The organism is Gordonia sp. DT219, assembly GCF_049847065.1.
GTDB lineage: Bacteria > Actinomycetota > Actinomycetes > Mycobacteriales > Mycobacteriaceae > Gordonia.
Genome location: NZ_JBNCNR010000004.1, coordinates 57,672 through 114,769, shown reverse-complemented (window position 1 = coordinate 114,769; position 57,098 = coordinate 57,672). Strand labels below are relative to the sequence as shown.

58 protein-coding genes (2 of these 58 cut by a window edge) are annotated in these 57,098 nt (G+C 67.6%); 42 read left to right on the top strand and 16 right to left on the bottom strand.

Annotation, left to right across the window (positions count from 1 at the left end; translation table 11 throughout):
• Together ACPXB3_RS08050 and cofC are read right to left on the bottom strand one after the other, a co-directional pair.
• Positions 1-535 carry the 5' end (the start) of an RNA degradosome polyphosphate kinase gene (locus ACPXB3_RS08050; protein ID WP_425703728.1) on the bottom strand. The gene continues 1,649 nt to the left of window position 1, outside the view, so the window shows 535 of its 2,184 coding nt (coding positions 1-535); it begins with the start codon at positions 533-535; the stop codon falls past the left edge of the window.
• 59 nt (positions 536-594) lie between these two features.
• A complete protein-coding gene (cofC, locus tag ACPXB3_RS08045) occupies positions 595-1,308 on the bottom strand; it encodes a 2-phospho-L-lactate guanylyltransferase (RefSeq protein WP_425727307.1) in 714 nt (237 codons plus the stop codon).
• A gap of 293 nt (positions 1,309-1,601) precedes the next feature.
• On the opposite strand from cofC, the gene ACPXB3_RS08040 reads away from it, so the two are divergent.
• Positions 1,602-2,609 carry an NAD(P)H-dependent glycerol-3-phosphate dehydrogenase gene (locus tag ACPXB3_RS08040; RefSeq protein ID WP_425727306.1) on the top strand — a complete coding sequence of 336 codons (1,008 nt, stop codon included), beginning with the start codon at positions 1,602-1,604 and terminating at the stop codon, positions 2,607-2,609.
• A 55-nt stretch (positions 2,610-2,664) separates the two neighbouring features.
• Here ACPXB3_RS08040 and ACPXB3_RS08035 read toward each other — a convergent pair whose 3' ends face one another.
• Positions 2,665-3,294, bottom strand: a complete 630-nt coding sequence (locus ACPXB3_RS08035; protein ID WP_425703722.1) for a DUF3515 domain-containing protein — start codon at positions 3,292-3,294, stop codon at positions 2,665-2,667.
• 20 nt (positions 3,295-3,314) lie between these two features.
• Positions 3,315-3,560 carry an Lrp/AsnC ligand binding domain-containing protein gene (locus ACPXB3_RS08030; RefSeq protein ID WP_425703720.1) on the bottom strand — a complete coding sequence of 82 codons (246 nt, stop codon included), beginning with the start codon at positions 3,558-3,560 and terminating at the stop codon, positions 3,315-3,317.
• Positions 3,561-3,719: 159 nt separating this feature from the next.
• Between ACPXB3_RS08030 and ACPXB3_RS08025 the strand changes: the two genes are divergently transcribed.
• The 3 genes from ACPXB3_RS08025 to ACPXB3_RS08015 all read left to right on the top strand — a co-directional run bounded on the left by ACPXB3_RS08025 (position 3,720) and on the right by ACPXB3_RS08015 (position 6,043).
• Positions 3,720-4,757 (top strand): thiamine-phosphate kinase, encoded by a 1,038-nt coding sequence (locus ACPXB3_RS08025; RefSeq protein ID WP_425727305.1) that lies wholly within the window; start codon positions 3,720-3,722, stop codon positions 4,755-4,757.
• An 81-nt stretch (positions 4,758-4,838) separates the two neighbouring features.
• On the top strand, positions 4,839-5,360 hold the full coding sequence (locus tag ACPXB3_RS08020; protein ID WP_425727304.1) for a gamma carbonic anhydrase family protein: 522 nt from the start codon (positions 4,839-4,841) through the stop codon (positions 5,358-5,360).
• Positions 5,361-5,362: 2 nt separating this feature from the next.
• Positions 5,363-6,043 carry a uracil-DNA glycosylase gene (locus tag ACPXB3_RS08015; RefSeq protein WP_425727303.1) on the top strand — a complete coding sequence of 227 codons (681 nt, stop codon included), beginning with the start codon at positions 5,363-5,365 and terminating at the stop codon, positions 6,041-6,043.
• Positions 6,044-6,068: 25 nt separating this feature from the next.
• Here the strand turns inward: ACPXB3_RS08015 and ACPXB3_RS08010 are convergent, their stop codons facing one another.
• Both ACPXB3_RS08010 and rpmB read right to left on the bottom strand, forming a co-directional pair.
• Positions 6,069-6,884: an enoyl-CoA hydratase/isomerase family protein gene (locus tag ACPXB3_RS08010; RefSeq protein ID WP_425703713.1), complete on the bottom strand. Its 816-nt coding sequence runs from the start codon at positions 6,882-6,884 to the stop codon at positions 6,069-6,071.
• Between the two features lie 108 nt (positions 6,885-6,992).
• The gene (rpmB, locus tag ACPXB3_RS08005) at positions 6,993-7,184 is read right to left on the bottom strand and encodes a 50S ribosomal protein L28 (protein WP_005180428.1); all 192 of its coding nucleotides are present in this window, start codon (positions 7,182-7,184) and stop codon (positions 6,993-6,995) included.
• A 517-nt stretch (positions 7,185-7,701) separates the two neighbouring features.
• Between rpmB and ACPXB3_RS08000 the strand changes: the two genes are divergently transcribed.
• The 14 genes from ACPXB3_RS08000 (at position 7,702) to holA (ending at position 23,705) form a co-directional block, all read left to right on the top strand.
• On the top strand, positions 7,702-9,333 hold the full coding sequence (locus tag ACPXB3_RS08000; RefSeq protein ID WP_425703978.1) for a DAK2 domain-containing protein: 1,632 nt from the start codon (positions 7,702-7,704) through the stop codon (positions 9,331-9,333).
• Between the two features lie 116 nt (positions 9,334-9,449).
• Complete coding sequence (locus ACPXB3_RS07995; RefSeq protein ID WP_425727396.1) at positions 9,450-11,687, top strand: ATP-dependent DNA helicase RecG; 2,238 nt, start codon at positions 9,450-9,452, stop codon at positions 11,685-11,687.
• Positions 11,688-11,769: 82 nt separating this feature from the next.
• A complete protein-coding gene (locus tag ACPXB3_RS07990) occupies positions 11,770-12,417 on the top strand; it encodes an HNH endonuclease family protein (RefSeq protein WP_425727302.1) in 648 nt (215 codons plus the stop codon).
• Positions 12,418-12,554: 137 nt separating this feature from the next.
• Complete coding sequence (locus ACPXB3_RS07985) at positions 12,555-13,826, top strand: glutamate-5-semialdehyde dehydrogenase (protein WP_425703709.1); 1,272 nt, start codon at positions 12,555-12,557, stop codon at positions 13,824-13,826.
• Between the two features lie 29 nt (positions 13,827-13,855).
• Positions 13,856-14,809: an AAA family ATPase gene (locus ACPXB3_RS07980; RefSeq protein WP_425727301.1), complete on the top strand. Its 954-nt coding sequence runs from the start codon at positions 13,856-13,858 to the stop codon at positions 14,807-14,809.
• Positions 14,809-16,236 (top strand): vWA domain-containing protein, encoded by a 1,428-nt coding sequence (locus ACPXB3_RS07975; RefSeq protein ID WP_425727300.1) that lies wholly within the window; start codon positions 14,809-14,811, stop codon positions 16,234-16,236. The genes ACPXB3_RS07980 and ACPXB3_RS07975 overlap by 1 nt, the downstream gene beginning before the upstream one ends.
• Positions 16,237-16,310: 74 nt before the next feature.
• On the top strand, positions 16,311-17,057 hold the full coding sequence (gene nadD / locus ACPXB3_RS07970; RefSeq protein ID WP_425703703.1) for a nicotinate-nucleotide adenylyltransferase: 747 nt from the start codon (positions 16,311-16,313) through the stop codon (positions 17,055-17,057).
• An 85-nt stretch (positions 17,058-17,142) separates the two neighbouring features.
• Entirely contained in the window at positions 17,143-17,550 is a 408-nt protein-coding gene (gene rsfS / locus ACPXB3_RS07965) for a ribosome silencing factor (RefSeq protein WP_425703702.1), read from the top strand.
• Positions 17,547-18,251, top strand: a complete 705-nt coding sequence (locus tag ACPXB3_RS07960) for a histidine phosphatase family protein (protein ID WP_425727299.1) — start codon at positions 17,547-17,549, stop codon at positions 18,249-18,251. Before rsfS ends, ACPXB3_RS07960 begins: the two co-directional genes overlap by 4 nt.
• Entirely contained in the window at positions 18,248-18,994 is a 747-nt protein-coding gene (octT, locus tag ACPXB3_RS07955) for a diglucosylglycerate octanoyltransferase (RefSeq protein WP_425727298.1), read from the top strand. The genes ACPXB3_RS07960 and octT overlap by 4 nt, the downstream gene beginning before the upstream one ends.
• 109 nt (positions 18,995-19,103) lie before the next feature.
• Positions 19,104-19,967 (top strand): DegV family protein, encoded by an 864-nt coding sequence (locus ACPXB3_RS07950; RefSeq protein WP_425703697.1) that lies wholly within the window; start codon positions 19,104-19,106, stop codon positions 19,965-19,967.
• Between the two features lie 112 nt (positions 19,968-20,079).
• Complete coding sequence (locus ACPXB3_RS07945) at positions 20,080-21,201, top strand: helix-hairpin-helix domain-containing protein (RefSeq protein ID WP_425703695.1); 1,122 nt, start codon at positions 20,080-20,082, stop codon at positions 21,199-21,201.
• A complete protein-coding gene (locus ACPXB3_RS07940; RefSeq protein WP_425727297.1) occupies positions 21,202-22,740 on the top strand; it encodes a ComEC/Rec2 family competence protein in 1,539 nt (512 codons plus the stop codon).
• A complete protein-coding gene (gene holA / locus ACPXB3_RS07935) occupies positions 22,728-23,705 on the top strand; it encodes a DNA polymerase III subunit delta (RefSeq protein WP_425703693.1) in 978 nt (325 codons plus the stop codon). The genes ACPXB3_RS07940 and holA overlap by 13 nt, the downstream gene beginning before the upstream one ends.
• A gap of 128 nt (positions 23,706-23,833) precedes the next feature.
• Here the strand turns inward: holA and rpsT are convergent, their stop codons facing one another.
• Positions 23,834-24,094: a 30S ribosomal protein S20 gene (gene rpsT, locus ACPXB3_RS07930; protein ID WP_425703692.1), complete on the bottom strand. Its 261-nt coding sequence runs from the start codon at positions 24,092-24,094 to the stop codon at positions 23,834-23,836.
• 210 nt (positions 24,095-24,304) lie between these two features.
• Between rpsT and ACPXB3_RS07925 the strand changes: the two genes are divergently transcribed.
• The 4 genes from ACPXB3_RS07925 (at position 24,305) to ACPXB3_RS07910 (ending at position 29,252) form a co-directional block, all read left to right on the top strand.
• Positions 24,305-25,456 carry a sulfotransferase family protein gene (locus ACPXB3_RS07925; RefSeq protein WP_425703690.1) on the top strand — a complete coding sequence of 384 codons (1,152 nt, stop codon included), beginning with the start codon at positions 24,305-24,307 and terminating at the stop codon, positions 25,454-25,456.
• Positions 25,457-25,771: 315 nt separating this feature from the next.
• Positions 25,772-27,427, top strand: coding sequence for a circularly permuted type 2 ATP-grasp protein (locus ACPXB3_RS07920; RefSeq protein ID WP_425703976.1), 1,656 nt, complete (start codon positions 25,772-25,774; stop codon positions 27,425-27,427).
• On the top strand, positions 27,424-28,407 hold the full coding sequence (locus tag ACPXB3_RS07915) for an alpha-E domain-containing protein (RefSeq protein ID WP_425703688.1): 984 nt from the start codon (positions 27,424-27,426) through the stop codon (positions 28,405-28,407). The genes ACPXB3_RS07920 and ACPXB3_RS07915 overlap by 4 nt, the downstream gene beginning before the upstream one ends.
• Entirely contained in the window at positions 28,404-29,252 is an 849-nt protein-coding gene (locus ACPXB3_RS07910; RefSeq protein ID WP_425703686.1) for a transglutaminase family protein, read from the top strand. The genes ACPXB3_RS07915 and ACPXB3_RS07910 overlap by 4 nt, the downstream gene beginning before the upstream one ends.
• Here the strand turns inward: ACPXB3_RS07910 and ACPXB3_RS07905 are convergent, their stop codons facing one another.
• From ACPXB3_RS07905 to ACPXB3_RS07895, 3 genes are read right to left on the bottom strand one after another with little or no spacing between them, the layout of a single operon-like run.
• Positions 29,253-29,669 carry a type II toxin-antitoxin system PemK/MazF family toxin gene (locus ACPXB3_RS07905; protein WP_425703684.1) on the bottom strand — a complete coding sequence of 139 codons (417 nt, stop codon included), beginning with the start codon at positions 29,667-29,669 and terminating at the stop codon, positions 29,253-29,255.
• Positions 29,666-30,337 (bottom strand): alpha/beta fold hydrolase, encoded by a 672-nt coding sequence (locus ACPXB3_RS07900; protein ID WP_425703682.1) that lies wholly within the window; start codon positions 30,335-30,337, stop codon positions 29,666-29,668. Before ACPXB3_RS07900 ends, ACPXB3_RS07905 begins: the two co-directional genes overlap by 4 nt.
• Position 30,338: 1 nt before the next feature.
• The gene (locus tag ACPXB3_RS07895; protein WP_425727296.1) at positions 30,339-30,497 is read right to left on the bottom strand and encodes a hypothetical protein; all 159 of its coding nucleotides are present in this window, start codon (positions 30,495-30,497) and stop codon (positions 30,339-30,341) included.
• Here ACPXB3_RS07895 and lepA point away from each other — a divergent pair.
• From lepA to ACPXB3_RS07855, 8 genes are all read left to right on the top strand, one after another.
• The gene (gene lepA, locus ACPXB3_RS07890) at positions 30,436-32,295 is read left to right on the top strand and encodes a translation elongation factor 4 (protein ID WP_425703975.1); all 1,860 of its coding nucleotides are present in this window, start codon (positions 30,436-30,438) and stop codon (positions 32,293-32,295) included. The genes ACPXB3_RS07895 and lepA overlap by 62 nt on opposite strands.
• Complete coding sequence (locus tag ACPXB3_RS07885; protein ID WP_425727295.1) at positions 32,292-34,358, top strand: M3 family metallopeptidase; 2,067 nt, start codon at positions 32,292-32,294, stop codon at positions 34,356-34,358. Before lepA ends, ACPXB3_RS07885 begins: the two co-directional genes overlap by 4 nt.
• Before the next feature lie 128 nt (positions 34,359-34,486).
• Positions 34,487-35,410, top strand: a complete 924-nt coding sequence (locus tag ACPXB3_RS07880; protein WP_425703678.1) for a cation diffusion facilitator family transporter — start codon at positions 34,487-34,489, stop codon at positions 35,408-35,410.
• Between the two features lie 229 nt (positions 35,411-35,639).
• On the top strand, positions 35,640-35,840 hold the full coding sequence (locus ACPXB3_RS07875) for a hypothetical protein (protein WP_425703676.1): 201 nt from the start codon (positions 35,640-35,642) through the stop codon (positions 35,838-35,840).
• Positions 35,841-36,159: 319 nt separating this feature from the next.
• The gene (locus ACPXB3_RS07870; RefSeq protein ID WP_425703974.1) at positions 36,160-37,212 is read left to right on the top strand and encodes a sulfate ABC transporter substrate-binding protein; all 1,053 of its coding nucleotides are present in this window, start codon (positions 36,160-36,162) and stop codon (positions 37,210-37,212) included.
• Complete coding sequence (cysT, locus tag ACPXB3_RS07865; protein WP_425727294.1) at positions 37,209-38,090, top strand: sulfate ABC transporter permease subunit CysT; 882 nt, start codon at positions 37,209-37,211, stop codon at positions 38,088-38,090. The genes ACPXB3_RS07870 and cysT overlap by 4 nt, the downstream gene beginning before the upstream one ends.
• Positions 38,087-39,037, top strand: coding sequence for a sulfate ABC transporter permease subunit CysW (gene cysW / locus ACPXB3_RS07860; protein ID WP_425703672.1), 951 nt, complete (start codon positions 38,087-38,089; stop codon positions 39,035-39,037). Before cysT ends, cysW begins: the two co-directional genes overlap by 4 nt.
• A gap of 1 nt (position 39,038) precedes the next feature.
• A complete protein-coding gene (locus tag ACPXB3_RS07855) occupies positions 39,039-40,034 on the top strand; it encodes a sulfate/molybdate ABC transporter ATP-binding protein (RefSeq protein WP_425703670.1) in 996 nt (331 codons plus the stop codon).
• A 40-nt stretch (positions 40,035-40,074) separates the two neighbouring features.
• On the opposite strand, the gene ACPXB3_RS07850 is transcribed toward ACPXB3_RS07855, so the two are convergent.
• Genes ACPXB3_RS07850 through ACPXB3_RS07830 form a run of 5 tightly spaced genes read right to left on the bottom strand, consistent with a single transcriptional unit; the run spans position 40,075 to position 45,674 of the window.
• Positions 40,075-40,815, bottom strand: a complete 741-nt coding sequence (locus ACPXB3_RS07850) for a sirohydrochlorin chelatase (protein ID WP_425703668.1) — start codon at positions 40,813-40,815, stop codon at positions 40,075-40,077.
• Positions 40,812-42,140 carry a sulfate adenylyltransferase subunit 1 gene (locus ACPXB3_RS07845; RefSeq protein ID WP_425703666.1) on the bottom strand — a complete coding sequence of 443 codons (1,329 nt, stop codon included), beginning with the start codon at positions 42,138-42,140 and terminating at the stop codon, positions 40,812-40,814. Before ACPXB3_RS07845 ends, ACPXB3_RS07850 begins: the two co-directional genes overlap by 4 nt.
• Positions 42,140-43,111 (bottom strand): sulfate adenylyltransferase subunit CysD, encoded by a 972-nt coding sequence (gene cysD, locus ACPXB3_RS07840; protein WP_425703664.1) that lies wholly within the window; start codon positions 43,109-43,111, stop codon positions 42,140-42,142. The genes ACPXB3_RS07845 and cysD overlap by 1 nt, the downstream gene beginning before the upstream one ends.
• Complete coding sequence (locus ACPXB3_RS07835; protein WP_425703662.1) at positions 43,093-43,860, bottom strand: phosphoadenylyl-sulfate reductase; 768 nt, start codon at positions 43,858-43,860, stop codon at positions 43,093-43,095. The genes cysD and ACPXB3_RS07835 overlap by 19 nt, the downstream gene beginning before the upstream one ends.
• A complete protein-coding gene (locus ACPXB3_RS07830) occupies positions 43,857-45,674 on the bottom strand; it encodes a nitrite/sulfite reductase (protein ID WP_425727293.1) in 1,818 nt (605 codons plus the stop codon). The genes ACPXB3_RS07835 and ACPXB3_RS07830 overlap by 4 nt, the downstream gene beginning before the upstream one ends.
• A gap of 310 nt (positions 45,675-45,984) precedes the next feature.
• Between ACPXB3_RS07830 and ACPXB3_RS07825 the strand changes: the two genes are divergently transcribed.
• Positions 45,985-46,116, top strand: a complete 132-nt coding sequence (locus ACPXB3_RS07825; protein ID WP_425727292.1) for a hypothetical protein — start codon at positions 45,985-45,987, stop codon at positions 46,114-46,116.
• Positions 46,092-47,324 carry a radical SAM family heme chaperone HemW gene (gene hemW / locus ACPXB3_RS07820; RefSeq protein ID WP_425727291.1) on the top strand — a complete coding sequence of 411 codons (1,233 nt, stop codon included), beginning with the start codon at positions 46,092-46,094 and terminating at the stop codon, positions 47,322-47,324. Before ACPXB3_RS07825 ends, hemW begins: the two co-directional genes overlap by 25 nt.
• Positions 47,325-47,331: 7 nt before the next feature.
• Here hemW and ACPXB3_RS07815 read toward each other — a convergent pair whose 3' ends face one another.
• Positions 47,332-47,787, bottom strand: a complete 456-nt coding sequence (locus ACPXB3_RS07815) for a type II toxin-antitoxin system VapB family antitoxin (RefSeq protein WP_425703656.1) — start codon at positions 47,785-47,787, stop codon at positions 47,332-47,334.
• Between the two features lie 171 nt (positions 47,788-47,958).
• On the opposite strand from ACPXB3_RS07815, the gene hrcA reads away from it, so the two are divergent.
• The 10 genes from hrcA to ACPXB3_RS07765 all read left to right on the top strand — a co-directional run.
• Positions 47,959-48,993 carry a heat-inducible transcriptional repressor HrcA gene (gene hrcA / locus ACPXB3_RS07810; protein WP_425703654.1) on the top strand — a complete coding sequence of 345 codons (1,035 nt, stop codon included), beginning with the start codon at positions 47,959-47,961 and terminating at the stop codon, positions 48,991-48,993.
• A 133-nt stretch (positions 48,994-49,126) separates the two neighbouring features.
• Entirely contained in the window at positions 49,127-50,284 is a 1,158-nt protein-coding gene (dnaJ, locus tag ACPXB3_RS07805) for a molecular chaperone DnaJ (protein WP_425727290.1), read from the top strand.
• A gap of 13 nt (positions 50,285-50,297) precedes the next feature.
• Positions 50,298-51,047: a 16S rRNA (uracil(1498)-N(3))-methyltransferase gene (locus ACPXB3_RS07800; RefSeq protein ID WP_425703650.1), complete on the top strand. Its 750-nt coding sequence runs from the start codon at positions 50,298-50,300 to the stop codon at positions 51,045-51,047.
• Between the two features lie 11 nt (positions 51,048-51,058).
• Positions 51,059-51,829 (top strand): alpha/beta hydrolase family protein, encoded by a 771-nt coding sequence (locus ACPXB3_RS07795; RefSeq protein WP_425703648.1) that lies wholly within the window; start codon positions 51,059-51,061, stop codon positions 51,827-51,829.
• A gap of 112 nt (positions 51,830-51,941) precedes the next feature.
• Positions 51,942-53,036, top strand: a complete 1,095-nt coding sequence (locus ACPXB3_RS07790) for a PhoH family protein (RefSeq protein WP_425703646.1) — start codon at positions 51,942-51,944, stop codon at positions 53,034-53,036.
• Positions 53,033-53,635, top strand: coding sequence for an rRNA maturation RNase YbeY (gene ybeY, locus ACPXB3_RS07785; protein ID WP_425703644.1), 603 nt, complete (start codon positions 53,033-53,035; stop codon positions 53,633-53,635). Before ACPXB3_RS07790 ends, ybeY begins: the two co-directional genes overlap by 4 nt.
• Positions 53,632-55,050: a hemolysin family protein gene (locus ACPXB3_RS07780; RefSeq protein WP_425727289.1), complete on the top strand. Its 1,419-nt coding sequence runs from the start codon at positions 53,632-53,634 to the stop codon at positions 55,048-55,050. Before ybeY ends, ACPXB3_RS07780 begins: the two co-directional genes overlap by 4 nt.
• On the top strand, positions 55,047-55,403 hold the full coding sequence (locus ACPXB3_RS07775; protein WP_425703640.1) for a cytidine deaminase: 357 nt from the start codon (positions 55,047-55,049) through the stop codon (positions 55,401-55,403). The genes ACPXB3_RS07780 and ACPXB3_RS07775 overlap by 4 nt, the downstream gene beginning before the upstream one ends.
• On the top strand, positions 55,400-56,311 hold the full coding sequence (gene era / locus ACPXB3_RS07770; RefSeq protein ID WP_425703639.1) for a GTPase Era: 912 nt from the start codon (positions 55,400-55,402) through the stop codon (positions 56,309-56,311). Before ACPXB3_RS07775 ends, era begins: the two co-directional genes overlap by 4 nt.
• A gap of 20 nt (positions 56,312-56,331) precedes the next feature.
• Positions 56,332-57,098, top strand: the 5' portion of a protein-coding gene (locus ACPXB3_RS07765) for a YhgE/Pip domain-containing protein (RefSeq protein WP_425727288.1). The gene runs 733 nt beyond the window's last position; only the first 767 of its 1,500 coding nucleotides appear in the window; its start codon is at positions 56,332-56,334; the stop codon falls past the right edge of the window.

Below are 57,098 nucleotides of genomic sequence, written 5' to 3'. Positions count from 1 at the left end.
ACGGGTGCGCCGGGTCGACGGCGAGTGGGGTGAGTACCGGGAACACCTGCTCATGGAAATACTGCACCATCCGCTTCTGCTGGTCGGCATCGAGCGCCCGCCACGTCACCACATGAATCCCGTTGTCCGCCAGGTCCGGGCGCACCGAATCGAGAAACACCCGGGCATGCCGGTCGGCAAGGGTCTGGGTGCGGCCGGCAATGCGCAGCAACTGTTCTCGCGGTGACAGGCCGTCGGCCGAGCGCACCGAGAGTCCGGTCTCGTCGCGACGTTTGAGTCCGGCGACGCGCACCATGAAGAACTCGTCGAGATTGGATGCGAAGATCGCCAGGAACTTGGCGCGTTCCAGCAGGGGCAGGGAGGTGTCCTCGGCCAGCGCGAGCACGCGCGAATTGAAGTCGAGCCAGCTGAGTTCACGGTTCAGGTACCGGTCTTCGGGTAGATCCGCGGACTCGTCGGGTGCCAGCGTGGCCGCCGGCGGTGCGCCGGGAATCGCGGTCAGTGGCTGGGTGGAGGTGTCATCGGCTGGGCTCACCGTTCAATCATGACCTATCGGTCCGGTGGGTTGCAGCCTTCACCGGTGGAGGCGACAGATCATGGGTGCTCCGCAGGGGAGTCGGGCACGCCACCCAATCCCAGCGCGCGCCGGGTGTGCGGCCCGGCGCCCAGCGCGATGGCGGCATCGAGGTCTGCGGCGGTGTCGACATCGGTACGCAGATCCGGCCAGCGCGCGTGCCCCGGATCGAGTTCGACGGCCCCACCATCGCGGTGCGCGGCGGCCGACCCGATACCGAAGCGCGGCGGCCGGTCGACGTGTGCGTGTCGCAGCAGCAGCGCCGTCCCATCACCACCGGCATCGCTGACCAACGCCTCGGCGAGATCGTTCGCCGCGTCGAGCACCTCACGAATGCTGGCTGCACGGGCGGCGGGCAGATCGGCCTGCACCATCAGCACCTGCCGCACGCCTGGCCGTTGCGCGTGAACCCACGCGGTGCCCTGCGCATACGCGTGATTGAGCGACGGATCGCTACGGGGACGTTCCCGGAGCGGTTGTGCCCCGGCCGCGGTGATCGCCGCGAGCACCTCGTCGTCGGGACTCACCACGACGATCGGCGCCAGACCTGCCGCGCGCACCGCGGCGGCGGTGTCGAGCAACATCGCAAGAACCAGTTCGCGATGCTCCGCGATCGGCATCACCGGACCGCGCGCACCGGCACCGGCGACACTTGCGCCGGGTATGGTTCCCAGCGAGGCGGCCAGCCGCGTCTTCGCGGCTGCGAGATGTTTGACCACCAGCACCGCAGCCACGCCGGAGGCCGATCCGGGTGTGTCCGAACATGTATCGTCGCGCGTTGTGTCCGGGCGTGGGCTGTCGGGGCGCCCGGTGTCCGGGCTCGCCTGTCGGTGACCGTGTCCACCTTTCACCTGTCCATGATGGACGACGTCGGTTTCCGGCGGCGCGTCGGCTGCGTCTCGGTCCGGCTTGCCCCGACGACCAGATGACCCCGATGACCCGATGCGAGCAGAACCCGATCGCGATGGTCGGTGGTTGGTGTGGGGGCTAGGGTGAAGGCCACAAGCGATCGTCGAAGGGTGTGAACGTGCGCGCTGTGGTGATGGGTGCCGGGTCGTGGGGAACGGCAACGGCGAAGGTCCTTGTCGATGCCGGGACCGAAACGGTCCTGTGGGCCCGTCGGCCGGAGCTCGCCGCGACGATCAACGCCGAACACACCAACCCCGACTACCTGGCCGGGATCGCACTGCCCGACCGACTGCGTGCCTCCAGTGAGCTCGAAGAAGTGCTGCCCGGCGCCGACATCGTAGTGTGTGCGGTGCCGTCGCAATCGTTGCGCGACAACCTATCCGCGTGGAAGCCGTATCTGGGTGCCGATGCGTCCCTGGTGTCGCTGGCCAAGGGGATCGAGACCCATTCGCTGTTGCGGATGAGCGAGGTGATCGCCGAGGTCGGCGAGGTGGGACAGAACCGGATCGCGGTGCTGACCGGGCCCAACCTTGCTCGGGAGGTCGCCGAGGGACAGCCCGCCGCGACGGTGATCGCGTGCAGCGACGAGGACCGGGCGACACAGCTGCAGGGAGCCTTCAACACCGGATACTTCCGCCCCTACACCAACACCGACGTCACCGGATGCGAGATCGGCGGGGCGGTCAAGAACGTCATCGCACTGGCCTGCGGAATGGCCAGCGGTGTCGGATTCGGACAGAACACCCTGGCGACCATCATCACGCGCGGCCTGGCCGAGACGATCCGGCTCGGCGTGGCGGTCGGCGCACGCATCGAGACGCTTGCCGGGCTGGCCGGGATCGGTGATCTCGTCGCCACCTGCTCTTCTCCCTTGTCGCGCAACCGGTCCTTCGGTGCGCGCCTCGGCGAGGGCGCCACGATGGCGCAAGCGCAGGACGCGACCAACGGGCAGGTCGCCGAGGGAGTGAAGTCCTGCACGTCGGTACGGGCGCTCGCCGAGAAGCACGGGGTCTCGATGCCGCTGACCGACGCCGTGCATGGGGTCTGCCACTCCGGGGTGTCGGTCGCCGACGCGGTGGCGTCATTGCTCGGCCGGACCACCAAGCCCGAGGTCTACCGGGACTGATCGGCCGCCGACCGGTGTACCGGGACGGCATCGACCGGGACGAGAGCTGTCGTCGCTACCCGAAATCGAGTGGGCCGGGCGGCAATACCCGACCGATGGCCGCCGACACATCGGTGATGGACGCGTTGCCGCCGGACGCCGGGACCCATAGCGCCACGTATGGCCGGTGATCGACGCAGACGTATGCCTGCCCGCGACCGTCGATGGTGTCGGTGATGAACCACTGGACCCCGTTGACCGTCTGCAGGTTGCTCGACGGCGCGAGTTCGCTCGGCCGGCCCACCCCGCAGCGAACGGTCACCGGGTCGGCGCCGTCGGATCCCGACCACGTCGCGGTGTCCCCGTCGACCTGCTTGCTGCCGAAACCGTCGAATGTGGGGGGCAGTGCGCCGAGCAACTTGGCACAGTCGGCCCCGGAGGCCGATCCGGCGGAAGCGTATGAATCGACCGGGGTTTTCGGCTGGTCGGACGACTTGAGCGCCGCGAATGTGATGAAACCGACGATGACCATCACCGGGATCGTGATGAGCGTCGCGATCAGTGCCGGACTCAGTCGCGGACCCGAACGGTGGTCGTGCCGGGTGTGGTCCTGCTCTGGCTGCTCGTGGTCGGCGGGCTCCGGTTCTGGGGTTCCAGCAGGTTCCGGCTCCGGTCCACTGCCGTGGGGCTCATCGGGCGAACTCACATGCCCACCCTAGTGGGCCCTCAGTGCGCGGCTGTCACCACCGGGCAGGTGAGGGTGCGGGTGATGCCGTCGACCTTCTGGATCTGCGGGACCACATCGTTGCTCAGGTGTGCGGCGTCGGCGGCGTCGACGCGGACGATCACATCGTAGGGCCCGCTGACCTCTTCGGACGATGCGACGCCCGAGATCTCTGCGATGGTCGCCGCTGCCAGAGCTGCACGTCCGACCTCGGTCTGGATCAGTATGTATGCCTGAACCACGGCCATCCTCTCCACATCTGCCACGTCGCGGGAATCGGGCTGATGACCCCGCAGGCGGTGTCGCGCTGACCGGGACGCAGTCCCGCAACCACTACACTGCTGGCACACATTGTCGCCGACAACCCCCTGCGTGGCGAGTCGGCAGCGCGAACGAGGGGAGTCGAGGTGCCATCGGACGACCTCGGCGCACCCACCGGGCCGGATGTGGACCGGGCGAAGTCGCTGGGCGAGGTGGGTGAGCGGGCGGTGATCGCGATGCTCACCGGCGCGGCGACCGGTGACCGTGAACTGCCCGGCGGCGGCGACATCGTGATCGGGTCGGGCGATGACGCCGCGGTCTTCGACGTCGGGCCGACGGTCATCAGCACCGACACCGCCGTGCAGGACAGGCACTTCCGGCTCGACTGGTCGACCCCACAACAGATCGGGGCCCGCACCGTCGTACAGAGCGCCGCCGACATCACCGCGATGGGCGGACGGACGGTGGGCGTCGTCGTCGCCCTGGCCTGCCCGCCCCGCACGACCGTGGGCTGGCTCGCAGATCTCAACGGCGGCATCGTCGCCGCCACCCACCGACTGGGTGCCCGGGTTCTCGGCGGCGACCTCGTCGCCGCGGACGAGGTGATGGTGAGCATCACGTCGGTCGGGGCGCTCGACGGTCGCACTCCGGTGACGTTGTCGGGGGCACGTCCGGGCGATGTGCTGGCCGTCAGCGGCCCACTCGGGACGGCCGCTGCCGGTTTCGCGGTCCTCTCCCGGTCCGGGTCGCCGCCGATGGCCCGCTGGCAGCGTGAGCGGGACCCGAGGGCCGAGGTGGTGTCGGCCTTCCTCCTGCCCGAACCGGATGCGCGCCAAGGTGTGGTGGCGGCGCGGGCAGGTGCACATGCCATGACCGACATCTCCGACGGGCTCGTCGAAGAGTTGCTGACGATTGCCAATTCGTCGGATGTGGCGCTGGCGGTGACCGGTGCCGCCGTGCCGCGCCGCGCCGCGGTCGACGACGTCGCGAGACTGCTCGACGCCGACGCGCGGACCTGGGCACTCACCGGCGGTGAGGATCACGAACTGCTCGTCGCGATCGAATCCGATGCGGTGCCGCCCGGGTGGACCGTGATCGGTGCGGTCGAGGCGGGGCCGGCACACGTCACCATCGATGGGCGCGACATCAGCGGGCTCAGCGGCTGGCGCGCCTTCGCCGAGTGATCGCACCGCGCGGACTCGAACGCCGGTGTCCACCAAGGGGCCAGGGCCGCCGGCACCTCCGGCGGTGATTAGATTCCCCCTATGGCGATCTACGCACTCGACGACCGAGAACCGGAACTGGGAAACGACGTCTACGTCCACCCGGACGCGACCGTCATCGGTGCGGTGACACTCGCCGATGGTGTCTCGGTCTGGCCGGGGGCGGTGCTGCGCGGGGATTACGGCACCATCACCATCGGGGCCCGCACCAACATCCAGGACGGCACCGTCATCCATTGCACGCCCATCCATCCCACCGTCATCGGTGCCGGATGCGTCGTCGGGCACAACGCGCACATCGAGGGTTCGACGATCGGCGATGACGTGCTGATCGCGTCCGGATCGGTGGTACTCAACGGATCCGCGATCGGTGATGGTGCGATCGTCGGTGCCGGTGCGGTCGTGCCCTTCGACGCACAGATCCCGCCCCGGCGGATGGCGCTCGGTGTCCCGGCGCGCGTGCGCGAGGGATACGAGGTGCCCGCCGATCACCTCGAGCTCAATGTCGAGATGTATTTCCAGAACGCCCAGTACTACCGGAAATCGCTGCGGAGGCTCGACTGAGTATGGCGCCCAAGCGACTTCCCGAACTCGTCGATCCCGGATGGGGCGATGCCCTCGAACCGGTGGCCGACGTCGTGGCCCAGATGGGGCAGTTCCTGCGTGCCGAAAGCGAGGCCGGACGCAGTTATCTGCCCGCGGGGGAGAACGTGCTGCGCGCGTTCTCCCATCCGTTCGACGATGTCCGGGTGCTCATCGTCGGCCAGGACCCCTATCCCACTCCGGGGCATGCGGTCGGCCTGAGTTTCTCGGTGGCGCCGGAGGTTTCGCCCCTCCCGCGCTCATTGGGCAACATCTACACCGAGTACTGCGCAGATCTGGGTTACCCACGTCCGGCCAACGGCGATCTGACTCCGTGGGCACGCTCGGGTGTTCTGCTGCTCAACCGGGTGCTCACCGTGTCGCCCGGTGAACCCGCGTCGCATCGGGGCAAGGGCTGGGAGAAGGTCACCGAATGCGCCATCAAGGCGCTCGTCGCCCGCGACGAGCCGCTCGTGGCGATCCTCTGGGGCCGTGACGCAGCCGGACTGCAACAGTGGATGCCCGACGTGCCTGTCATCGTCTCGGCCCATCCGTCGCCGCTGTCGGCGAGCCGCGGGTTCTTCGGGTCGCGGCCGTTCTCCCGGGCGAACGACGAACTCGAGGACCTCGGCGGCGAGCCCGTCGACTGGCGATTACCGTCCTGAGCGGGTGCGGTTGCCCGCGCCCGGTTCACCGGGTCTGTGCACGCACCGCGGCGTAGTCCGGGGCACGTTTGCCGATGAACGCGTCGACCCCCTCGACGCCCTCCGCGTCGCCGCTGCGCGCGGCGATCGAATTGGCTTCGGCAACAAGCTGTTCGGCCAGTGACGTGGTCGCCGACGCGGTGAGCAGCCGGCGGGTTGCGGCCAGCGCCGACCGTGGTCCGGCCGCAAGTTTCTCCGCCGTGGCGCGCGCCTGCGCCGTCACCTGCGCGTCGTCGACGACCCGCGACAGGATGCCGAGGGACACCGCTTCGTCGGCGTCGAGTACCCGATCGGTGAGGATGATCTCCCGGGCCCGGGCGGCGCCGACCACGCGGGGCAGGGTCCAGGACATGCCGCCGTCGGGGGTGAGGCCGATTCCGGGATAGGCAGGGCGCAGCCGTGTTCGGCTACCGCCGATCGCGACGTCGGCGTGGAGCACGATGCTCATGCCGGCGCCGGCGGCCCAACCGGTCACCGCGGCGACGACGGGCCGGTCGGCGGCGGCCAGCGCGAGGATGAAGATGTGGAGATCGTTCGCGATCTGCTGTAGGTAGGCGGGTCTGTTCTCGGCGGTGGCGAAAGCCCGGACATTGCCGCCGGCGCAGAAATTCGCCCCGGTACCGATCAGCAGGATCGCGCCGGCCGCACGTTCCCCGCGGGCGATCTCGCCGAGCGCCGCGGCGCCCTCGATCACCGCCCGGTCGTCGAGTGAGGTGCCGGCCGCGGCGCTGGACACGGCGATGGTCAGGACGTCGCCGGACTGGATGACGGGGGAGGGAGGGGTATCGGTACTCGCGGTCATGGCGGTCACCGTAACGCGAACACGAAAAAGACCCGACGCCGGGCCGAGCGTTTGCTCGGTCGGGTCGGGTCTCGCAGCCATCAAGGCCGGTCGTCGACCGGCTCGAGATCAGGCGAGCGTCGTCTTGCCGGCCTTCAGGCAGGAGGTGCACACGTTCTTGCGCTTGCGGTTGCCGGGTGCGACCTCGACGCGAACCGACTGAATATTCGGGTTCCACCGGCGGTTGGTGCGGCGGTGCGAGTGCGAAACGGACTTGCCGAAGCCCGGACCCTTGCCGCAGACGTCACAGACGGCAGCCATATCGAACTCCTCGGGGTGAGTGGGTGTGGTTCTCGGTCAGCCTGCCGCAGCTGCGGGCGTCCGGGACGGGGTACGACGATGTGTACATCCGGTGACGGAGCCACGTTCGCGGCAAGGCAACCCTGCAAGAATAGCGGGAGCGGTGCCGACGACCAAATCCGGCCGATGGTCGCCCGCGGGGTCGGTCGGTGCAGATCGGTCGGTGCAGATCCGGCGGTGCCGGATTCGTCCGCGGCCACGAGTAACCTCGAACACAGTTGTGGGGGCCGGGGCCGACCACCGGCCGGGTGGGTGGCCCACCGAGGCAGGGCGCGGGGGCGGGGGGTGGGGGGCGGGGTGGGTGCGCGGGGCCGCCGCCCCCGCGGCGGCGCCGGCCGGGGCCGCGCCCCCCCGACCCCCCCACCCCCGTGGGCGCCCCCCCCCCCCACAACCGGACTGTTGGATGGCCCACCGATGGTGGGCGCGGTGTCGGTGGGAGGTGGTCGTGGTGGCGTTCGAGGGTGGCATCACACAGACCATGAGTCCGCAGCTGCTGCGGGACTGGGCCGCGGCCACTGCCGATGCGCTCGACGCCGCACGGGGTGAGATCAATGATCTCAACGTCTTTCCCATCCCCGATTCCGACACCGGCAGCAACATGGCCCACACCATGCGGGCGGCCGCCGACGCCGCGGCCGCGTTATCCGAGGGCGCCGACATCGCGACCGTCGCGCGCGCATTGGCCGATGCCGCGGTCGGCGCGGCGCGCGGCAATTCCGGGATCATCCTCTCGCAAGTACTCGTGGGTGTGGCCGATGCGGTCGAGGTCGCCGCGCCCGGGGAGCTCTCGTTGTCCTACCTCACCGGTGCCGGATTGCGGCTGGCCGGACTGGCCGCCCGCCGGGCGGTCAGCGAGCCACGCGAGGGCACCGTGCTGACCGTCATCTCCGTCGCAGCCCGGACCGCTGCCGACCATGCCGAGGACTCGCCCGGCGATCTCGTCCGGGCGATCGCCGACGCCGCCGCCGAAGCACTCGACGAGACCACCGACCAACTTCCCGAGCTCGCGCACGCCGGTGTCGTCGACGCGGGCGCGCGTGGATTCCTGGTCCTGCTGGACTCGCTGGTCGCGGTCATCACCGGGGTGTCGGCGCGTCGCCGAAGCTACCGCGGCACGCTGACGGGCGGCGGTCGGCCCGGCCACCCCGCGGACACGCCCTGTACTGAATCCTCGGAGATGGATTTCGAGGTGATGTACCTCCTCGACGGTGGCGCCGGCGAACTCATCGGAAAACTGCGCACCGATCTCGAGGCGATCGGCGATGCCGTCGTCATCGTCGGTGACAGTTCCAGCGGTGATGGTGAACGCTTCTCGGTACACGTGCACACCTGCGATCCCGGCAAGGCGGTGCAGGTGGGTCTGGTCGTCGGACAGATGTCGGACATCCGGATCAGCTGCTTCGCCCTCGACGCCATCCGTTCGCAGGTCGACACCGCCGAGCCGCCGCCGCGGTTCAAACGCGCCGTCGTCGCGGTGGTGCGGGGTGAGGGGGCGGCGGCATTGTTCACCGAAGCCGGCGCGGCGGTGGTGCGCGCCGACGACGGCGTCGGCACCGACGAGCTGGCCCAGGCGATCCGCGACACCGATGCCGCCCACGTCATCGTGATGGCCAACGGTGCGATGACCAGCCAGGACCTCGTCTCCGTGGCCGCCGACGTCCGCTCGCAACAGCGGTCGGTGGTGTCCCTGCCGACCCTGTCGATGGCGCAGTGCCTGGCCGCGCTGGCCGTCCACGATCCCACCGCGTCGGCCGACGCCGACGCCTACGCGATGGCCGAGGCGGCCGCGGGCGCCCGCTGGGGCTCGTTGCGGCGTGCCCACACCAAGGTGATGACGCTGGCGGGCACCTGCGAGGTCGGTGACATCCTCGGTTTCATCGGCTCCGACGTGCTGGTGATCGCTCCGGACCAGATCGAGGCGGGCACCGCGCTGCTGGACCTGATGCTCGCGACCGGTGGGGAGATGGTGACCGTCCTGGCCGGCTCCGACGTCGACGAGGCCGCCCTGGACTCCCTGCGCGAACACATGCGACGCAACTATGCCGGAATCGAACTCGCCGTGTATCCCACCGGCCAGCATGACGATCTGATCCAGGTCGGGATCGAGTAGTGGCCGCACACTCACCCGACCGCCCGGGTTCCGGTGGTGCTCCAGACCCCGGGGAATGTCCGGAAGCGACGAGCGCCGAACCGTCGGATTCGCTTGAGGCGGTGCTGGGCCCGAAGATGGCGGCCGGTCTGGCCACGCTGGGGGCGACCACCGTCGGCGAGCTGCTGCGCCACGCGCCGCGCCGGTATGTGCGCCGTGGGCAGGCCTCGGCAGCGCAGGATCTGGACGAGGGCGAGTGGGTCAGCATCATCGGTCGGGTCGCCAGGGCGCAGATGATCCAGATGCACAAGCGTCACGGTGAGTTCCTGAAGGTGACCGTCAACGACGAGAAGCAGTCATTCGACGTCAGCTTCTTCCATGCCCGCCGGCTACTGAAGATCCTCACACCCGGTACCCGCATGATGCTGGCCGGTACGGTGAAGTTCTTCCGCGAGCAGCCGCAGCTGACCCATCCACAGTGGTTGGTTCTTCCCGAAGAAGGCGCCGACGTCGACAAGGTCATCGGCTCGCCCATGATGACCGAGATGTACGAACTCGAACGCCGGGCGAGCGGATCGGACCCGTCCCGGCCGAATCCGCTACTCGCGCTTTTCGACCGGGCCATCATCCCGATGTATCCCGCGACGAGCAGTTGCCAGACCTGGGAGATCTGGAGCGCCGTCCGTCGTGTTCTCGATCTCTTGGGGCCGCTGCCGGAAGCCCTCGACGACGAGGAGCGTCGCACGCACGGACTGATCCGGACCGACGACGCGATCCGCGCGGTACATCTGCCCGATTCCGATGCCGAGATCGCTCCGGCCCGCGATCGCATGAAATTCGATGAGGCACTCGCGATCCAGTTGGTGCTGGCGCAGCGCCGGCTCGACGGGCGCACCGATACCGCACCCGCCTGTCCATACGTCCCCGGCGGACTCGAGGAACGCCTGTTGTCGCGGCTGCCGTTCACCCTCACGGCCGGACAGCGAGATGTCGGCGCCGAGATCGGCGACGATCTCGGTCGTGAGCAGCCGATGAGCAGACTGCTCCAGGGTGAGGTGGGTTCGGGTAAGACCTTGGTCTCGGTGCTCGCGATGCTGCGCGTCGTCGACAACGGACATCAATGCGCGCTGCTCGCGCCCACCGAAGTCCTTGCCGCCCAGCATTATCGGACCATCGGGTCGATGCTCGGCGAGTTGGGGACGGCCGGTCGCCTCGGCGCGGCCGACGGTGCCACCGGGGTCGCGCTGATGACCGGCTCGATGAAGACGAAGAACAAACGCCAAACGTTGCTCGACGTGGTCACCGGAGAGGTCGGGATCGTCATCGGTACCCACGCTCTGCTCGAGGAGAACGTGACGTTCTTCGACCTCGGGATGGTCGTGGTCGACGAGCAGCATCGCTTCGGAGTCGAACAGCGTGACACCCTGCGCAGGCGGGGCCGCGACGGCGTCGTGCCCCACATGCTCGTGATGACCGCGACCCCCATCCCGCGCACGGTCGCCATGACGGCGTTCGGTGATCTCGACACCTCCGTGCTGACCGAACTACCCGCAGGCCGCAGGCCCATCACCACCACCGTCGTGCCGACCGGCAACGCCAAATGGGTGAACCGGGCGTGGGCGCGTGTCGCCGAGGAGGTCGCCGCGGGACGGCAGGTCTACGTGGTGTGCTCACGGATCGGCGACGATCCCGACGCACCCGCGAAGACGCCGGCGAAGGCGCCGGCGAAGAAGAAGGGCAACGCCACCGACGACGCCGAGGACCAGACCGTGGCGGTGCTCGACCAGTACCACGAGCTGCTCGCGTCCCCGTTGGGCGCACACCGCATCGCGATGCTGCACGGACGGCTGCCGGCCGAGGAGAAGGCCGAGGTGATGGACGCCTTCGGGCGCGGTGAGATCGACATCCTGGTGTCGACGACCGTGATCGAGGTCGGCGTCGACGTCCACAACGCGACCATGATGCTGATCGTCGATGCCGAACGCTTCGGCGTCAGTCAGCTCCACCAGTTGCGCGGCCGCGTCGGCCGTGGTGGCCTGCCCGGGTTGTGCCTGCTGATGACCACAAGTGCACCGGAATCGAAATCGATGGAACGACTGGGGGCGGTCGCTGCGTCCAATGATGGATTCGTCCTGGCCCGGGTGGATCTCCAACAGCGGAGGGAGGGTGATGTCCTCGGCTCGCTGCAATCCGGCGGCAAGACGTCGCTGCACTTCCTGTCGCTCCTCGACGACGCCGACATCATCGCCGACGCCCGCGAACTGGCCCAGCAGATCACCGCTGCGGACCGGACACTGGCCGACCACCCTGAAATGGATGCTCTGGTCGACGCGATCCTGGTTCCGGACAAGATCGCATACCTGGACAAGTCGTAGCGGTCCGGCGGCACGCGGCCGGGTGGGCGCCCCGGGCGCCGTCTCGTGGCCGATTCGTCGCTGGGTGATTCTGATCGCCTGCGTGACAACGGCTTTGATCGTCGCGGTGACGGTCAACCTCGATCGCGCGCGTCCTGATCCCGCCGCACATGCACACGCGGTGGCGGCACTCGCGGTCCTCGTCCGGGTGCCGACGGTACCGCGACGGCCCGATCGCGACGACTATGAGCGCGGCGCATTCGGCGTGGCGTGGACCGACGCGGTGTCGGTGCGCGGCGGGCACAACGGGTGCGACACCCGTAACGACATCCTGCGCCGCGACCTCTCGGACGTGACCGTCGGACCGGTCCGGTCCTGCCCGTCGGCGATCCTTTCCGGCGAGTTCCGCAGCCCGTACACCGGTGACACGGTGGTGTTCCGCCGTGATCGCGGTGCCACCGCTGCGCAGATCGATCACATTGTCCCGTTGGCGTTGTCATGGGATATGGGCGCGTGGTCGTGGCCCGCGGAGCGTCGCGCCGACTTCGCCAACGATCCGGCGAATCTGGTGGCGGTCGACGGCGAGTCGAATCAGGCCAAGAGCGATGCCGAACCGGCGGTGTGGATGCCGCCGCTGACGGCGTTCCACTGCCGCTACGCGGTCCAATTCGTCGAAGTGGTCGCCGGATACGGACTCAGCATCGAGATGGCGAGCCGGAAGGTCCTCGCTGATGTCCTCGAGTCCTGCTGACCGCGGGCCGGTGGCGGGGTCGACGTTGGGCCGCGCCGAGGACCGCACGTAGTCTGGTGGTCGTCATAACCCGGCCGGTGTGGTGGAGCATTGGGATCGCCGAGTATCGCGGTCGGGAGAGCATTCGGGAGGAATCCGTGAGCGCACCCGCCGTCAGTCCCGCCGACACCGGCGTCGAGCAGATCGTCACCGACCTGGCCAAGGCCGCCAAGGTCGCATCACGCGCGCTCGGCCGAGTGACCACCGCCGCCAAGAACGATGTCTTGCTCGCCGCCGCCGACGCGATCGAGGCCGCGACGGAAGCCGTCGTGGCGGCCAACGCCGAGGACATCGCGCGCGCCGAGGCCGCCGGAACCGAGGCGAGCCTGCTCGACCGTCTGCGACTGACCCCGCAGCGCGTCGCCGCGATCGCCACCGGCTTGCGGCAGGTCGCGCTGCTGGCCGATCCGATCGGCGAGGTCATTGCGGGCAAGACCCTGCCGAACGGGTTGCGGCTGCGGCAGGAGCGGGTACCGCTCGGGGTGGTCGGCATCGTCTACGAGGCGCGCCCCAACGTCACCGTCGATGCCTTCGGGATCGCCTTCAAGTCCGGGAATGCGGTGTTGCTGCGCGGGTCCTCCTCGGCCGCCTCGTCCAATACCGAACTCGTGCGAATTCTGCGAGACACCTTGAGCAGCAAGGGAGTGACCGCTGATGCCGTTGCGTTGCTGCCCAGCGACGACCGGGCCAGCGTGACCGCGCTGATCCGGGCGCGCGGCCTGGTGGACGTGGTGATCCCGCGCGGCGGTGCCGGGTTGATCAATGCGGTGGTCGCCAACGCCACCGTGCCGACCATCGAGACCGGCACCGGCAACTGCCACGTCTACGTGCACGCCCTCGCCGACATCGATATCGCCACCCGAATCGTCCTCAACGCCAAAACGCGTCGCCCCAGTGTGTGCAATACCGCCGAGACGGTGCTCATCGACAAGGCCATCGCCGCAGAGGCCGTCCCGAAGATCAGTCAGGCGCTGCAGGCGCAGGGGGTGGTCATCCACGGCGACGAGGACGGCATGGAGCCGGCGACCGAAACCGATTGGGCCGATGAATATCTGTCGATGGACATCGCCATGAAGATCGTCGACGGTCTCGATGCCGCGGTCGCGCACATCGACACCTACGGCACCGGACACACCGAGGCCATCATCACCACCGATCTGTCCGCGGCGCAGGAATTCACCGACCGCGTCGACGCCGCGGCGGTGATCGTCAACGCCTCCACCGCGTTCACCGATGGGGAGCAGTTCGGTTTCGGCGCGGAGATCGGCATCTCGACGCAGAAACTGCATGCCCGCGGTCCGATGGGTCTGCCCGAATTGACGTCCACCAAATGGATCGTCTGGGGCGACGGCCATATCCGGCCGGCGTGAAACCCGATAGACAAGACACAGGTGAACCCATGACACCGCAGACACCGGCGCGAGCCCACACTTCGGGCAGTGCCCACCCCGAGGCCACCGTGCAACCGTCGTTCCGTGATGTGCCCGACGTGGCCACCCGGCTGCGCGGCACCGGATACCTCGCCGACGACGCCACCGCCACCGCCACCTTTCTCGCCGATCGCCTCGGCAAACCGCTGCTGGTCGAGGGCCCCGCGGGGGTCGGCAAGACCGAGTTGGCCAAGGCGATCGCCGGGGCCACCGACGCCGAATTGGTGCGGCTGCAGTGCTATGAGGGCATCGACGAGGCGCGTGCCCTCTACGAGTGGAACCATGCCAAACAGATCCTGCACATCCAGTCGACCGGCACCCGCGACTGGGCCGAGGCCAAGACCGACATCTTCTCCGAGGAATTCCTGCTGCCGCGGCCGTTGCTGACGGCCATCTCGCGGCCGGGCGCCACGGTGCTGCTGATCGACGAGATCGATAAAGCCGATGTGGACATGGAGGGGCTGCTGCTGGAGGTCCTCAGCGATTTCGCGGTCACCATCCCCGAGATGGGAACTGTCGTCGCCGCGCGGCGCCCGATCGTGTTGCTGACCTCCAACGCCACCCGGGAACTGTCCGAAGCGCTCAAACGGCGCTGCCTATACCTGTACATCGACTTTCCGGATGCCAAGCGGGAGAAGGAGATCCTGGCGTCACGGGTACCCGCACTCTCGGATTCGCTGGCGGCCGAGCTGATACGGGTCGTCGGGGTGCTGCGTGGTCTGGACATCCGCAAGAAGCCGTCGGTGGCCGAGACGATCGACTGGGCGAACACGCTGCTGGCGCTCGGCGCCGGTCAGGATCCCGACCACCGAGCGCGGTCGGGCCGCGGTCTCGACAACGGACTGATCGTCCGCACCCTGGGAGTGGTGCTCAAACACCGGCCGGATCTGAACACCGCGATCAAAGAACTCAAGCTCGGCTGATGACGGCCGGGCCGGACACCGCGCCGTTCGTCGCGCACCTCACCGACTTCGTCGACGAACTGCGGCGCCGCGGCGTCGTGGTGGGGCCGTCGAATCTGATCGACGCAGCCCGCGCGGTCGAGGTGCTCGACCTGCTGGACCGCCGCAGTCTGCGAGAAGGCCTGGCGGCGACACTGCTCGACGACCATCTGCACCGCACGGCGTTCGACCGGCTCTTCGACCTGTGGTTTCCGGCCGCCCCGGGCGCACGGTCGACCGCCGAGGAACTGCCGCGCACCGAGGACGGTGCGGTCGACATCGCCGCGACCCGCGACGAACTGGCGCGCGTGCTCGCCGACCCCGACGCCGAGTCCGACGGTCGTCTCGACGCGATGGTCGCCGAAATCGTGGAGGTGCTCGGCCGGTACGAGTCCGCGCGGGGCGATGCATATTCGGCCTACCAGGCGCTCTCGTCGATCGAGCCGCAGACACTGATCGCCCGGATCGCGGCCGCGATGGCCGGTGGACGACCCGCGGAACTCGACGTGGGGACCGAACCCATGTTCCGGCGTGCCGCCCGCGACCGGGCCGCGGTGGTGCGCGCCGCGATCGAACGCGAGACCCAGCGCCGGATGTCGGCCCGCAACGGGCGTGAACGCGTCGGCGAGTACGCGGTGCCCAAGCTGCCCGAGAACATCGCCTTCCTCACCGCCGGGGCCAGAGAGCAGGCAGAGTTGCGCCGAACCGTCGACCCGCTGGCGCGGCTGCTGGCCTCGCGGCTCGAGACCCGTCGGCGCCGTGCGCGCCGTGGGCCGGCCGACGTACGCGCCACGTTGCGTGCGTCGATGTCGACCGGCGGTGTCCCCATCGAACTGCGCCACCGGAAACCCCGGCCCGGACGCCCCGAGCTCATCGTCATCTGCGACGTCTCCGGCTCGGTCGCCGGCTTCTCGGCGTTTACCCTCAACCTCGTATATGCGCTGCGCCAACAGTTCTCGAAGGTCCGCGTCTTCGCATTCATCGACAGCGTCGACGAGGTGACCGATCTGTTCGATCCACGTAACGATGCCGACGCCGGATTCGGCGGAGACACCCGCGCCGCGATGTCACAGATGATCGAGACGGCGCGGCTGATCATCCGTGATGGGCACTCCGACTATGGGAACATGCTGCGCGGATTCGTCGGCGAGTACGCCGAGACGCTGACCCATCGCGGGGCTCTGCTGATCCTCGGGGACGCCCGCACCAACTTCGGGTTTGCCCGTACCGAGCTCCTCGCGCAACTCGTCGAGCGGGCGCGCCACGCCTATTGGCTCAATCCCGAGCCGGGCGCCGAGTGGGGCACCGGTGATTCGGTGGCCGACGAGTATGCGGAGGTCATCGACATGTTCGAATGCCGTAACGCCCGGCAGCTGGCAACCGTCATCGGCGACCTGCTTCCGGTGTGAGCGGCCGCCGCCGCCTGCGGTATCGGCGGCGCCGTCACCCGCTCGGCCGGTGACACCGCGTAGACTCACCCTCCATGTCCATCGACCGCCCGCAGGCGCGCCGCCGAATCGGCGTGATGGGCGGCACATTCGACCCGATCCACAACGGTCACCTCGTCGCGGCCAGCGAAGTCGCCCACCGCTTCTCGCTACATGAGGTGATCTTCGTGCCGACGGGCCGGCCATGGCAGAAGCTTCTCGACGGCACCGAGCGGGCGGGTGCGCAACCGGTGGGCTTGCCCCGCGGTGGTGCGGACAGGCAGCGCGGCCTCGACGAGGAACACAGCAAGCAGGTGTCGCCGGCCGAGGATCGCTACCTGATGACCGTGATCGCGACCGCCTCCAACCCGCAGTTCTCGGTGAGCCGGGTCGACATCGACCGGGCGGGCTATACCTACACCGTCGATACGCTCCGCGACCTGCGCGCGACCCTGCCCGACGCCGAGCTGTTCTTCATCACCGGCGCCGATGCGCTGGAGTCGATCCTGTCGTGGCAGAACTGGGAGGAGCTGTTCGAGCTCGCCAACTTTGTCGGCGTCAGCCGGCCCGGCTACGAGCTGAACGTCCGCCATCTGGCCCAGCATCTGCAGGATCTGCCGCCGGATACGTTGCGGATGCTGGAGATCCCCGCACTGGCCATCTCCTCTACCGAGTGCCGGGAGCGCGCCGCGCACGGGCGGCCGGTGTGGTATCTCGTACCCGACGGGGTGGTGCAGTACATCGCCAAACGCCGGCTCTACCGGCCGTTACGGAACAATTCCCCACGCGTGTCGGCGCCATGATCACGCGCGGCGCGATACCGACGTCAGAACCGGAGAGAACCGGCGGCCCCGCGGGGTCGCCGACTCAACGCAGGAAAGGACTTGTGTGACTGCATCAGCCGAGGCACGGACGATGGCGCAGGTGGCCGCGCTGGCCGCCGAGGACAAACTCGGCCACGACGTGACCGTCATCGATGTCTCCGAACAGTTGGTCATCACCGATCTGTTCGTCATCGCCTCTGCCGACAACGAGCGGCAGGTCAACGCGATCACCGACGAGGTCGAGGAGAAGATGCGTGCGGCCGGATACAAGCCGGCCCGCCGCGAGGGAACCCGCGAAGGTCGTTGGGCGCTCCTGGATTACATCGACATCGTCATCCACATCCAGCATGCCGACGAGCGCGCCTTCTATGCACTGGAGAGTCTGTGGAAGGACTGTCCGACCGTGGACGTCACGAGTGGTCCGGTCGATGATGCGCCGGCCGGGGACACGTCCGCCGGGGACGTGAAGTGAGTGGCGATCCCGACGGCGGTGACACCTCGGTCGAGCGTCTGACGCCGGTGGTACGTCGACTGATCTTGTTGCGCCACGGACAAACCGAATACAATGCGGCCAGCCGGATGCAGGGGCAGCTGGACACTGAGCTATCCGAACTCGGTGTGCAGCAGGCGAAGTCGGCTGCCGGAGCACTGGCGGAGAAGCGTCCGATACTGATCCGGTCCTCGGATCTGCGACGCGCCCGTGATACCGCCGAGGCGCTGGCACGGGCCACCGGGCTTTCCGTCGACACCGAAGTGCGCCTGCGCGAGACGCATCTGGGCAGTTGGCAGGGCATGACACACCTCGAGGTCGACGATGCGATGCCAGGAGCGCGGGCGAGGTGGCGCGATGATGCCACCTGGGCACCGCCCGGGGGCGAGAGCCGCACAGACGTCGCCGCCCGCGCTGTGCCAGTGGTTGACGAACTCGTTGAGGCGCTTGGTGATTGGGGGAGTGGGGAGTCGCCGGTGGTCTTGGTCGCCCACGGCGGCGTCATCGCCGCGCTGACGGCGGCCCTGCTGGATCTGCCGGTGCAGCGCTGGCCGGTGCTGGGCGGACTGGCCAACACCAGTTGGGTGCAATTGTCCGGTCACGCACTCCCCGGCCAGGCCCCCCGGTGGCGGCTCGACGTCTGGAACGCCTCGGCGGAGGCAGACGACGCGGCGATCCAGTGATCGATCGCCGCCATCCGGCGCACTCGGCGGACGGTTCTGTGCTGGTGCTGTCGGATTCGCTGGCCTACTACGGTCCGGGCGGCGGGCTGCCCGCCGACGATCGGCGGATCTGGCCGAATCTCGTCGGCGATCGGGTCGGCCTGTCGACGTGTCTGTTCGGGCGGATCGGTTGGACCAGCCGAGACGTGTGGTGGGCGCTGACCCAGGACCCGAACATCTGGGCGGCGGTTCCCGCGGCCCGGGCTGTGGTGATCGCGATCGGCGGGATGGACAGTCTGCCGTCACCGTTGCCGACCGCGCTGCGTGAGCAGATCCGTTATCTGCGGCCGCCGCGGCTGCGCCAGAGCGTCCGCACCGGTTACCAATGGGTGCAGCCGCGGGCGGCACGGATCGGCTGGCCGATGGCGCTGCCGCCCAAGGTCACCATCGAACATCTCGAAAGGATCCGCGGCGCGCTGAGTTCGCTACGGCCGGAGCTGCCGATCGTGGTGTGTCTGCCCCCGACGCACCGCAGCCCGTACTACGGGAGCGTGCACACCGGCCGGGTGCCGACCACCGCGGCGATGCTGCGGTGGGCCACCGGTGCGGGGCTGCCCACAGTCGATTTCTATCCGATCACCCGCGATCTCTTCGCCGACCCGGACGTCGAGATGAACCCCGACGGCATCCACTGGGGATTCGAGTGTCACGCGCAGATCGCCGACGCCGTCACCGACGTGGTCGAACCGGTCCTGCGTCCCTGATCGGTGGCATGGGTGTATCGGTCGGATGACCGGTGCCCGTGACGCCGGCACATGTCGCGGTGACACGCACCGGCGTGGGCCGCCCGAATGCAACGGCTAACGTAGACGCGTGCCTGTCGTTGTCGTCACAGATTCCTCGGCTCGTCTCCCACGGGCGATCGCCGATCATTACCAGATCATGGTGGTGCCGTTGCACGTGGCGCTCGACGGCGTCGACTATCGCGATGGGGTCGACGACATCCCCGGCGACCTGATCACCAAGCCGGGAGTGACCACGTCGGGCGCGAATCCGCACGAGCTCACCGAGGCGTTCGGTGTCGCAGTCGAGGCCGGCGCGGGCGACGGCGTGGTCGCGGTCATGATGTCGCGGCGCCTGTCGGGAACGTGGGGCGCGGCGCGGCTGGCCGCGGAGAACTTTCCCGGCCAGGTTCGGGTGGTCGATTCCCGTGCGGTGGGTTTGAGTCTCGGTTTCGTCGCCATCGCGGCCGCTCAGGCGGCCGGCGCAGGTGCCGACCGGGATCGCGTCTATGAGTCTGCGATCCGGCAGTCGTCCACCATCGAGTCCCTGATCTGCGTGCACAGCCTCGACAACCTGCGCAACAGCGGACGGATCAGCGCGGCGGGAAAACTGTTCGGCTCCGCATTGTCGATCAAACCGATTCTGGCGCTCGACGACGGCATGCTGACGCTGCGTGAGCGTCAACGTACCTTTTCGCGGGCGGTGGCGAAGATGGTGGACACAGCTGTCGACTTCGCCGACGGACGCGTGGTCACCCTTGGTATTCAGCATTGCCAAAACCCCGATGCCGCAAACGATCTGGCCGAGCAGGTCCGCACCCGCCTGCGCCTGGTGACCTCTGAGCTCACCGTTGATCTCGGCCCCATCCTGGGTACCCACGTCGGTCCCGGGGCGCTCGGGGTGACCGTGACGACGCATCTGGATCCGATCGTGGGTGCCGACGACATCGGTTGACGCGGGCCGGCCGGGCGTAACGGCTCTCCACAGAACCGCGTCGTTCCACAGCACTCGTCCGCCGGGTAGACGGACGCTCCCAGACGTGGTCCGCGCCTCCTAGGCTCGCCGCATGAGTGACACCGCACGGACACCGCGCCGGGCCGGTGAGGTCGGTCCCGCCGGGACGCGGCGTCGGTCGGCCCTCGACCGACTCACCGGGCTCGACCGTCCACCGACGGCGGCGGCCGTCCCCGTGCCTGCCGCCGACGACGATGTCGGTGCCGAGCCCGAGGCGCCGCAGGCCGAGCCCGTGGCGCAACAGGCCGAGCCCGTGGCGCAACAGGCCCCCGTCGACGACCGGTGGGGAGCGGTCGCGTTGCCGGCCTGGCTGGACCCACCCGAGCCCGATCACCGAACCGGCAGTCGCCGTACTGTTTTCGGAGAAGGCGAGCGCGGTGCGTTCGGCGAGCCCCACGACTCCGATGACCTCGATGAGCCCGACGACCCACCACGACGACGGTTCGCGGTTGCGCCACCGGCGGCGATCGCGATCATTCTCGTCGGTGTCGTGGCCTGTGTGATCGCAGGTTATGGCCTGTTCCGCGGGTCCGACGAGGCGCCCGCGGTGGACTTCCCGACGCCCGGTGCCGCGCCGGCGACGTCGGGGGCGACGCCGGCAGGCGGTTCGGGGCCGGGCACACCGCCCGCCACACCCGCCGCCGAGGTCGTCGTCAGCGTGGTCGGCCTCGTCCATAGACCGGGATTGGTACGGCTGAACGCGAATTCCCGGGTCGCCGATGCGCTGGCGGCAGCCGGTGGTACCCGCGACGGCGCCGACACGGTATCGCTGAATCTGGCACAGGTGCTCCGCGATGGCGACCAGATCCTGGTCGGCTACACCGACGGACAGGGGCAACTCACGCTGCGAAGCGCGGTGGTTGCGGCCGCCGGTGCCCCCGCAGCGGGCCCGCCTCCGACGGGCGCGGGCCCGCATCCGTCTGCGGCCGGAACACAAACCCCGCCGGCGCGAGGCACCTCGGGGTCGGCAGGCGCTGCCGGAACTCTGGTGAATCTGAACACCGCGTCGGAAAGCGAGTTGGACGCATTGCCGGGCGTCGGCCCGGTCACCGCCAAGTCGATCATCGAATGGCGCACGCGCAACGGTTCATTCAGTTCCGTCGACCAACTGGCGGAGGTGGACGGGATCGGTCCGTCGCGACTGGCCAAGTTACGCAGCCTGGTGACGGTGTGAATGCGAGACCAGGATCTGCGGTTGCTGTTGCCGTCGGTTGCGGTATGGATCGTCACCGGCGTCTGCCTGGGCGCGACGGTCCGCACAGCGGTGATGATCGCGGTGGGCGCAGCGCTCTTGGGCCTCGCCGTCGCCGCGATGTGGTGTGCCGGCCGGCTGCGGTGGGGGTTCACGGGTCCGGCACTGATATGTGCGCTGCTCGCGGCCGGCTGCGCCACGGCGATGGCGATGCGGCTGGAGACCCGTGACCGGCACCCGGTTCACGAGATGCACGGCAAGGTGACGATGTGGCTGTCCCTACAAGAAGACCCGGTCCCGTTCGGCCCGGTGTCCGCGGGGACGGTTCGCGCCCGCGTCGAGATCCACGCCGTCGCGCGGCGATCGGTGCCGGCAGCCTCGGCCGAACTCATCGGGAACGCGCAGTCGTGGGCGAACCTGTCGCCGGGGCAGCGGGTTCGCGCGGTGGTGACCGTGGGGTCCGCGCGGCCGGGCGAGCTGGTGGTCGCCCGGTTGCGTGCGTCGGGCACACCCGAACGGCTGGGCCGGCCACCCCCGATGCAACGACTCGCCGCGCACCTGCGCGACCGGTTGCAGCGCAGCTCGTCGCGGGCATTGTCACCCAAGGCCTCCGGACTGTTCCCCGGTTTGGTTCTCGGCGACGAGAGCGCCCTCGATCCGGATGTGCGGGAAGACTTCCGGGACGCGGGACTGCTGCACCTCACCGCAGTCTCCGGTGCGAACTTCGCGTTGGTGTGCGGCGCGGTCATCTTCGCCTTGCGGCTCGGCGGTGCCCCGCCGAAGGTGGTCGTGATCGCCGGGGCACTGTCCATCATCGGCTTCGTCGTGTTGGTGCGCCCGTCGCCGAGCGTGTTGCGGGCAGCCATGATGGGTGCCGTCGGACTGCTCGCGGTGCTCTCGTCACGACGTGTGCAGGCACTACCGGCGCTCGGCGGGGCGGTGATCGGCGGCTTGGTGTGGTGGCCGGAACTGGCGCGCGCGCCGGGATTCGTCCTCTCGGTCGTGGCGACCGCCGGTCTGGTCGTGGTGGCACCGGGAGTCCGTGACATGCTGCGCGCGGCGCGGGTCCCGGGCGGGGTGGCCGAGCTGGTGGCGATGGCGGTCGCGGCACAGGTGACCACCGCGCCGATGATCGCGTATCTGTCCGGCACCCTCAGTCTGGTATCGGTCGTGGCCAATGTGGCGGTGGCTCCGGTGGTCGCGGTGATCGGCATCGTCGGGACCGCGGCTGCCCTGATCGGCGGGATCGGGGGTGCTCAGGGCATCGGAATGATGGCCTCGGAGTTGCTGATCCGGGCCATGGCACCGGAGATGTGGTGGATGATCAGTTGCGCCGAGCGCCTCGGGTCGGCGCAGTGGGCAGTGATCGAGATACCCGATGGCTGGTCCGGGCTGGCGGTGGCCGCCGGGTTGTCGGCCACGGTCGTCGCGGCGGTGGCCGGTGCGCGTCGGATCGACGGCGACGGGCTGCGGCGGGCACTGGCCCGGTGTCGGCGCGGTCTGGCACGATGGGCGCCGTGACCGAACGCCTGCATCTGCTCGTCGGGGACGACGACTTCCTCACCGGCCGAGTCGTCGACGCGGTCGTTTCCGAGCGTCGTGCCGCGAGCGGCGGCGACGTCCCGGTCACCAGGGTGCGCGCCGGTGACGTGACCGGTCCGGAACTGGCCGAATTGCTCAGTCCGTCCTTGTTCGCCGACGAGCGGATGGTGGTCGTCGAGTCGGCCGCCGACGCGGGAAAGCAGCCGGCCGCCCTCATCTCCGAGACGGCGAGGGCACTGCCCGACGGCATCACCCTCCTGGTGATCCATAGCGGTGGCGGCCGCGCCAAGGCGCTGGCCGCCGATCTTCGCAAGGCCGGGGCAACCGTGCACGAATGTGTCGCCCCACGCTGGCCGTCGGAACGTATGACCTTCGTGCGCAACGAGTTTCGAACCCTGGACGTGCGGGTCCCCAACGATGTCGTCGAGGTGATCGTCGAGTCGGTGGGTGCGAGTTTACGAGAACTCGCGGCCGCGTGTAGCCAGCTCGTCGCCGACACCGGCGGCAGGGTCGACGAGGATTCGGTCCGGCTGTATTACCAGGGCCGCCCGGAGGTCAGCGGGTTCGAGGTCGCCGACAAGGCGGTCGCGGGCGATCGCGCCGGCGCCCTGGAGTCGCTGGCGTGGGCCCTCCATCACGGAGTTCCACGGGTGCTGCTGGCCGACGCGCTGGCCGAAGCCGTGCACGCGATCGCGCGGGTCCGCGCGCTGGGAAATGTCGATGCGTCGGCGGCGGCCGAATTGGGCATGTCGCCCCGGCGGGTGAAGAATGCCCAGGCGCAGGGCCGGGCGTGGGATTCGGAATCGATCGCGGCGGCGGTGGTCGTGGCGGCCGCGCTCAACGGTGATGTGAAAGGACAGGCCGCCGACGCCGACTTCGCACTGACCGATGCGGTTGCCCGAATCGCATCGCTCCGCCCGGCCGGCCGGCGGCGGGCCGGCTGACGGACACGATCGGCGCCCGCCGGACCACGCCGGTGCACGAACTTCACCCCGGCGACCGCGTGGGAGTCACCGGGGTGAGGAGAAGAATTCTCGGCCGCTCAAGATGCGACCGTCGCTTCAGACGAGGATCAGAGTTTGTTGACGGCGACCGCCATCGCCGACTTCTTGTTGGCCGCCTGGTTGGCGTGGATGACGCCCTTGCTCGCAGCCTTGTCCAGCTTGCGGCTGGTGCTCACGAGGAGATCGCCTGCCTTGTCTTTGTCGCCGGCGTCCACGGCCTCACGAAAACCGCGGATCGCGGTGCGCAGGGAAGACTTGACCGACTGGTTGCGCTGACGCCGGACCTCATTGGTGCGGTTGCGCTTGATCTGGGACTTGATATTTGCCACGCGTGTGTACCTCGTTTGTTTGGTTCGTGCTTGTTTCGGCAGGTCAGACGCAAATCCGCGAACGGGCGCTCGTGACGCTGCGACAGCGATCGAGTTTACCAGTCGGTGAGGTCGGCCCCAAAATTGCCGTCGTCGTGCGCCGTGGCCGGAGCCCCGGGAATCCGGCAGGCGGCGGGATACGGCAGGCGGCGGGGATACGGTGAAGAAACCATGTCCGTCGTCTACGTTCACATCGGCTTACCCAAGACCGGTACCACCCATTTGCAGGATCGACTGTGGCACAACCGCGACCTCGCGCTAGGCGAATCGGGCCTGCTGTATCCGGGAAATGTGATCTCTGATCACTTCCACGCCGCGGTACATCTGCAGCCCGAGCGATACCTGGACTGGGTGGATCCCGCCTTCGCCGATGCCTGGCCGGCGATGGTCGCGCAGATGCGGCCGTGGCCGCAGACGTCGCTGATCTCCCACGAACTCCTCGCCACCGCGACCACGGAGTCGGTCGGTCGGCTCGTCGACGATCTGTCGTTTGCCGATGAGGTGCAGGTGATCGCGACCGTGCGCGATCTCGCGCGTCAACTGCCTTCGGTGTGGCAAGAGAACGTCAAGAATCAGCGCTGTGCGTCCTTCGACGAGTTCTTCATCTCGGTGCGGGAGCAGGCCGAGGCCACTACCTCGTCGGAGCACTTGACCGATACCGAGCCGTTCTGGGAGTTCCAGGATTATGTACAGATCCTGGCCCGCTGGGCGGCAGTGGTGGGCCCCGAGCGCATTCACGTCGTGACAGTGCCGCGGACTCCTGCCGCCGGTGACGGACTGTGGGAGCGGTTCCTCTCGGTCCTTCGCGTCGATCCGGCCCCGCTCACCGTTCCGGTGCCGAATCTCAACTCGTCGCTGTCGAGCGCACAGACGGAATTGCTACGGCGGCTCAACGGGCGCCTCCAGCCCGACGTCGTGGACTGGCCGCGTTACGAACGTGTGGTGAAGGAACGCGTGGTTGCCGAGATCATGGCCGGCCGTTCCAGCGGTGCGGCGCGCGGCCTGTCAGCCGACCAGCGTGCCTGGGTGGCCGATCGGGCCGACGTGATGATCGGCGGAATCGAGGCAGCGGGATACCCGGTGGTCGGTTCGCTCGATGACCTGCGCGTGTCCCGGGTAGCCGGGGACTCGGCGGCGGTCACCCCGGCCGAGGACGTCCTCGACGCGGCACTCGACGTACTCGCCGAGATGATCCTGGGCGAGCCGATGCCCAGCATCGGGCCCGCGCCGCAGACGCGGGCGATGAATCTGGTGCGCCGCGCCCGACGGCGCATACTGGCCGCGCGTCGCTCCATCGGCAGTTCCTCGAGAGCCGGAGCCTGACCGGGTGCGCGCGATCATCGAGAGGTGATGGGTGAACCGCGCGTCGCGCGACCACCATGCCGAATCGGTCGATCTGAGGCACCATGTCAGGTTATGAGTCCTGCACAGACGGATACGCCCGCGAAGAAGGTGCGTAAGACGTCCACCGCGAAGACCGCCCCGGGGCGTACACCGGCCGCCAAGGTCGAGCCCAAATCGGCACCGAATGCCCGGCAGGGGAAGGCGAAATCGGCGAAGGTTGTCGTAAAGCCGACGCAGACAGGGATTTTCGCCGACTACGAGGCGGCTAGATCATTTGGCGTGGCCTACGACGAGATGTTCGACGGCAACGGTGACGTGCGGCCGGCCTATCGCGGAATCTTCAAGGTGATGGCCGAATCCGAACGTGCCGACATCGAGGGACGTATCGACGCTCTCGGACGTGCGTTCATCGATCAGGGCATCACATTCTCGCTCTCGGGTATGGAGCGTCCGTTCCCGCTCGACGTTGTGCCACGGGTGATTTCAGCCGGCGAGTGGTCCAAACTCGAAGCCGGGATCACCCAGCGCGTGCAGGCGCTGGAGCTCTTCCTCGACGACGTCTATGGCGAGCAGGAAATCCTGCGTGACGGCGTGTTGCCCAAACGGCTGGTTCATTCGTGTGAACACTTCCATCGGCAGGCGGCAAACATCAGGCCGCCCAACGGCGTCCGCATACATGTCGCGGGTATCGACCTGATCCGCGACGCGAACGGAGATTTCCGGGTCCTCGAGGACAATCTGCGATCTCCATCCGGCGTGTCATATGTGATGGAGAACCGGCGCACGATGGCTCGCGTGTTCCCCGACCTCTTCTCCTCCCACAAGGTGCGTGCCGTGGCCGACTATCCCAGCCACCTGCTGCGGGCGTTGCGCGCTTCGGCCGCCTTCAACGAGGCCGACCCGAACATCGTCGTCCTCACCCCGGGGGTGGCGAATTCGGCGTACTACGAGCATTCGCTGCTTGCCCGATTGATGGGAGTGGAACTCGTCGAGGGCCGAGATCTGTTCTGCCGCGACAACGTCGTCTACATGCGGACGACCGAGGGCGAACAGCGTGTCGATGTCATCTATCGGCGCGTCGATGACGAATATCTCGATCCGATGCAGTTCCGTCCGGACTCGATGCTCGGCGTTGCCGGACTGCTGAACGCCGCGCGCGCAGGCAATGTGGTCATCTCGTCGGCGGTGGGCAACGGCGTCGGCGACGACAAGCTGATCTACACCTATGTGCCGGAGATCATCGACTACTACCTCGGTGAGAAGCCGATCCTGTCGAACGTCGACACCTTGCGGTGCTGGTTGCCCGAGGAATGCGAGGAGGTACTCGACAGAATCGACGAGCTCGTCGTGAAACCCGTTGAGGGATCGGGCGGTTACGGCATCGTCTTCGGGCCCGACGCCACCGGTGCCGAACTCGACACACTCGCCCGTAAGGTGCGCGCCGACCCGCGCGGCTGGATTGCGCAGCCGGTCGTGCAGCTGTCCACGGTGCCGACCAAGGCCGGCGACAACCTCAGTCCCCGCCACGTCGACCTACGTCCGTTCGCGGTCAACGACGGCGAGTCGGTGTGGGTGCTGCCCGGAGGACTCACCCGGGTGGCGTTGCCGGAGGGGTCGCTCGTGGTCAATTCGAGTCAGGGCGGAGGGTCCAAGGACACGTGGGTGCTGGCCACGCGCTCCTCCGAGGGCGAACGTGAACTCGCGGGCGCCAAGGTGGTCACCAAGAGCAGTGTCGCGGCGGCGCGGCCTGCCGAGAGTGCTCCTGACCCGCTGGTCGCCCAGACCCAACAACAACAACAGCAGCAGAGCAAGGACATTCAGACCAACGGCATGCAATCCCACGGCATCCAGACCCAGGGCATGCAATCCCACGGCATCCAGAGTCAGACGACGGGTTCGATGACGCAGACGCAGTCGGTGCCGGTCGCACCAGGCGGTGATGGCCGATGATGCTCGCCCGAAACGCCGAGTCGCTCTATTGGATCGGGCGCTACGTCGAGCGTGCCGACGACATGGCACGGCTACTCGACGTGGCGATACACCAGCTGCTCGAGGACGCCACTGCCGACGTCGACAGTTCGGTGCGTCAGGTGATCCAGGTGCTGGGTCTCGACCCGCCGGCAAATGGCGCAGAACTCGATGTATGGGCGCTCACCGAGCGGGTGGCCTACGCCAAGGGTTCGACGGGATCGATCGTCGACCTCATTCGCTCGGCACGGCAGAATGCCCGGGGCGCCCGGGAAGTCACGTCGAGTGAGATGTGGGAATGTCTCAACACCACCTACAACGGACTCGCCGACGCCGAGCGACGGTCGCGACGCCTGGGCCCGCACGAATTCCTGTCGTATGTGAAGAACCGGGCCGCCATGTTCGCCGGCCTCGCCGACGCCACCCTGAGCCACGACGACGGCTACCGATACCTCCTGCTGGGACGTTCGGTCGAGCGCGTGGACATGACGATCCGGATGTTGCTCGCGCGCGCCGGTGATCGTGCCGGGTCACCCGCCTGGGTCAACGTGCTGGTCTCCGCCGGCGCCCACGACACCTTTCTGCGTACCTACCGGGGCGTGATCAACGCCGAGAACATCGTCGAATTCATGTTGCTCGACCGGCTGTTTCCGCGATCGGTGTTCCATGCGCTCCGCGTCGCCGAACATCACCTGGCCGATCTCGAGAAGGGGCCCAGCCGTACGGGCGCGCAGGCCGAGGCGTTGTTGTTGCTCGGTCGCGCACGCAGTTCGCTGGAGTTCCTGGAGCCAGGGGATCTGCTGGATGGTCTGCAGGAGCGGTTGCTGGATCTGCAGGACACCTGTCGCGCGGTCAACGAGGCGGTCACCGCCCAGTACTTCCATGTCTCCCCATACGTGTCGTGGGCGGATGCCCGGGTCAGCGACGGTGAAGAACATGTCATCGAGGAGAGTGAATTGTGAGCTGGCGACTGCGGGTCGTGCATTCGACGGGATTCGCCTACAAGAATCCGGTCACCTCGTCCTACAACGAAGCCCGCCTGACGCCGCGTAGCGATGGCAGGCAGAACGTCATCGTGAACCGGGTGGAAACCGTCCCGGCGACCCGTTCCTATCGCTACACCGACTACTGGGGGTCGGCGGTCACCGCCTTCGATCTCCATGCGCCACACGAGGAACTGGAGGTGTCGGGCATGTCGGTCGTGGAGACCGAAGCCGGCGACCGTCCCGGGGCCCAACGCAGACGTGACTGGGAAGGCATCCGGAACACAGACGTCGAGGACCGGTACGACGAGACGCTCTCGAACACAACGTATGTGCCGCGCAATCGATCGCTGACCGCTGCCGCGCGACGACTGGTCAAGGGCCTCGACCCGGAGGAGGCAGTCGAGGCGGTCTGCCGGTATGTCTACGACGAGATGGAGTACGTACCGGGCACCACCGGGGTCCATACCACCGCCGTCGACGCGTGGAATGAGCGCAAGGGCGTCTGTCAGGACTATGCGCACCTCACCCTGCTGATGTTGCGTGGCCTCGGCATACCTTCCCGCTACGTGTCGGGCTATCTGCACCCCGAACCCGAAGCGGCCGTGGACAAGACGGTCGAAGGCCAGAGTCATGCCTGGATCGAGGCGTGGACCGGTGGGTGGTGGGGATTCGACCCGACCAACTTCACGTCGATCACCGAGCAACACGTGTCGGTGGGGGTCGGACGCGACTACTCCGACGTGTCGCCGCTCAAGGGCATCTACACCGGCGGGCAGGCCACCGATCTCGATGTCGTCGTGGAGATCACGCGGCTGGCGTGATCATCGCCAGCCGTAGCTGTGGCGCAATCGGCTTGCGACCGCGTCGAATTGCTCGCGCGGCAGGATCGCGCCCTCGCGGCGGATGCCGTCGGCGTCGACGACGAGCACCCGGTCGAGACGTACGAAGCTCTCCCGGTGCTGCGTATCCCAGGCGCCGGAACCGAGCGACTCCCAGTTGGCGTCGTCGCGGTGATACTCCTTGCTGGACAACATGAGTCCGAGGACGTCGTCGGTCTGCTCCTCGTTTCGATCACGGCCGACCACAAGGACCGGGCGATCTTTCCCCTGGGTCGGGTCGTCCTCGAATTCGACCCAGGTCCAGACGATCTCGCCCGGATCGGCCGCGCCGTCGAGGTCGGGGGAGTAGCTGACCGCCCGCGCCAGCTCGGCGGTGGCACGGCTGATTCGGCGCCTCATGTGATGATCCGCGGCAGCAGGAACGCCTCGAGGGCATCGGCGGCGAGCGTAGCGGTCGGCTTCTTCGTCGGGTCGAGGCTGTGGCCGGTCTTGTCGATCTCCACCAGATGTGTCGGTGCGGGGATCAACTCGAGGGCCGCCCGGATCTCGTCGGTGGCCGCGAACGGATCGGACGCACCGTGGACGACAAGGGTCGGGATGGTGATCGACGGCAGGTGTTCGGTCCGCAACCGGTCCGGTCTGCCCGGCGGATGCAGCGGATATGAGCTGAGTAGCAGACCGGCTGCCGCGGCGCCGCCATCCTCGGCGACGACCATGGACGCCTGGCGTCCCCCGTAGGAGTGGCCACCGATGATCAGGGGGCCGCGTGAATGCCCCCGCAATGCCGCGCACGCCGCCCGGATCCCGTCACGATCGGCGGCGGCCGTCGATGGACTGGGCGGACCCTTCGGGCGTCGTTGCCGGTAGGGAAGGTCGATCCGCGCGACGGTCAGGCTCCGCGCGCACAGTTCGTCGGCATAAGCCACCAGGATCGCGCTGTCCCGGTTTCCGCCGGCCCCGTGGGCCAGGATTACGGTCGCAATCGCGGACTGCGCAGGATGGTGGACGGTGGCGACGACGTCATCGTCGTCGACGAGTTCGGTCGTGGGCGCAGGCACGGGTCCCACGCTATCGCGCCCGGTCAGACCGTGGCCCCGGCGCCAGGTCGGGCTCGCATGAGAAACTGGTGGGAAGCAGCACCGTGTTCTGACCGAGGAGTAGTCCGATTCCCAGCTTCGCCGACACCACCTTCACCGATCCCGCGCAGATCAGGAACTTCTGCATCATCGCGCACATCGACCACGGGAAGTCGACCCTGGCCGACCGGATGCTGCAGCTCACCGGTGTGGTCGCGGACCGGGACATGCGCGCGCAGTACCTCGACCGGATGGACATCGAGCGTGAGCGCGGTATCACCATCAAGGCGCAGAACGTGCGGCTGCCCTGGACGGTGACGCGCGCGGACGGCACCGTCGAGGAATTCGTGCTGCACCTCATCGACACCCCCGGGCACGTCGACTTCACCTACGAGGTCTCGCGTGCGCTCGAGGCGTGCGAAGGGGCCGTGCTGCTGGTCGACGCCGCACAGGGCATCGAGGCGCAGACGCTGGCGAACCTGTATCTCGCGATGGACAACGATCTGACCATCATTCCGGTGCTCAACAAGATCGACCTGCCTGCGGCCGATCCCGACCGATATGCCGCAGAGATCGCGCACATCATCGGCTGCGAACCCGACGACGTCCTGCGGGTGTCGGGAAAGACCGGCGTGGGGGTGCCCGCGCTACTCGACGAGGTCATCCGGCAGGTTCCGGCCCCGCAGGGCGATCCCGACGCGCCGCCGCGGGCGATGATCTTCGATTCGGTCTACGACACCTATCGGGGTGTGGTCACCTACGTGCGTGTGGTCGACGGGAAGGTCGTTCCCCGAGAGAAGATCGCGATGATGTCGACCGGTACGACCCACGAGCTGCTCGAGGTCGGCATCGTCTCGCCGGACCCGAAGCCGTCGAAGGGTCTCGGTGTCGGGGAGGTGGGTTATCTCATCACCGGCGTCAAGGATGTGCGCCAATCCAAAGTCGGTGACACGGTCACCGCCGCCCGGAACGGCGCAACCGAGCCGCTGACCGGCTACCGCGAACCGCGGCCGATGGTCTATTCGGGGCTGTACCCGGTCGACGGATCGGATTATCCGGTGCTGCGTGATGCGCTTGACAAACTGCAGCTCAACGATGCATCGCTGACCTATGACCCGGAGACGTCGGTGGCGCTCGGGTTCGGTTTCCGTTGTGGGTTTCTCGGGCTGCTGCACATGGAGATCACCAGGGAGCGACTCGAGCGCGAATTCGATCTCGACCTGATCTCCACTGCGCCCAATGTCGTGTACCGGGTGGTCATGGAGGACGGTGCCGAACACATCGTCACCAATCCGTCGGATTGGCCTGAGGGCAAGGCCCGCAACATCTTCGAGCCGATCGTCAAGACGACGATCATCGCTCCGAGCGAATTCATCGGCGCCATCATGGAATTGTGCCAGTCGCGGCGTGGTGAGCTCGGCGGCATGGACTATCTGTCGGAGACGCGGGTGGAGATGCGCTACACCATGCCGATGGCCGAGATCATCTTCGACTTCTTCGACTCGCTGAAGTCCCGGACCCGTGGTTACGCCAGTCTGGACTATGAGGAGGCCGGTGAACAGGAGGCCGACCTGGTCAAGGTCGACATTCTGTTGCAAGGCGAAGCCGTCGACGCGTTCAGCGCCATCGTGCACCGTGACGCGGCCTACACCTACGGCAACAAGATGGCGCTCAAGCTGAAAGAACTGATCCCTCGTCAGCAGTATGAGGTACCGATCCAGGCGGCCATCGGAGCGAAGATCATTGCGCGCGAGAATATCCGGGCGATCCGTAAGGATGTTCTCGCCAAATGCTACGGCGGTGACATCAGTCGTAAGCGCAAACTGCTGGAGAAGCAGAAAGAAGGCAAGAAGCGCATGAAGACGATCGGGCGGGTCGATGTGCCACAGGAGGCGTTCGTGGCGGCGCTGTCGACGGATTCGCAGGGTGACAAGCCGAAGGGAAAATGATGACATCGAGCGGGCCGAAGGTTAATCCGGTTCTGGCGCATAGTGAACTTCCACACGGACTGCCCGACTTCGCCTCGATCTCCGACGACGACTTCCTGCCCGCCTTCACCGCGGCGATGGCCGCACATCTCGACGAGGTGGCCGAGATCGCCGAGCTGCCCGAACCGGCGACATTCACCGATACCATTGAGGCGCTGGAGTTGTCGGGGCGCGATCTTGCGCGGGCGTCGGGGATCTTCTTCAATCTCGTCGGGTCGGACGCCAACCCCGAACGCAACGCGATCTCCCAGGAACTCTCCACCCGGCTGACCGATCATGGGAACACCGTCGCCATGAATCCGGCGCTGTTCGCCCGGATCTCGGACCTCCACGCGCGTATCGCCGATCTCGGACTGAGCGAACCTCAGCGGCGCTTGTTGGAAACGCGCTACCGCGAATCCGTGCGCGCGGGGGCGGCGCTCGACGCGCCCGGGCAGCAGGAGATGCGCGAGATCTCTGCGCGCCTGGCATATCTGACGACCACCTTCTCGCAGCGGATTCTCGACGACACCAACGCGTCGGCGGTCTACGCCGACGATGTCGCGGTGTTGGCCGGCCTCGGGACCGGCTATCTCGCGTCGGCGCGGCGCGCCGCTGAGCAGGCCGGGCACGACTTGGGGTATCTGATCGGTCTGGAACTGCCGACCAGCCAATCGGTGCTCACCGAGCTCTCCGATCCGGCCACACGCCGGCGGGTCTTCGACGCATCGGTATCGCGTTGCTCACGCGGCAACGAGTTCGACACCCGCGAGCTCATTCTGGAGATCGTGCGGTTGCGGGCGCGGCGCGCACAGCTGCTCGGATATCGCGATCACGCCGAATACGTGATCGACGAGCAGACCGCACCGGATCCGGCCGCGGTCGATGACCTGCTCGGCGAACTCATCTCCTCGGCGATGGTGGCCGGTGACAAAGAGCTGGCTGCGCTCACCGAGTTCGCGCGTCGCCAGGATTCCTCGGTCGAGGTCGGCGCCGCGGATGCGACGTATTGGCTTGCACAACAGCGTCGTTCGAGTGCTCCGGTGGATCTCGACGGCTTCGCCGACTACTGCGAACTCGACACGGTCATCACCAGGGGAGTGTTCTTCGCGGCCGGCCGGCTCTACGGTCTGCGGTTCACCGAACGCCCCGACCTGCGTGCCTACCACCCCGACGTCCGTATCTGGGAGGTCTTCGACCAGGACGACACCAGCATCGGGCTGTTCCTCGGCGACTACTTCGCGCGACCGTCCAAGCGTGGTGGCGCCTGGATGAACAACATCGTGGACCAGTCGTCTGTCCTGGCGACCCGGCCCATCGTCGTGAATGTCCTCAACGTGCCCAAGCCCGCCGATGGTGAGCCGGCGTTGCTGAGCATCGACCAGCTCACCACGTTGTTCCACGAGTTCGGGCATGCGTTGCACGGCCTGTTGTCGGCAGTCGACTATCCGTCGCAGTCGGGGACGTCGGTGCCCCGGGACTTTGTCGAATTCCCTTCGCAGGTCAACGAGATGTGGGCATTGCACCCCGAGGTCCTCGCGAACTACGCGCGTCACCATGAGACCGGTGAGGCGATTCCCGACGAGCTCGCCGATGCCGCCCGTGCGAACGCCGGCGCCGACACCGCCCACGGCACCATCGAATACCTGGCGGCGTCGGCTCTCGATCTGGCATGGCACCGGCTCTCGGTCGAGGAAGCCGACGCGGTCGACGATGTCGAGGAGTTCGAGGCACGGGCGCTGAGCGAATCCGGTGTCGGCACCGACCTGATCCCCCCGCGATATCGCAGCGCCTATTTCAATCACATCTTCGGCGGCGGGTATTCGGCCGGCTACTACTCCTACATCTGGTCGGAGGTACTCGACGCGGAGACCGAACGCTGGTTCCTGGCCGGGGGCGGTCTGCGCCGGGAGAACGGAAGACGGTTCGCCGAGTCGACGCTGTCGCGCGGCGACAGTGTGGAACCGCTCGCAGCGCACGAAGAGTTGATCGGCCACCGGCCGGAGATCGGTCCGTTGATGCGCCGGCGCGGCCTGGTCGGGTGAGGGTGCGCAGAGGCATCCCCAGTGATTCCCGCGCACTCATTTGCTTCCCGCTCGATGATCTCGTCGAGCGGGAAGCAAATCGTTGAGCGGGAAGCCGACGGCCCCGACGATCGTGATGGAATGAGCCCATGGCTTCCGGGTCCGCCCAGACGCGTCAGGATCTGACGCCCTACGCGCTGCTGAGTATCGCGACCGCCATCGTCGTGATCGTGTTGAAGCTGGTGGCCTGGCGGGTCAGCGGCTCGGTCGGTCTGCTGTCGGATGCACTGGAATCACTGGTCAACCTGGCCGCAGCCATCGCAGCATTCCTTGCGCTGCGGGTGGTTTCGCGACCTGCCGACGCCGAACACAACTTCGGTCACGCCAAGGCCGAGTACTTTTCGGCAGTGTTCGAGGGCGTACTGATCGTTGCCGCGGCGATCGCCATCATCGTGGCCGCCGTCGATCGTCTGCTGCATCCGGCCGAACTCGAGGCGCTGGGGCTGGGACTCGTGATCTCGGTCGTCGCGACGGTGATCAATGGCGCCGTCGCCGTGGTCCTGCTCCGAGCAGGTAGAAGGCACCGCTCGATGACCCTCGAGGCAGACGGCAAGCATCTGCTGACCGACGTGTGGACCACCGTCGGCGTGGTCGTCGGAGTGCTCCTGGTGATCGTGATCGGATGGCAGCCACTGGACTCGATCGTCGCGATACTCGTCGCGATCAACATCCTCGTCGTCGGTGGCCGGCTCGTGTGGCGATCGGGTGGAGGGCTCCTCGACGCCGCGCTGCCAGATGAGGACCTGGCGCAAATCGACGCAGTCCTCAACGTGTTCCGGGCACAGCGGATCGACTTCCACGACATCCGGACCAGAGAGTCCGGCCATGAGCGATTCCTGCAGATGCACATGCTGGTGCCGGGTGAGTGGACCATCGACCGTGGACACGACCTCGCCGAACGGGTCGAGACCGAATTACATGGAGCGCTCGACCATCTCCGGGTCACCATCCACATGGAACCCATCGACGACCCACGCGCCTACGAATCGTGGCGGCTCGATCGCCCGGACTGACCGGACGGGTTCCCCGGACCGGCAACCGATCGCCGAACCTGCTGGGAAGTGGACCGTACGCGTCCACGGCGTACGGTCGAGGGGACCGGCGGGCCATCACCTGTGGTGGCGATACCATGACACGCGGTCCGGGCAGCCCCGGACGACGAGCCCGAATCGTACGAACCGGGATTTCCAATCATGCTGAACGAAATTCCGGCGACGACCGCCGATGGATGAGGAGATCACTGTGAGCGGCCTACTCGCCTGGTGGGATGGCGTGGAGGAATGGCTGACCGGCCTGGCCTTCGTGCCACAGCTGCTGGTCACCCTCGTCGTTCTGGTGCCATGCGCCATCCTCGTCGCGATTGTGCTGAATGCGCTGGTCGACGGCGTGATGTCGGTGATCGATCGGCGACGCTTCGCCGATGAGGACAGGAAGGGTTTGTAACCGGTGATCCGTTCACGTGTGACCTGGGCGCTGCTGGCGCTGGTCGTTCTCATCCTGCTCGCCTGGCTCCTGACGCGATAGCATCTCGGCGCGGCCGGGTAAAGAGGGACGTCCGAGCGGGTCAGTCCGGCCCGATGTGATTGCTAGCGTGAGTCGTCCGCCGGGGCAGTGGTCGATGGAGACCTCCGCTGTCCCTCGGACCCGATCGGCGTTCGGGATCGGATCGCGCACAGCCCAATCATGGAGGAACGTGTCAGTGAGCGCTGCCGTCATCTCGCGACGCAGTACGCCGGTACTGGTGCTTCTGCTGGCCCTCGCGATGACCGCGCTCTCCGGTTGCGGCGGTGGTTCCACCGACGAACCCGGTGGTGTGGACATCTCCAGCGGCAGCCGTCACCTCGACCTCGTGGCGTATGCGACGCCCAAACCCGGTTTCGACCACATCATCCCGGCCTTTCGGGCAACCGCAGCAGGCGCCGACATCGGCTTCTCCTCGTCCTACGGTGCCTCCGGTGACCAGTCCCGCAAGGTGGCCCGGCGAGTTCCGGCCGATGTGGTGAACTTCTCGGTCGAACCCGACATCACCAGGCTGGTGAAGGCCGGCCTGGTCGACAAGGACTGGAAGAAGCAGGAGCCCAACAACAGCACGCCATTCGGTTCGGTCGTCGCACTGGTCGTACGCAAGGGCAACCCGAAGAACATCCACGACTGGAACGACCTGCTGAAGCCGGGCGTTCAGGTGGTCACCCCGAATCCGGGCAGCTCGGGTTCGGCGAAGTGGAACCTGCTCGCCCCGTACGCGGCGTTGAGCAACGGCGGACGCAATCCGCAGGCCGGCCTCGACTACGTGTCGGAACTCGTGCGTGACCATGTGCGCGTCGTCCCGAAATCCGGTCGTGAGGCCACCACGGCCTTCGAGCAGGGGCAGGGCGACGTGCTGATCAGCTATGAGAACGAGGCCATCATGCTCGACCGGGCGAACGCGGACGCGAGCCCGCAGAACCAGGTCGAGTACCTCATCCCGCCGCAGACGTTCAAGATCGAGAATCCGGTCGCGATCGTCAACACCACCAAGGATCTCGCGGCGGCGCGCGCATTTGTGGGCTACCTGTTCACCGACGAGGCGCAGCGGATCTGGGCGAAGCAGGGTTTCCGTCCGGTGGTGCCGTCGGTGATCGCCGAGACCCGCGACCTGTTCCCCGGCACCATCGAGAAGCTGTGGACCATCAAAGATCTCGGTAAGGTCCTCGGTGCCGGGACCGCCGCCGAAAATGACGGCGTGGACCTCACCGGCTGGAAGGCCGTCGACTCGGCATTGTTCGGGACCAGCGGTGCGATCACCAAGATCTACGACGCAGGGGGCAGACAGTGACCTCGAACGTCTCGACGACCACCCCGGACGCGGGCGAACGCCCGCAATCACGGCCGCCTGGTGGGTTTCTCGGACGCGCACGCACTTTCACCGGTGTCAGCCCCGCGACCATCGGGGTGGCGTGGCTGTGGCTCAGCATCATCGTGTTGCTGCCGCTCGCCGCGATCACCGTGCATTCCTTTGACGACGGGTGGAGCGGGTTCTGGGATGCGGTCACCGCGCCGGCCGCTCTCGACGCACTCGGGATCACGGTGCTCGTGTCGGTGGTGGCGGCGGCCATCAACGTGGTCTTCGGCACCATCATCGCGTGGGTGTTGGTGCGAGATGACTTCCCCGGCAAGGGATTCGTGAACGCGATCATCGACCTGCCGTTCGCGCTGCCGACGATTGTGGCCAGCCTCGTGCTGCTTTCCCTGTACGGACCCAACAGTCCACTGGACATCCAGCTCAACGCCACCAAGCCGGCACTGGTGATCGCGCTGACCTTCGTCACACTGCCGTTCGTGGTCCGCCAGGTGCAGCCGGTGCTTCTCGAACTCGACGTCGACGTCGAAGAGGCCGCTGCGGTTCTGGGCGCCAAGAATTGGACGACGTTCCGCAAGATCATCCTGCCCGCGCTGCTCCCGTCGATCCTGACCGGAGCCGGACTCGCCTTCACCCGGGCGATCGGGGAATTCGGCTCGGTCGTGCTGATCGGCGGCAACATCCCCGGCGAGACCCAGGTGGCCTCGCAGTACATCCAGCAGCAGATCGAGATCGATGCGCCGGTCAACGCCGCGGCGATCTCGGTGGTGCTGCTGCTCATAGCCTTCGTGACGCTGTTGATCCTGCGTATCGCGGGCCGGCGGCAGTCGACTCGGGAGGATGCGGATCGATGAAGGTATCCCCGCTGGCCCGCTATGGGCTGCGTACCGTTGCGCTCGTCTATCTGTTCATCCTGTTGATCGTGCCGGTCGGCACCATCTTCTACCGCTCCTTCGAGCACGGGATCGTGCAGTTCTGGGACTGGATCACCACCCCGGCGGCGATCTCGGCCCTGCAGTTGAGTCTGCTGATCGTGGTCATCGTCGTTCCGCTCAACGTCGTGTTCGGCGTACTCACCGCACTCGCCCTGGCACGTGGACGCTTTCCCGGCAAGGGACTGCTGCAGGCGGTCGTCGACCTGCCGTTCGCGGTGTCGCCGGTCGTCGCCGGTGTGGCCCTGATCCTGTTGTGGGGATACGGCGGCTGGTTCGGGGGTGTGGAGAGTCTCGGCTTCCGCGTCATCTTCGGATTCCCGGGACTCGTACTCGCAACGCTGTTCGTCACCTTGCCGTTCGTCGCGCGTGAGGTGGAGCCGGTCCTGCGGGAGATCGGTACCGAACAGGAAGAAGCCGCAGCAACTCTCGGAGCCAATGCCTGGCAGGCCTTCTGGCGTGTGACATTGCCGGCGATCCGGTGGGGCCTGACCTACGGCATCGTGCTGACGGTGGCGCGAGCGCTCGGTGAGTACGGGGCGGTCACCATGGTGTCGTCGAACTATCCGGGCATCTCCCAGACCCTGACGCTGCTGGTCAACTCCCGCTACACCGACGACTACAACGAATTCGGTGCGTATGCGGCCGCAACGCTGTTGATGTTCGTCGCGATCGTGGTGCTGGTCCTGATGTCGTTCGTCGACCGGCGTGCCAGGTCCCGGCTGGCCGATGCCAGCGAGTCGACCGGCGCGGACGCCGTGGTCGAAGCCGAGCTGACGGTGCCGCACGGCCCGGAAGCGATCGATGCGCATCAGCTTGTCGCCGAGCGTGTTCCAGAGAATCTCACCGCCCGCCAGAAAGGCGTCTGACATGTCCATCTCGGTGATCGGCGCGAACAAGCGCTACGGCGACTTCGCGGCCCTCGATGATGTGTCCATCGACATCCCCGACGGTCAGCTGACCTCGCTCCTCGGTCCGTCCGGTTCGGGGAAGTCGACGCTGCTGCGCGCGATCGCCGGCCTCGACGCCCTCGACTCGGGAACCGTGATCATCAACGGCGACAACGTGTCGAAGAAGGCGCCGCAAAAGCGTGACATCGGATTCGTCTTCCAGCACTACGCCGCGTTCAAGCACCTCACGGTCCGCGACAACATCGCCTTCGGCCTCAAGATCCGCAAGCGGCCCAAGGCCGAGGTGGATGCCAAGGTCGACGAACTTCTCGAGATCGTCGGACTCACGGTGTTCCAGAGGCGATTCCCCGCCCAACTCTCCGGCGGGCAGCGGCAGCGCATGGCATTGGCGCGTGCGCTGGCCGTCGATCCCAAGGTGCTGCTGCTCGACGAACCGTTCGGTGCGCTCGATGCCAAGGTCCGTGACGAACTGCGCCGATGGTTGCGTCGTCTGCACGAGGAAGTGCACGTGACGACGGTGTTGGTCACCCACGATCAGCAGGAGGCGCTCGACGTCTCCGACCGCATCGCCGTCCTGAACAAGGGCCGGATCGAACAGGTCGGATCTCCCGACGATCTCTACGACCGCCCGGTCAATCCGTTCGTGGCGTCGTTCCTCGGTTCCACGGTGCGTCTCAACGGCGAACTCGTCCGGCCGCACGACATCCGGATCGGTCGCACCCCCGAGTTGGCATGGCCGGCAACCGATCCGACGCTCGACACCGGTGTCCTGCGGGCCACCGTTCAACGAGTGGTGAACCTGGGTTTCGAGACGCGGGTGGAACTCGTGTCGGCGGCCTCCGGTGAGGAGTTCGTGGCACAGATCACCAGAGGTGACCAGAACGCCCTGAATCTGCAGGCGGGCGAGACGATCTATGCGCGGGCGACCAAGGTGGCGGCGCTGACCGATAGCTGAGCAAGCAGACACACGCCAGGTGGCGGCGCGGGCGTTCGGTTCAGGTCCGCTGCTCGGCGGTCAGATCCCCGGACCGCAACCGCGGCAGTGCCGTTCGGTAGCGATCGAGGATGGCGACGACGACGTGGGGATGTGCCCCGAGGGGACCGGCCACCAACGCGCCCGGGGCGAGTCGGTCGAGGGCTTCCTCCACGCGTTCGATCAGCAATCCGGCGGACAGGAAGTACGGGCTCAGCGCGATCCGATGGGCCCCGGCCGCCGACAGTCGGCGAAGGGCGCCCCGCAGCTTGATCTCGTCCTGACCGAGCTGGGTCGCGAAGACCACGTCGACCGGTCGGTGCAGGCGAGTGGACAGCTCGATCGCGCGACGCCGAACCACAAGCGCCGCAGCGGGATTCGACGATCCCACCGCGGTGACAAGGATCCCGTCGGAGTCGCCGGGCCCGGCCTGCGCCAGCCGGTCGGCAAGCGCCGAGGTCAGCGAGGCCTGACCGATCACGTCGGTGATCACCACCGCGGCCGGCGTAGATTCGGCGGCGACGATGCGGGGCAGATCGATCTCGCTGTGATACCCGGGCGCCAGGAGGAGCGGTACGATCACCAGCTCGCCGTCGACCGAGGAGATCGAGTCGGCCACCGTGGGTTCGTCGAGACCGAGGTAGGACAGCCGGACCTCCACATGCGGCAAACGCTGTGCCACCGCATCTCGCACCCGGCGGGCCGTGTCCCCGAATCGGGGATCACGGCTGCCGTGCGCGACGAGCAACAGGGTCGGACTCACACCAGCTCTTTGAGGTGCAGCGACGCGAGCGCGTCGCCGACCAGGCCGGCGGCCAGCGTGTTGCCACCTTGCGGATCGATCAACAGAAAGCTGCCCGATTCGCGGTTGACCTGGTAGTCGTCGGCGGGGATCGTCTCGGCTGTCTGTACGGTGATGCGACCGATCTGGTTCAGCTCCAATGTGTCCGGTGCGTCGGTGAGCGCCAGATTCTGTTCGTCGAACAGCACGTCGAGGGTGCCGACGATGGCCTGGGTGGTCTTGGTGCCGTGTTTGAGCAGTAGCCGGGCACCTGGGCGCAGCGGCTTGTCGGCCAGCCAGCAGACGGTGGCGGAGAACTGCTGGACCGGCTCGGGCGCGTCGCCGGCCGAGGCGATGAGGTCACCGCGCGAGATGTCGACATCGTCGGCGAGGAGCAACGTGACACTCCGGCCGGTGTGGGCGGTGGCCAATTGTCCATCGGCCGTGTCGATCTGGGTGACCGTCGTCCGGACGCCGGACGGCAGCACCACCACCTGGTCGCCGACCGAGACGCGCCCGGCTGCGATCTGACCCGCATAACCGCGGTAGTCCGGGTATTCGGTGGTGCGGGGACGGATCACATACTGCACCGGGAATCGCAGGCCCACCTCGGAATGCTTGTGTCCGGTCGCCGCATCGGTGCCGTTCGGGACCGTCTCCAGGAACTCGATCAGGGTGGGGCCATCGTAGAACGGTGTGTTCTGCGACCGGATGGCGATGTTGTCGCCGTGTAGCGCCGACACCGGGATTGCGGTCACCTGATCGTCAGACCAACCCAACGTTCGGGTGAGATCGCGGAATTCCGAGGCGATCTCGGTGAAAACGCTCGCGGCGTCGTCGACCAGGTCGATCTTGTTGACGGCCAGCACCAGTTGCGGGACCCCGAGCAGCGCCATCACCGCCGCATGTCGACGTGTCTGGGAGACAACACCATTGCGGGCGTCGACGAGCAGCATGACCAGCTGTGCGGTGGATGCGCCGGAGACGGTGTTGCGGGTGTACTGGACGTGCCCGGGCGTGTCGGCGAGCACGAATGAGCGTGTGGGGGTGGCGAAGTAGCGGTAGGCCACGTCGATCGTGATGCCCTGCTCACGTTCGGCGCGCAGTCCGTCGACCAGCAGCGAGAGGTCCGGACCGGCGAGGCCGCGGTCGACCGAGGCCTTGGTGACGGCGTCGATCTGGTCGGCGAGAACCGATTTGGTGTCGTAGAGCAGCCGTCCGACGAGGGTCGACTTGCCGTCGTCGACGCTGCCGGCCGTCGCAATGCGCAGCAGATCGGGGACGTGTCCGAGAGTGTTGTTCGCCATCAGAAGTATCCTTCACGTTTTCGGTCTTCCATCGCTGCTTCGGACACCCGGTCGTCGCCGCGGGTGGCGCCGCGCTCGGTCAGTCGCGACGCGGCGACCTCGGCGAGGACGGCCTCGTTGTCGGCGGCGTCCGAGAGCACCGCGCCGGTCGACGATCCGTCACCGACGGTGCGGTAACGCACCGAGAGTCGTCGGATCTGTTCGCCCTCGCGCGGTCCACCCCACGGTCCGGGGGTCATCCACATGCCGTCGCGTTCGAACACGTCCCGCTGGTGGGCGTAGTAGATCTGGGGCAGCAGCACCTGCTCGCGGGCGATGTAACGCCACACGTCGAGCTCGGTCCAGTTCGAGAGCGGAAACACGCGCACATGCTCGCCCGGGGCGTGGCGGCCGTTGTAGAGATTCCACAACTCGGGGCGCTGACGTTTCGGGTCCCACTGGCCGAAAGCGTTGCGCAGGGAGAAGATCCGCTCCTTGGCGCGCGAGCGCTCCTCGTCGCGGCGGCCACCGCCGAAGACCGCGTCGAAGCGATTCTCGGTGATCGCATCGAGCAACGGGATGGTCTGCAGTGGGTTGCGGACACCGTCGGGGCGCTCGGTCAGGCGTCCGTCGGCGAGATAGTCCTCGACCTTGGCCACATGCAGGCGCAGATCGTGACGCGCGACCACCTGATCGCGGAACTCGAGGACCTCGGGCAGGTTGTGGCCGGTGTCGACGTGCAGGAGCGAGAACGGCAGCGGCGCCGGCCAGAACGCCTTGAGTGCCAGATGCAGCAACAGGGTGGAGTCCTTGCCGCCGGAGAACAGGATCACCGGTCGCTCGAACTCGCCGGCGACCTCACGGAAGATGTGGATCGCCTCGGACTCGAGTGCATCGAGGGTGGTGAACTCGTCGGTGTCGGCGAGCGCGCCGACGGCCACGGAGGCGGGGTCGGTGGAGGAATCGGTGACGGTCATGCGTGTAACCCACATTCTGTCTTGGCGCGGCCGGCCCAGCGGCCGCTGCGCGGATCGGATCCGGGTTCGGGTTTGGCCGTGCACGGGGCACACCCGATGGAGGGATAGCCTTCGTCGACCAACGGATTGACGAGCACACCGTTGGCGTCGATGTAGTCCTGCATCTGCTCGTCGGACCAGGCGGCGATCGGGTTGATCTTGACCAGGCCGAAGCCTTCGTCGAAGGAGATCAGCGGCGCGTTGGCGCGAGTGGGTGCCTCCACCCGACGGATGCCGGTCACCCACGCGTCGTATGCCTGCAGACCAGCCTTGAGCGGCACCACCTTTCGCAACCGGCAGCACTCGCCGGGATCCCGCGCGAACAGATTGCGGCCCAACAGTTCATCCTGCTCGGCGACGCTGTGCTCGGGGGTCAGATCGACCATCTCGACGCCGTAGACCTGCTCGACCGCGTCCCGGGTGCCGATGGTTTCGGCGAAGTGGTAACCGGTGTCGAGGAACAACACCTTGACCGGATCCCCGCCCAGCAGTTCCTGATCGACGTGCTTGACGGCGAGATCCACCAGCGCGGCGTCCTGCATGTTGGAGGCCACGACAAAGTTGTCACCGAAAGTCCGCGCGGTCCAGGCCAGTAGCTCCTCGGGAGTCGCGTCGGACCCGAGTTCGGCGGCACCCTGCTCGGCGAGTGCGCGCAGTTCGTCTTTTCCGAACCGGCGGCCGGCCGGCGTGGTGTCGCGGGCGGTGGTGTCGGTGGTGGTGCTCATCGCAATGCCTCCTCGTCGGCGCGAACGGCCCACTGCGCGAATCGTTCACCGTTGGTTCGCTGCTCGGCGAAGTTGCGCACGATCCGCTCGATGTATTCGTTGGCCTCGGTTGCGTAGATCTTGTGCTGACGCAACTTTCGTCCGAAGGCCGAATCCTCGCCGAGGCTTCCACCGAGGTGAACCTGGAAGCCCTCCACTGGTTTTCCGTTCCCGTCGTCGATGAGCTGTCCCTTCAGGCCGATGTCGGCGACCTGCACGCGCGCGCAGGAATTGGGGCAGCCGTTGAAATTGATGGTGACCGGGACGTCGAGGGTTTCATTGAGCTGGGCCATCCGCTCCTCGAGTAGCGGTACGAGACTCTGTGAGCGGCTTCGGGTCTCGGTGAACGAGAGTTTGCAGTACTCCAGGCCGGTGCAGGCGATGAGGTTGCGCCGCCAGATCGACGGGCGGGCGGTGAGCCCGACGACGGTCAGATCCGCTTCGAGTTGGGCGACCTTGTCGTCGCCGACGTTGACCACCACGAGTTTCTGGTACGGGGTGAGTCGGACGTCGTCGCTGCCCGCCTTCTCGGCGGCGTCGGCAATGGCGTCGAGGAGCTCGGCGGAGAGTCGTCCGGATACCGCAGAGAAGCCGACGGCCTTGAGCCCGTTGGTCAGATCGGTGATGCCGACGTGGTCGATCGGGTGCGTCGGCGGCGTGGGTGCCGGTCCGTCGATGAGCTTGCGGTGCAGGTACTCGTCCTCGAGGACCTGACGGAACCTCTCGATGCCCCAGTCCTTGATGAGGAATTTGAGGCGGGCCTTGGAACGCAGCCTGCGGTATCCGTAGTCGCGGAAGATGGCCACGACACCCTCCCAGACGTCGGGAACCTCGTCGAGCGGGATCCATGCGCCGACGCGCTGGGCGAGCATCGGATTGGTGGACAGCCCGCCACCGACCCACAGGTCCAGGCCGGGACCGTGTTCAGGATGCACGACGCCGACGAACGCGACATCGTTGATCTCGTGGACGACGTCCTGCAGGCCGGAGACGGCGGTCTTGAACTTGCGCGGCAGATTGGAGTACTCGGGGTCACCGATGTAGCGGCGCTTGATCTCTCGCAGTGCCGGCGTCGCGTCGACGACCTCATCGGGATGGAGCCCGGCCAGGGGGGAGCCGAGCATGCCGCGCGGGCAGTCGCCGCAGGCCTCGGTGGTTTCGAGGCCGACTTCCTCGAGGCGGCGCCAGATCTCCGGAACGTTCTCGATCTCGATCCAGTGGAACTGGATGTTCTGGCGGTCGGTGACGTCGGCGGTGCCGCGGGCGAAATCGCGGGAGATGCCGGCGAGTGTGCGTACCTGGGCGAGATCGAGCTGACCGCCGTCGGTGCGCACCCGCATCATGAAATACGGGGCCTCGAGGAGGTCGGCGTTGTCGTCGCCGGTGTAGGTGCCGTCGTAGCCCTGGGTGCGCTGGGTGTAGAGACCCATCCAGCGAAAGCGGCCGCGCAGGTCGCCCTTGTCGATCGAGTCGAATCCCTGCCTGGCATAGATGTTTTCGATGCGAGCGCGCACGTTGAGCGGGTTGTCGTCCTTTTTGGACTGCTCATTGGCGTTGAGTGGTTCGCGATAGCCGAGTTTCCATTGGCCCTCGGCGCGTCGTTTGGCCGGGCGCGTCTTCTTGCGGACGGCCCGCTCGTCGCCTCCGGTGCCGCCGGCGGGGTCGCCGCCGTTGGGGGTGCCGGCGGTACGCGTCGGCCGGTTCCGCCGGGCGGGGCCGGACTTCTCGGGTACGGGCGAACCGTTCGCCTCGGTGAGGTCCGTCGTTGACGTCATGAATTCTCCTGTACCGGCACGCGAGCACCGGCGATCGCACGGTCTGGGCTGTGACGTGGCGGCATTACCGCGGCGAGAAATGCGGTTGTTCTCCGGGGCCGGACGTCGTCTAGCGACGACAGGAAGCGCTGCAGACGCGCTTGAGATCGACGTGGCGTCGCGCGGCGAGCCACACCCCGGGGAAATTCACGCACTCCATAGTGCCACGTGCCTCCGTCCGGCGTCTACTTGGGAATACTTTTCACCACGCTGAGGCAAACTGGCCTGCATCGATGTCGGGCGGGCCAGAAGGGTCGACGGCGCAGCGGTGATGTCGTTGGAGACCAAGGCATGCGGCGACATGGGTATTCCCGCGGGCGGGCGCGAGCGTGATCTCGAGGTCATGGCCGCCTCGACGTCCGATTTCGGTCCCACCGGATGCGCGCGCATCATGGGGACGTGACGTCCATATCCGCCCCTCTCGCGCCGCAGGACATCCGGACGGCCTGCGGCGCGGTGGAACCCGACCGCCCATTCGGGCTCTACCTGCATGTGCCGTTCTGTGCTTCCCGGTGCGGCTACTGCGACTTCAACACCTACACCGCGGGGGAGCTGGGGTCCTCGGCGTCGCCGGATTCGTGGTTCGAGGCGGTGACCCGCGAACTCGATCTCGCGGCCGGGATGCTCGCGCCCGCCCGGAAGGTCTCGACGATCTTCGTCGGCGGCGGCACCCCGTCACTGCTGGGTGACGACGGATTGGCGCGGGTGCTCGCTGCGGTTCGCAGTCGGTTCGAGCTCGCCGACGATGCCGAGGTCACCACCGAATCCAATCCCGAATCCACGTCGCCGGAGTTCTTCGCGCGGCTGCGTGCGGCCGGATTCACCCGCATCTCGCTGGGGATGCAGTCGGCGGCGCCGCATGTATTGGCCACGCTCGACCGCACCCACACGCCGGGCCGCGCGGTGGCCGCTGCGCGCGAGGCCGCCGACGCCGGATTCGCCCACATCAATCTCGACCTCATCTACGGCACACCTGGCGAGACCGATGCCGACCTCGATGCGAGTCTGGATGCGGTCCTGTCCGTGCCGGTCGATCATGTGTCGGCGTATGCGCTGATCGTCGAGGACGGTACCGCTCTGGCGCGCCGGGTGCGGCGCGGCGAGCTGCCTGCGCCCGACGACGACGTACTCGCCGCGCGGTACGCGCGCATCGATGAACGGCTGGGCGCCAACGGTTTCGACTGGTACGAGGTATCGAACTGGGCGACCTCCGAGCCGGCGTGGTGTCGGCACAATCTGGCCTACTGGTACAGCCACGACTGGTGGGGGGTGGGGCCGGGTGCGCACTCGCACGTCAACGGGGTGCGGTGGTCCAATCTCAAACACCCGGCGCGCTACGCGACGACGCTGGCCGACGGCGACCTGCCGGTGGCGGCCCATGAGGTGCTGACGCCGGCGGACCGGCACGTCGAGTCGGTGATGCTGACCGCGCGGTGCCGCAGCGGACTGCGACGCGATGATCTCGACGCCGCCGAGTTGTCGGCCGCCGAGCGGTTCACCGAGCGCGGGCTGCTCCGGCCGGTCGGCCGGATGCTGGTCCTCACCGACCGCGGCCGGCTGCTCGCCGACGCGGTGGTGCGCGACATCCTTGTCGCCGGCGAAAGGTCCTGAATCGGCCTCACCGCCGCGGCAGGGTCCATCCGGTCGCACGTGCCGCCCGCCGGTGACCGCCGCCCGGCGACGCATCCCGCGGCGGCAACTCGCCGCGGGTGAGGGGGAGTTCGTCGGTTTCGGTGGCCAGCTGCTCGTCGAGGGGTGGCGCATCAGGGTGCAGGTCGAGCGCGTCGAGGTCGAGCATCCGGGCGTGCACGACGGTGCGATTGCGCAGAGCCGAGCGAACTGCCCGGTGCAGGCCATCCTCGAGGTAGAGATTGCCGTTCCAGCGCACCACATGCGAGAACAGGTCGCCGTAGAAAGTGGAGTCCTCACTGAGCAGCTTGTCGAGCGCGAGGACCGTGGTGACGGTGATCAGTTCATCGAGCCGGAACTGCCGGGGCGGGATCTTGGCCCAACCACGATGCGTCAACGCATGATCGGGGTAGGGTTTGCCCTCCCGGACGCCTTTGAAGATCATCGGGACTCTTCCTGTGGTCGTTGGGGCGGTGATCGAGATGTTCGACGACTACGCCTCGCGGGCGGGTCACGCGCAACCGTACTGCGTGCTCCGGTTCGGTAGATGCGGCGGTTTCGTAGACTGGAACGCACCCACTGTAGGGCAGCGGGCGCTCGAGAGGAGGTCTGGCCGGTGTCGACCACCGATGAACGGCGGTTCGAGATCCTTCGCGCCATCGTCACCGACTTCGTTTCCACCCAGGAACCGATCGGATCGAAGGCACTCGTCGAGCGGCATCAACTCGGTGTCTCGAGTGCCACGGTCCGTAACGACATGGCGGTGCTCGAAGCCGAGGGCTACATAGCGCAGCCCCACACGAGCTCGGGACGCGTGCCCACCGACAAGGGCTACCGCATGTTCGTCGACCGCATCAGCGAGGTCAAACCGCTGTCGTCGGCCGAGCGGCGCGCGATCCTGTCGGTGCTCGATTCCGGGGTCGACCTCGATGACGTGCTGCGCCGATCGGTGCGGTTGCTCGCGCAACTCACCCGGCAGGTGGCCGTCATCCAGTACCCGGTGCTCTCCACGGCGTCGGTGCGTCACCTCGAGGTGATCACCCTGTCGCCGTCGCGGCTGTTGCTGATCGTCATCGCCGACACCGGGCGCGTCGAGCAGCGCATGGTGGCGCTCGCGCAGGATCTCGACGACGCCGACATCGTGCGGCTTCGCGACATGTTCTCCGTGGCACTGCACGGCAAACGGCTCGAGGAGGCGTCCGCCGCAGTGGCCGAGGTGGCCAACAACGCCCCCGCCGACATCCGTGTCGCGACCGTCAACGTGGCGACAGTGCTCGTCGAGACGCTCGTCGAACGCGGCGAAGACCGGGTGGTGTTGTCCGGGACCTCGAATCTCGCACGGGCGGCAGCCGATTTCGCGCCGCTGACCGGCGGCATGGATTCGGTTCTCGAAGCACTCGAAGAGCAGGTCGTGGTGCTCAAGCTGCTCGCGACAAGCCAGCGGATGGGGCGGGTCACCGTGCAGATCGGTGAGGAGACCCAGACGGAGAACCTGCGTGGCACCTCGGTCGTGTCGACGGGGTACGGTGCTTCGGGCACCGTGTTCGGCGGAGTCGGCGTCGTCGGGCCCACCCGCATGGACTATCCGGGAACCATCGCGTCGGTTGCGGCCGTTGCCAAGTATGTGGGCGAGGTGCTCGCCGAGCGGTGACCTCCGACGCCCGAACGCGGCCCGTGACGGTTGTGGTGGCCGACGCCGCGTCGCGTCGTATGTCCCAGGTGCCGGGACCTATATGCGTCCCCGGCACGATACGTGAGCTGAAGAACGAAGGACCGAGACAACCGTGGCAACTGACTACTACGGAACCCTGGGCGTCGCCAAAGGTGCGAGCGACCAGGAGATCAAGCGGGCCTACCGGCAGATGGCCCGCAAGCTGCACCCCGACGTGAACCCGGGCGAAGAAGAGCGCTTCAAAGAGGTCACCACCGCCTACGAGGTGCTCAGTGACCCCGAGAAGCGCCGGATCGTCGACGCCGGCGGAGATCCGCTGGCTGGTCCGGGAGCGGGTGGATTCGGCGCAAATTTCGGGGGCGGGGGCCTCGGGGACGTGTTCGAGGCGTTCTTCGGCTCCGGCGGTGGGTTCGGCGGCGGTTTCGGTGGTAGCCGCGGACCGCGGTCCCGCGTGCAGCCGGGTGAACCGGCGTTGGTCGCAGTCGAACTCGACCTCGAGGAATGCGCGGCCGGGGTCAGCAAGGAGATCACCGTCGACACCGCGATCCTGTGCGACACCTGCCACGGATCGGGGACCCACGGCGACTCCAAGCCGGTGACCTGCGATACCTGTAGGGGTGCGGGTGAGATCCAGGCTGTTCAGCGTTCCCTGCTCGGCCAGGTGATGACGGTACGCGAATGCCCCACTTGCCATGGCACCGGCGAGATCATCCCCGATCCCTGTCCCAAATGTGGCGGCGAGGGCCGAGTGCGATCACGGCGGACCATGACGGTGCGGATCCCGGCAGGCATCGAGAGCGGGATGCGGGTCCGGCTGGTCGGCCAGGGCGAGGTCGGCCCGGGCGGGGGTTCGGCCGGCGACCTCTACGTCGAGGTCGGCGAGCGTCCGCATGAGGTCTTCATCCGGGACAAGGACGACCTGCACTGCACCCTGCGGGTGCCGATCGCCGACGCCGCGCTCGGCGGGAGCTATGAGGTGCCCACGATCCTCGGCGATACCGCCACGGTCACCGTCGAGCCGGGCACGCAGCCCGGCCAGGTCGTCAAACTGCGCGGGCAGGGCATGCCGCATGTGAACACCGGAGTACGCGGTGCGCTGCACGTACATCTCGATGTCACGGTGCCCGGCAAGCTCACGGCCGCGCAGACCGAAGCACTGACGGCGTTACGCGATGCCTCCGACGACTCGATCGATCTCGTGACCACCTCGGCGGCGGCGGGGCCGGGCGGGTTGTTCTCCCGGCTGCGCAACGCCTTCGCCGGACGCTGATCGGTCCGACCACGTGAGTCCGCCGCTGTTCTGGGTCGAGGAGGTACCGCCGGCCGGCGCGTCGATGGTCCTTTCCGGTCGCGAAGGCCGGCATGCGGTGACCGTCGCACGGCTGCGTCCCGGTGAGTCGTTGCTGCTCGGGGACGGTGCCGGGGCCATGGCGTCCTGCGAGGTGAGCGCCGTCGAGGGCAAGGATGCGCTGCGTGTGGTGGCGCACCGTTTCACGTTCACCGATCGGCCCCAACCCATGGTCACGCTCGTGCAGGCACTACCGAAGTCCGAGCGATCCGAGTTGGCCGTCGACCTGGCCACCGAGGCCGGGGTGGATCGCATCGTTCCCTGGCAGTCCGCGCGGTGCGTCGCCCGCTGGGCGGGTAAGGCCGACAAAGGGGTGGCCAAGTGGCGTACCGCGGCATCGGCTGCCGCCAAACAGAGTCGTCGGCCCTGGATTCCGGAGGTGACCGAGCTCGCCACCACGATCGACGTGCGCGCATACGCCGCGGAGACGATGGCCGGTCACGGGGTGGTCGCCGTTCTGCACGAGGAGGGCGCGACGCCGATTCGTGAACTGCCGCTGGCCGAGGCGTCCGCGATCATGCTGGTGGTCGGTCCCGAGGGCGGCCTCGATGACAGCGAGATCGCCGACCTCACCGCACTCGGCGCGCGATCGGTGATCCTCGGACCGGAGGTGCTGCGAACCTCGACGGCCGCGTCGGTGGCGCTGGGCGCCCTGGGGGTCCTCACCGACCGGTGGGCACGGTGAGACGATGCGCGGTGCATCGGACCACGATCGCCTATGGCGAGGCGAACTCGCAGTTCGGGCATCTGTACCACGCCGCGGCCGAGGCCGATCTGCCCGCGACCGTACGGCCGGTCGTGCTCATCCACGGCGGATACTGGACCACCGAATTCTCGTTGACGATCGAATCGGCCATCGCCCGGCAGTACGCGGAACGCGGGGCGCTGGTCTGGAACGTCGAATACCGGCGTATCGGCGAGGACGGCGGCGGCTGGCCGAACACCGGACGTGATGTCATCGCCGCGATCCGGGCGCTCGACGGCGCCGTCCCCAACGCGTGCGACCGTGCGGTCGCCGAGCGTGTGGACTGGAATTCGGTTGCTGTCGTTGGGCATTCGGCCGGAGGCCAACTCGCGGTGTGGGCCACCGCGCAGTTGGATGCCCGGACTGCGAACACCCGGATCACCACCGTCGTCGCGCAGTCGGCCGCACTCGACCTCGAGACTGCGGGCCAGGCCGGGCGGCCGTCGGTGCAGGCACTGATGGGGCGGCCCCATGCGCAGGCGCCCGAACGGTATCGGGCGGCCTCGCCCATCGAACAAGGCCCCTTCGACGCGCACGTCGTGGTGATCCACGGTGACCGGGACGCCGCCATCCCCGTCCAGTCGAGCAGGCATTACGTCGAGGTGGTGGCCGCACGCGGCCAATCCGCCGAACTCATCGTGGTCGGCGACGAGGGCCACGACGCCTTCGTCGACCCGCGCAGCGTGTGCAACCGGCAGACGATCCGGGCACTGGGCCTGTAGCCCGGTCGGGCCGGAACGGAATATTCGCTCGCGGATCGGCTGTTGGGCAGGGATACACTTGAGCGCATATCGCCACCCGGCGCCCCCTCGAACTCCAGGAGTGATCTGATACGTGAGTGACGACAACCCCGACGTGAGCGCGCCGACGCGCGGCACCGCAGGGGGCGGACCTGTGGTCACCTCCAACATCGATGTCCCTCCCGAGGTGGTGTTCGGCCTGCTCGGCACCAGCGACGTCAATCTGCGCACACTCGAACAGCTGCTGCCCGCCGACATCCACGTCCGCGGAAACCAGGTGACCCTGCGCGGCGCCGGCGCCGAGGTCGCGGCCTCCGAGCGGGTCCTCGGCGAACTGGTCGACCTCGTCGGCCGCGGCACCCCGTTGACCCCCGATCTGGTGCGCCACAGCGTCTCCATGCTGTCGGCGGGATCATCGGAGTCGCCCGCGGACGTGCTGTCGCTGGACATCCTGTCGCGACGCGGCAAGACCATCCGCCCCAAGACGCTGAACCAGAAGCGCTACGTCGACGCCATCGACAACAACACCATCGTCTTCGGGCTCGGCCCCGCAGGCACCGGCAAGACATACCTGGCGATGGCCAAGGCCGTCCAGGCACTGCAGTCCAAGAGCGTGAACCGGATCATCCTCACCCGCCCGGCCGTGGAGGCCGGTGAACGTCTCGGCTTCCTGCCCGGCACGCTGAGCGAGAAGATCGACCCCTATCTGCGTCCCCTTTATGACGCGCTGCACGACATGATGGACCCGGACTCGATCCCCAAGCTCATGGCCGCCGGGGTGATCGAGGTCGCGCCACTGGCATATATGCGGGGCCGGACGCTCAATGACGCCTTCATCATCCTCGACGAGGCGCAGAACACCACCGGCGAGCAGATGAAGATGTTCCTGACACGCTTGGGATTCGGTTCCAAGGTCGTCGTCACCGGCGACACCACGCAGGTCGACCTACCGGGCGGTGCGCGGAGTGGACTGATGACCGCGACACACATCCTCGAGGGTATAGACGACATCCACTTCTCGACCCTGACGAGTCAGGACGTGGTGCGCCATCGGCTCGTCGCCGACATCGTCGACGCGTATGGCCGGGCCGAGGAAGCCGCCCGGGCCAACCCGCGGCTGCGAGACTCCGATCGCCTCGGCGGCAATCGTGCGGCCCGGCGCGCCGCGAGTCAGGGCCGGCATTCATGAGCATCGAGTTCGCCAACGAGTCCGGCGTCGAGGTGCCCGCCGAATTGGTCCTCGCCGCATCACGATTCGCAATCGATGCGATGGACGTGCACCCCGGCGCGGAATTGTCGGTGCTGTGTGTCGACGAGTCCACGATGGCCGACATGCACATGCAGTGGATGGACCTGCCCGGGCCCACCGACGTGATGAGCTTCCCGATGGACGAACTCGTACCCGGCGGGCGTCCCGACGCCGCGGAACCGGGCCCGGCCATCCTCGGCGACATCGTGTTGTGCCCGGAGTTCGCCGCCCGGCAGGCGCGTGAGACCCGTCGGTCCGTCGAGCATGAACTCGCGATGCTCACCATCCACGGCGTCCTGCACCTGCTCGGCTACGACCACGCCGAACCCGACGAGGAGAAGGAGATGTTCGGCCTGCAGAACCGTCTCCTCGAGGAGTTCTACGCGCAGCGCCACCGCGAGGCGCAGCAGCAGCGACAGTCCGACCGTGACACGCGGCTGCTGACGAACATCGGGTTCACCGATGGGGCCTTCCCGGACCCGCCGGGGGGTGACGAGAGCCCCGCGCCGCAACGGCGCACGGGTTCGCCGGATCAGTGACCGCAGGTACCTACGTCTGGTTTGCCATCTCGGCGCTCGTCCTCGTCGCCGCGAGCGGGGTGTTTGCGGCGGTGGACACCGCGGTCTCGACCGTATCGATCGCGCGGGTCGAGGACATGGTCAAAGAACGCCGCCCGGGTGCGCTGCGGCTGATGCGCATCCTCGCCGCCCGCGCCACCTACGTCGGCCTGGCGGTACTGCTGCGCGTGGTGTGCGAAACCTCGGCGGTATCGCTGATCGCGGTGGTCGCCGTCGACCGGTTGGGCCTAGGGTGGGGCCTGGTCGTCACCATCGCGGGGATGGCGGTCGTGTCGTATGTGGCGGCGGGGGTCGGGCCCCGCACGCTCGGTCGTCAGCACGCGTACTCCATTGCCCTGGCGTCGGCGGCGGCCCTGCAGATCCTCGGGGTCCTGCTCACACCGTTGACGCGCCTGCTGATCCTGATCGGCAACGCACTGACGCCGGGCAAGGGGTTCCGCAACGGCCCCTTTGCCACCGAGGTCGAGTTGCGTGAGGTGGTCGACCTCGCCGAGGCCAGCGGCGTCGTCGCCGCCGGCGAACGCCGCATGATCCAGTCGGTGTTCGAACTCGGCGACACCAATGCCCGCGAGGTGATGGTGCCCCGACCGGAGATGATCTGGATCGAGCAGGACAAGAGCGCCGCGCAGGCGACGAGTCTTGCCGTGCGCAGTGGTCATTCGCGGATCCCGGTGATCGGAGAGAACCCGGACGACATCCTCGGCGTGGTCTATCTCAAGGATCTCGTGGAGCGCTCGACGCGTGGCGAGGACGCCCGCACGGTCACCGTGTCCGCGGTGATGCGGCCGGCCGAGTTCATCCCCGACTCCAAACCGCTCGACCGGGTCCTCGAGGACATGCGGCGCAACCACAACCACATGGCGCTGCTTGTCGACGAATACGGCGGGATCGCCGGACTTGTCACCATCGAGGACGTGCTCGAGGAGATCGTCGGCGAGATCGCCGACGAGTACGACACCGGTGAGGTGGCTCCGGTGGAGGATCTCGGCGACGGCAGCTACCGGGTGTCGGCACGACTTCCGGTGGACGATCTCGGTGAACTGTTCGACATCGACCTCGCTGACGACGAGGTCGAGACGGTCGGCGGTCTGGTCGGTCTCGAACTCGGCCGTGTACCGCTGCCCGGCGCCCGGGTGATGAGCCACGGGTTGCAGTTGCATGCCGAGGGCGGACCCAATCGGCAAGGACGCCAACGCATCACCACGGTCCGCGTCGAGCGTGTCGAGGAACCCGCATCCGGCGAAGGGTCCGGCGCCCGCGACGAGCGGCGGGAGACATCTGGCGCACGGCGCAATGGTTCACGGGGGGCCGAGCGCACGCACCGCACCGGCGAATACGCTGAGCGCACCAACACCCAGCACAAGGAGGCCATGTGAGCGAGCTCGGCGACGAGGACCAGAAACTGGTGGTACTCGCCCGCGGCGCGCGTGGCCGGGCCCAGTCGCCGACGGGCGCCGCGGTACGCGACGGCGACGGCCGTACCTACGCCGGCGCCGACGTCGCCACGACGACGCTGACGCTGTCGGCCCTCCAGGTCGCGCTGGCCACTGCATTGTCCAGCGGGGCAAACACTTTCGAGGCGGCGGTGATCGTCGGCGGTGCGGTCGACGACCCTGGTCGGGCGACGCTGGCCGAGATCGGCCCCGACGCGGTGCTCGTGCTCACCGATACCGGCGGTTCAGTACTCACACGGCTACGCGCCGCCGACGCATCGGACGTCCGGCAATGACCGAATTCCGTTCCGGCTTCGTCTGTTTCGTCGGCCGGCCGAACACCGGGAAGTCCACCCTGACAAATGCGCTGGTGGGCGAGAAGATCGCGATCACCTCCAACCGGCCGCAGACCACCCGCCACACCATCCGCGGCATCGTGAACCGGCCCGACGCCCAACTGATCTTGGTCGACACCCCTGGGCTGCACCGGCCGCGCACCCTGCTCGGGCAGCGGCTCAACGACCTCGTCCGCGACACCTACACCGAGGTCGACGTGATCGGCGTGTGTGTGCCCGCCGACGAGCGGATCGGACCCGGCGACCGGTGGATCGTCTCCCAGGTGCGTCAGATGGCACCGGGTACCACCGTGCTCGGGGTCGTCACCAAGATCGATCGGGTCGGTCCGGAGCAGGTTGCCGCACAGTTGCTCGCACTCTCGCAGCTCCTCGGACCCGACAGCGAGGTGGTGCCGGTGTCGGCGACCGCCGGCGAGCAGGTCGACGTGCTGACCGAGGTGCTGGTGTCGTTGATGGAACCCGGCCCGGCGTTCTACCCGGACGGTGAACTCACCGACGAACCCGAGCAGGTTCTCATGGCCGAGTTCATCCGGGAGGCCGCCCTCGAGGGTGTGCACGACGAGTTGCCGCATTCGCTCGCCGTGGTGATCGAGGAGATCATCCCGCGATCCGACCGCGGGCCCGATCAGCCGCCGATGGTCGACGTGCATGCGATCCTCTACGTCGAGCGCGACAGCCAGAAAGGCATCATCATCGGTCACAAGGGCGCCCGCCTCAAGGCGGTGGGCACCACCGCGCGGCAGCAGATCGAGGCACTGCTCGGCGTCAAGGTGTACCTCGATCTGCACGTGAAGGTGGCCAAGGACTGGCAGCGCGATCCGAAACAATTGCGGCGCATGGGCTTCTAGCGCTCGACCGGAGGGTATCGATGGGCAGGCACGAGGAACCGGGGACCGAGCGCAACGGCGACGAACTCGCCGATTCGGGCGCGCATGAACAACCCGAGAGCGATGCGGCCATCACGGCCACGATCTCGGAAGTACTGGGTTCGCCCCGGTTCTGGCTGCTGCCCCTGCTGCTCGTGCTCGTCGTCATGTCCCTGATGGCCACTCTGTACATGGGTGCCATCTCCGACCCGGAGAAGGACCTCCACAACTTCCCGATCGCGCTCGTCGACGAGGACAGCGGCGGCACACTCGACAACGGCAACGGCACCTCCACGCATGTCGACTACGGCAGGCAGGTCGCCGACGGCATCGTGGCCAATGCGGGCAAGAACGGCATCGCCATCCACCGCACCGACCGGGTGACGGCGCTCAACGAACTCAACTCGGCCAAGGTCTACGGCGTCGTCTCCCTGGGGGCGAACTTCTCCGCTTCGGTTCTCGCGCTGGGGAAGGCGACGGTGCTGCAAGCACGTCCGGAACCGGTCACCGTCACCGTATACATCAACCGCGGTTCGGGGACGTTCGCCTCCGCGATCACCACCACCTTCGCCGACCGGGTCTCCGACCAGGTGAACCAGCAGATGGGTAAGGAGCTCACCGATACGGTTCAGGCGCAGCTGGCCAAGGCGAACGTGCCGTTCTCCGGCGCCGCTCAGCTCGCGCTGTGGCAGCCGGTGAAGGTCGACGTCGTCGAGGCCGTGCCCTTGCCCGACGGGTCCGGAAACGGTTTGTCCGCCTTCTACTTCAC

What these genes read in the sequence shown, in the direction of transcription:
- ACPXB3_RS08030 (WP_425703720.1), bottom strand. Translation starts at nt 3,560, where the DNA reads ATGGCCGTGGTTCAGGCATACATACTGATCCAGACCGAGGTCGGACGT.
- ACPXB3_RS08020 (WP_425727304.1), top strand. Translation starts at nt 4,839, where the DNA reads ATGGCGATCTACGCACTCGACGACCGAGAACCGGAACTGGGAAACGAC.
- ACPXB3_RS08015 (WP_425727303.1), top strand. Translation starts at nt 5,363, where the DNA reads ATGGCGCCCAAGCGACTTCCCGAACTCGTCGATCCCGGATGGGGCGAT.
- ACPXB3_RS08010 (WP_425703713.1), bottom strand. Translation starts at nt 6,884, where the DNA reads ATGACCGCGAGTACCGATACCCCTCCCTCCCCCGTCATCCAGTCCGGC.
- rpmB (WP_005180428.1), bottom strand. Translation starts at nt 7,184, where the DNA reads ATGGCTGCCGTCTGTGACGTCTGCGGCAAGGGTCCGGGCTTCGGCAAG.
- ACPXB3_RS08000 (WP_425703978.1), top strand. Translation starts at nt 7,702, where the DNA reads ATGAGTCCGCAGCTGCTGCGGGACTGGGCCGCGGCCACTGCCGATGCG.
- ACPXB3_RS07995 (WP_425727396.1), top strand. Translation starts at nt 9,450, where the DNA reads ATGGCGGCCGGTCTGGCCACGCTGGGGGCGACCACCGTCGGCGAGCTG.
- ACPXB3_RS07980 (WP_425727301.1), top strand. Translation starts at nt 13,856, where the DNA reads ATGACACCGCAGACACCGGCGCGAGCCCACACTTCGGGCAGTGCCCAC.
- ACPXB3_RS07975 (WP_425727300.1), top strand. Translation starts at nt 14,809, where the DNA reads ATGACGGCCGGGCCGGACACCGCGCCGTTCGTCGCGCACCTCACCGAC.
- nadD (WP_425703703.1), top strand. Translation starts at nt 16,311, where the DNA reads ATGTCCATCGACCGCCCGCAGGCGCGCCGCCGAATCGGCGTGATGGGC.
- ACPXB3_RS07945 (WP_425703695.1), top strand. Translation starts at nt 20,080, where the DNA reads ATGAGTGACACCGCACGGACACCGCGCCGGGCCGGTGAGGTCGGTCCC.
- ACPXB3_RS07940 (WP_425727297.1), top strand. Translation starts at nt 21,202, where the DNA reads ATGCGAGACCAGGATCTGCGGTTGCTGTTGCCGTCGGTTGCGGTATGG.
- holA (WP_425703693.1), top strand. Translation starts at nt 22,728, where the DNA reads ATGGGCGCCGTGACCGAACGCCTGCATCTGCTCGTCGGGGACGACGAC.
- ACPXB3_RS07925 (WP_425703690.1), top strand. Translation starts at nt 24,305, where the DNA reads ATGTCCGTCGTCTACGTTCACATCGGCTTACCCAAGACCGGTACCACC.
- ACPXB3_RS07920 (WP_425703976.1), top strand. Translation starts at nt 25,772, where the DNA reads ATGTTCGACGGCAACGGTGACGTGCGGCCGGCCTATCGCGGAATCTTC.
- ACPXB3_RS07915 (WP_425703688.1), top strand. Translation starts at nt 27,424, where the DNA reads ATGATGCTCGCCCGAAACGCCGAGTCGCTCTATTGGATCGGGCGCTAC.
- ACPXB3_RS07905 (WP_425703684.1), bottom strand. Translation starts at nt 29,669, where the DNA reads ATGAGGCGCCGAATCAGCCGTGCCACCGCCGAGCTGGCGCGGGCGGTC.
- ACPXB3_RS07895 (WP_425727296.1), bottom strand. Translation starts at nt 30,497, where the DNA reads ATGATGCAGAAGTTCCTGATCTGCGCGGGATCGGTGAAGGTGGTGTCG.
- ACPXB3_RS07885 (WP_425727295.1), top strand. Translation starts at nt 32,292, where the DNA reads ATGATGACATCGAGCGGGCCGAAGGTTAATCCGGTTCTGGCGCATAGT.
- ACPXB3_RS07880 (WP_425703678.1), top strand. Translation starts at nt 34,487, where the DNA reads ATGGCTTCCGGGTCCGCCCAGACGCGTCAGGATCTGACGCCCTACGCG.
- ACPXB3_RS07870 (WP_425703974.1), top strand. Translation starts at nt 36,160, where the DNA reads ATGACCGCGCTCTCCGGTTGCGGCGGTGGTTCCACCGACGAACCCGGT.
- cysW (WP_425703672.1), top strand. Translation starts at nt 38,087, where the DNA reads ATGAAGGTATCCCCGCTGGCCCGCTATGGGCTGCGTACCGTTGCGCTC.
- ACPXB3_RS07855 (WP_425703670.1), top strand. Translation starts at nt 39,039, where the DNA reads ATGTCCATCTCGGTGATCGGCGCGAACAAGCGCTACGGCGACTTCGCG.
- ACPXB3_RS07845 (WP_425703666.1), bottom strand. Translation starts at nt 42,140, where the DNA reads ATGGCGAACAACACTCTCGGACACGTCCCCGATCTGCTGCGCATTGCG.
- cysD (WP_425703664.1), bottom strand. Translation starts at nt 43,111, where the DNA reads ATGTGGGTTACACGCATGACCGTCACCGATTCCTCCACCGACCCCGCC.
- ACPXB3_RS07835 (WP_425703662.1), bottom strand. Translation starts at nt 43,860, where the DNA reads ATGAGCACCACCACCGACACCACCGCCCGCGACACCACGCCGGCCGGC.
- ACPXB3_RS07830 (WP_425727293.1), bottom strand. Translation starts at nt 45,674, where the DNA reads ATGACGTCAACGACGGACCTCACCGAGGCGAACGGTTCGCCCGTACCC.
- ACPXB3_RS07825 (WP_425727292.1), top strand. Translation starts at nt 45,985, where the DNA reads ATGTCGTTGGAGACCAAGGCATGCGGCGACATGGGTATTCCCGCGGGC.
- hemW (WP_425727291.1), top strand. Translation starts at nt 46,092, where the DNA reads ATGCGCGCGCATCATGGGGACGTGACGTCCATATCCGCCCCTCTCGCG.
- ACPXB3_RS07815 (WP_425703656.1), bottom strand. Translation starts at nt 47,787, where the DNA reads ATGATCTTCAAAGGCGTCCGGGAGGGCAAACCCTACCCCGATCATGCG.
- ybeY (WP_425703644.1), top strand. Translation starts at nt 53,033, where the DNA reads ATGAGCATCGAGTTCGCCAACGAGTCCGGCGTCGAGGTGCCCGCCGAA.
- era (WP_425703639.1), top strand. Translation starts at nt 55,400, where the DNA reads ATGACCGAATTCCGTTCCGGCTTCGTCTGTTTCGTCGGCCGGCCGAAC.